The organism is Shewanella sp. SM87, assembly GCF_025653705.1.
Taxonomy (GTDB): Bacteria; Pseudomonadota; Gammaproteobacteria; order Enterobacterales; family Shewanellaceae; genus Shewanella; species Shewanella oncorhynchi.
Window position 1 is genome coordinate 115343 of the sequence record NZ_JAKKSC010000001.1, and the last position, 57671, is coordinate 173013.

52 protein-coding genes and 2 pseudogenes (2 of these 54 running past the window's edge) are annotated in these 57671 nt (G+C 41.4%); 12 read left to right on the plus strand and 42 right to left on the minus strand.

The features are described 5' to 3' along the window. Nucleotides 1-983, plus strand: the 3' portion of a protein-coding gene (locus L5M11_RS00530) for a proline--tRNA ligase (protein ID WP_113940975.1). 733 nt of this gene lie to the left of the window's left edge; the window shows 983 of its 1716 coding nt (coding positions 734-1716); the start codon falls outside the window, past its left edge; its stop codon occupies nucleotides 981-983. 140 nt (nucleotides 984-1123) lie between these two features. Here the strand turns inward: L5M11_RS00530 and L5M11_RS00535 are convergent, their stop codons facing one another. After that, nucleotides 1124-2005, minus strand: a complete 882-nt coding sequence (locus tag L5M11_RS00535; RefSeq protein ID WP_317629858.1) for a helix-turn-helix transcriptional regulator — start codon at nucleotides 2003-2005, stop codon at nucleotides 1124-1126. A gap of 168 nt (nucleotides 2006-2173) precedes the next feature. On the opposite strand from L5M11_RS00535, the gene panB reads away from it, so the two are divergent. From panB to L5M11_RS00565, 6 genes are all read left to right on the plus strand, one after another. After that, nucleotides 2174-3016, plus strand: a complete 843-nt coding sequence (gene panB, locus L5M11_RS00540) for a 3-methyl-2-oxobutanoate hydroxymethyltransferase (protein ID WP_263190989.1) — start codon at nucleotides 2174-2176, stop codon at nucleotides 3014-3016. A gap of 136 nt (nucleotides 3017-3152) precedes the next feature. Continuing rightward, nucleotides 3153-4277 carry a patatin-like phospholipase family protein gene (locus tag L5M11_RS00545; protein WP_263190991.1) on the plus strand — a complete coding sequence of 375 codons (1125 nt, stop codon included), beginning with the start codon at nucleotides 3153-3155 and terminating at the stop codon, nucleotides 4275-4277. Nucleotides 4278-4471: 194 nt separating this feature from the next. Next, nucleotides 4472-4711, plus strand: coding sequence for a hypothetical protein (locus L5M11_RS00550; protein ID WP_105252028.1), 240 nt, complete (start codon nucleotides 4472-4474; stop codon nucleotides 4709-4711). 148 nt (nucleotides 4712-4859) lie between these two features. Then, entirely contained in the window at nucleotides 4860-5570 is a 711-nt protein-coding gene (locus L5M11_RS00555) for a YjbF family lipoprotein (protein ID WP_263190993.1), read from the plus strand. A 10-nt stretch (nucleotides 5571-5580) separates the two neighbouring features. Further along, a complete protein-coding gene (locus tag L5M11_RS00560) occupies nucleotides 5581-6366 on the plus strand; it encodes a capsule biosynthesis GfcC family protein (RefSeq protein WP_263166600.1) in 786 nt (261 codons plus the stop codon). Continuing rightward, complete coding sequence (locus L5M11_RS00565; RefSeq protein WP_263190996.1) at nucleotides 6366-8711, plus strand: YjbH domain-containing protein; 2346 nt, start codon at nucleotides 6366-6368, stop codon at nucleotides 8709-8711. The genes L5M11_RS00560 and L5M11_RS00565 overlap by 1 nt, the downstream gene beginning before the upstream one ends. 108 nt (nucleotides 8712-8819) lie before the next feature. Here the strand turns inward: L5M11_RS00565 and L5M11_RS00570 are convergent, their stop codons facing one another. The 5 genes from L5M11_RS00570 to L5M11_RS00590 form a co-directional block, all read right to left on the minus strand. Next, nucleotides 8820-9914, minus strand: coding sequence for an NADH:flavin oxidoreductase/NADH oxidase (locus tag L5M11_RS00570; protein WP_263190998.1), 1095 nt, complete (start codon nucleotides 9912-9914; stop codon nucleotides 8820-8822). Nucleotides 9915-9947: 33 nt separating this feature from the next. Continuing rightward, nucleotides 9948-10487: a dTDP-4-dehydrorhamnose 3,5-epimerase gene (rfbC, locus tag L5M11_RS00575; RefSeq protein WP_263191001.1), complete on the minus strand. Its 540-nt coding sequence runs from the start codon at nucleotides 10485-10487 to the stop codon at nucleotides 9948-9950. After that, entirely contained in the window at nucleotides 10477-11364 is an 888-nt protein-coding gene (gene rfbA, locus L5M11_RS00580; RefSeq protein WP_263191003.1) for a glucose-1-phosphate thymidylyltransferase RfbA, read from the minus strand. Before rfbA (L5M11_RS00580) ends, rfbC (L5M11_RS00575) begins: the two co-directional genes overlap by 11 nt. Before the next feature lie 216 nt (nucleotides 11365-11580). After that, nucleotides 11581-12951 (minus strand): GAF domain-containing sensor histidine kinase, encoded by a 1371-nt coding sequence (locus tag L5M11_RS00585; protein ID WP_263191006.1) that lies wholly within the window; start codon nucleotides 12949-12951, stop codon nucleotides 11581-11583. After that, the gene (locus tag L5M11_RS00590; protein ID WP_263191008.1) at nucleotides 12948-14489 is read right to left on the minus strand and encodes a DUF3369 domain-containing protein; all 1542 of its coding nucleotides are present in this window, start codon (nucleotides 14487-14489) and stop codon (nucleotides 12948-12950) included. Before L5M11_RS00590 ends, L5M11_RS00585 begins: the two co-directional genes overlap by 4 nt. Before the next feature lie 259 nt (nucleotides 14490-14748). Here L5M11_RS00590 and L5M11_RS00595 point away from each other — a divergent pair, with 259 nt between their 5' ends. Beyond that, nucleotides 14749-15201 (plus strand): copper resistance protein NlpE, encoded by a 453-nt coding sequence (locus L5M11_RS00595; RefSeq protein ID WP_131523116.1) that lies wholly within the window; start codon nucleotides 14749-14751, stop codon nucleotides 15199-15201. A 209-nt stretch (nucleotides 15202-15410) separates the two neighbouring features. Then, the gene (locus L5M11_RS00600; protein WP_263191141.1) at nucleotides 15411-16106 is read left to right on the plus strand and encodes a HutD family protein; all 696 of its coding nucleotides are present in this window, start codon (nucleotides 15411-15413) and stop codon (nucleotides 16104-16106) included. A 26-nt stretch (nucleotides 16107-16132) separates the two neighbouring features. Here L5M11_RS00600 and L5M11_RS00605 read toward each other — a convergent pair. The 23 genes and pseudogenes from L5M11_RS00605 to rfaH form a co-directional block, all read right to left on the minus strand. After that, a pseudogene (locus L5M11_RS00605) lies at nucleotides 16133-16279 on the minus strand (GDP-mannose 4,6-dehydratase); the annotation flags it as partial. A 179-nt stretch (nucleotides 16280-16458) separates the two neighbouring features. Further along, nucleotides 16459-17469, minus strand: a complete 1011-nt coding sequence (locus L5M11_RS00610) for an NAD-dependent epimerase (protein ID WP_263191010.1) — start codon at nucleotides 17467-17469, stop codon at nucleotides 16459-16461. 35 nt (nucleotides 17470-17504) lie between these two features. Next, the gene (locus L5M11_RS00615) at nucleotides 17505-18671 is read right to left on the minus strand and encodes a nucleotide sugar dehydrogenase (protein WP_263191012.1); all 1167 of its coding nucleotides are present in this window, start codon (nucleotides 18669-18671) and stop codon (nucleotides 17505-17507) included. A 317-nt stretch (nucleotides 18672-18988) separates the two neighbouring features. Further along, nucleotides 18989-20340, minus strand: a pseudogene (gene glmM / locus L5M11_RS00620) (phosphoglucosamine mutase). Nucleotides 20341-20421: 81 nt separating this feature from the next. Then, nucleotides 20422-22362 carry a nucleoside-diphosphate sugar epimerase/dehydratase gene (locus L5M11_RS00625; RefSeq protein ID WP_263191015.1) on the minus strand — a complete coding sequence of 647 codons (1941 nt, stop codon included), beginning with the start codon at nucleotides 22360-22362 and terminating at the stop codon, nucleotides 20422-20424. A 319-nt stretch (nucleotides 22363-22681) separates the two neighbouring features. Next, on the minus strand, nucleotides 22682-23230 hold the full coding sequence (locus L5M11_RS00630; RefSeq protein WP_263191017.1) for a sugar transferase: 549 nt from the start codon (nucleotides 23228-23230) through the stop codon (nucleotides 22682-22684). After that, nucleotides 23227-24165, minus strand: coding sequence for an NAD-dependent epimerase/dehydratase family protein (locus L5M11_RS00635; protein ID WP_263191018.1), 939 nt, complete (start codon nucleotides 24163-24165; stop codon nucleotides 23227-23229). The genes L5M11_RS00630 and L5M11_RS00635 overlap by 4 nt, the downstream gene beginning before the upstream one ends. A 14-nt stretch (nucleotides 24166-24179) precedes the next feature. Further along, the gene (locus tag L5M11_RS00640; protein WP_263191019.1) at nucleotides 24180-25070 is read right to left on the minus strand and encodes a glycosyltransferase; all 891 of its coding nucleotides are present in this window, start codon (nucleotides 25068-25070) and stop codon (nucleotides 24180-24182) included. Nucleotides 25071-25108: 38 nt separating this feature from the next. After that, nucleotides 25109-26053 (minus strand): glycosyltransferase family 2 protein, encoded by a 945-nt coding sequence (locus L5M11_RS00645; protein ID WP_263191021.1) that lies wholly within the window; start codon nucleotides 26051-26053, stop codon nucleotides 25109-25111. 50 nt (nucleotides 26054-26103) lie between these two features. After that, nucleotides 26104-27381: a hypothetical protein gene (locus tag L5M11_RS00650; protein WP_263191023.1), complete on the minus strand. Its 1278-nt coding sequence runs from the start codon at nucleotides 27379-27381 to the stop codon at nucleotides 26104-26106. Between the two features lie 42 nt (nucleotides 27382-27423). Continuing rightward, nucleotides 27424-28305, minus strand: coding sequence for a glycosyltransferase (locus L5M11_RS00655; protein ID WP_263191025.1), 882 nt, complete (start codon nucleotides 28303-28305; stop codon nucleotides 27424-27426). Then, a complete protein-coding gene (locus L5M11_RS00660; protein ID WP_263191027.1) occupies nucleotides 28305-29555 on the minus strand; it encodes an O-antigen translocase in 1251 nt (416 codons plus the stop codon). The genes L5M11_RS00655 and L5M11_RS00660 overlap by 1 nt, the downstream gene beginning before the upstream one ends. Continuing rightward, nucleotides 29552-30655, minus strand: coding sequence for a DegT/DnrJ/EryC1/StrS family aminotransferase (locus L5M11_RS00665; protein WP_263191029.1), 1104 nt, complete (start codon nucleotides 30653-30655; stop codon nucleotides 29552-29554). Before L5M11_RS00665 ends, L5M11_RS00660 begins: the two co-directional genes overlap by 4 nt. A gap of 41 nt (nucleotides 30656-30696) precedes the next feature. Next, entirely contained in the window at nucleotides 30697-31449 is a 753-nt protein-coding gene (locus L5M11_RS00670) for an acyltransferase (RefSeq protein ID WP_263191031.1), read from the minus strand. Between the two features lie 19 nt (nucleotides 31450-31468). Further along, nucleotides 31469-32311: a 3-hydroxyacyl-CoA dehydrogenase family protein gene (locus L5M11_RS00675; protein WP_263191033.1), complete on the minus strand. Its 843-nt coding sequence runs from the start codon at nucleotides 32309-32311 to the stop codon at nucleotides 31469-31471. Further along, on the minus strand, nucleotides 32304-32705 hold the full coding sequence (locus tag L5M11_RS00680) for a sugar 3,4-ketoisomerase (RefSeq protein ID WP_263191036.1): 402 nt from the start codon (nucleotides 32703-32705) through the stop codon (nucleotides 32304-32306). The genes L5M11_RS00675 and L5M11_RS00680 overlap by 8 nt, the downstream gene beginning before the upstream one ends. Continuing rightward, the gene (rfbC, locus tag L5M11_RS00685) at nucleotides 32695-33252 is read right to left on the minus strand and encodes a dTDP-4-dehydrorhamnose 3,5-epimerase (protein WP_263191039.1); all 558 of its coding nucleotides are present in this window, start codon (nucleotides 33250-33252) and stop codon (nucleotides 32695-32697) included. Before rfbC (L5M11_RS00685) ends, L5M11_RS00680 begins: the two co-directional genes overlap by 11 nt. Continuing rightward, nucleotides 33253-34128, minus strand: coding sequence for a dTDP-4-dehydrorhamnose reductase (gene rfbD, locus L5M11_RS00690; protein ID WP_263191040.1), 876 nt, complete (start codon nucleotides 34126-34128; stop codon nucleotides 33253-33255). A gap of 2 nt (nucleotides 34129-34130) precedes the next feature. Continuing rightward, nucleotides 34131-35000, minus strand: coding sequence for a glucose-1-phosphate thymidylyltransferase RfbA (rfbA, locus tag L5M11_RS00695; RefSeq protein WP_263191042.1), 870 nt, complete (start codon nucleotides 34998-35000; stop codon nucleotides 34131-34133). Between the two features lie 80 nt (nucleotides 35001-35080). Next, nucleotides 35081-36151 (minus strand): dTDP-glucose 4,6-dehydratase, encoded by a 1071-nt coding sequence (rfbB, locus tag L5M11_RS00700; protein ID WP_263191044.1) that lies wholly within the window; start codon nucleotides 36149-36151, stop codon nucleotides 35081-35083. A gap of 216 nt (nucleotides 36152-36367) precedes the next feature. Further along, nucleotides 36368-37348 carry a Wzz/FepE/Etk N-terminal domain-containing protein gene (locus tag L5M11_RS00705; RefSeq protein ID WP_263191046.1) on the minus strand — a complete coding sequence of 327 codons (981 nt, stop codon included), beginning with the start codon at nucleotides 37346-37348 and terminating at the stop codon, nucleotides 36368-36370. A gap of 103 nt (nucleotides 37349-37451) precedes the next feature. Continuing rightward, nucleotides 37452-39938, minus strand: a complete 2487-nt coding sequence (locus L5M11_RS00710; protein WP_263191047.1) for an SLBB domain-containing protein — start codon at nucleotides 39936-39938, stop codon at nucleotides 37452-37454. Between the two features lie 906 nt (nucleotides 39939-40844). Next, entirely contained in the window at nucleotides 40845-41351 is a 507-nt protein-coding gene (rfaH, locus tag L5M11_RS00715; RefSeq protein WP_263191048.1) for a transcription/translation regulatory transformer protein RfaH, read from the minus strand. Between the two features lie 472 nt (nucleotides 41352-41823). Between rfaH and L5M11_RS00720 the strand changes: the two genes are divergently transcribed. Then, nucleotides 41824-43329, plus strand: coding sequence for a peptide MFS transporter (locus tag L5M11_RS00720; protein ID WP_028761163.1), 1506 nt, complete (start codon nucleotides 41824-41826; stop codon nucleotides 43327-43329). A gap of 118 nt (nucleotides 43330-43447) precedes the next feature. Here L5M11_RS00720 and L5M11_RS00725 read toward each other — a convergent pair whose 3' ends face one another. Together L5M11_RS00725 and L5M11_RS00730 are read right to left on the minus strand one after the other, a co-directional pair. Beyond that, nucleotides 43448-44551: a response regulator gene (locus L5M11_RS00725; RefSeq protein ID WP_263191051.1), complete on the minus strand. Its 1104-nt coding sequence runs from the start codon at nucleotides 44549-44551 to the stop codon at nucleotides 43448-43450. Between the two features lie 121 nt (nucleotides 44552-44672). Further along, nucleotides 44673-45458, minus strand: coding sequence for a VacJ family lipoprotein (locus L5M11_RS00730; protein ID WP_219233968.1), 786 nt, complete (start codon nucleotides 45456-45458; stop codon nucleotides 44673-44675). A gap of 219 nt (nucleotides 45459-45677) precedes the next feature. Here L5M11_RS00730 and L5M11_RS00735 point away from each other — a divergent pair, with 219 nt between their 5' ends. Together L5M11_RS00735 and L5M11_RS00740 are read left to right on the plus strand one after the other, a co-directional pair. Further along, nucleotides 45678-47585, plus strand: a complete 1908-nt coding sequence (locus L5M11_RS00735; protein WP_263191054.1) for a hypothetical protein — start codon at nucleotides 45678-45680, stop codon at nucleotides 47583-47585. Between the two features lie 61 nt (nucleotides 47586-47646). Beyond that, nucleotides 47647-47955 carry an EscU/YscU/HrcU family type III secretion system export apparatus switch protein gene (locus L5M11_RS00740; protein ID WP_263191055.1) on the plus strand — a complete coding sequence of 103 codons (309 nt, stop codon included), beginning with the start codon at nucleotides 47647-47649 and terminating at the stop codon, nucleotides 47953-47955. A 53-nt stretch (nucleotides 47956-48008) separates the two neighbouring features. Here the strand turns inward: L5M11_RS00740 and L5M11_RS00745 are convergent, their stop codons facing one another. From L5M11_RS00745 to L5M11_RS00795, 11 genes are all read right to left on the minus strand, one after another. Then, entirely contained in the window at nucleotides 48009-48407 is a 399-nt protein-coding gene (locus tag L5M11_RS00745; RefSeq protein ID WP_028761168.1) for a DUF2802 domain-containing protein, read from the minus strand. A 230-nt stretch (nucleotides 48408-48637) separates the two neighbouring features. Continuing rightward, nucleotides 48638-49132, minus strand: coding sequence for a chemotaxis protein CheW (locus L5M11_RS00750; protein WP_006082380.1), 495 nt, complete (start codon nucleotides 49130-49132; stop codon nucleotides 48638-48640). 7 nt (nucleotides 49133-49139) lie between these two features. Then, nucleotides 49140-50135: a chemotaxis protein CheW gene (locus tag L5M11_RS00755; protein ID WP_263191057.1), complete on the minus strand. Its 996-nt coding sequence runs from the start codon at nucleotides 50133-50135 to the stop codon at nucleotides 49140-49142. Next, nucleotides 50119-50910 carry a ParA family protein gene (locus L5M11_RS00760; RefSeq protein WP_028761170.1) on the minus strand — a complete coding sequence of 264 codons (792 nt, stop codon included), beginning with the start codon at nucleotides 50908-50910 and terminating at the stop codon, nucleotides 50119-50121. The genes L5M11_RS00755 and L5M11_RS00760 overlap by 17 nt, the downstream gene beginning before the upstream one ends. A gap of 71 nt (nucleotides 50911-50981) precedes the next feature. Then, nucleotides 50982-51503, minus strand: coding sequence for a membrane anchored protein in chemotaxis locus (locus L5M11_RS00765; protein WP_263191143.1), 522 nt, complete (start codon nucleotides 51501-51503; stop codon nucleotides 50982-50984). Between the two features lie 13 nt (nucleotides 51504-51516). Next, nucleotides 51517-52644: a chemotaxis response regulator protein-glutamate methylesterase gene (locus L5M11_RS00770; RefSeq protein ID WP_219253397.1), complete on the minus strand. Its 1128-nt coding sequence runs from the start codon at nucleotides 52642-52644 to the stop codon at nucleotides 51517-51519. 20 nt (nucleotides 52645-52664) lie between these two features. Beyond that, nucleotides 52665-54914 carry a chemotaxis protein CheA gene (locus L5M11_RS00775; protein ID WP_263191060.1) on the minus strand — a complete coding sequence of 750 codons (2250 nt, stop codon included), beginning with the start codon at nucleotides 54912-54914 and terminating at the stop codon, nucleotides 52665-52667. A gap of 15 nt (nucleotides 54915-54929) precedes the next feature. Then, the gene (locus L5M11_RS00780; RefSeq protein ID WP_028761174.1) at nucleotides 54930-55667 is read right to left on the minus strand and encodes a protein phosphatase CheZ; all 738 of its coding nucleotides are present in this window, start codon (nucleotides 55665-55667) and stop codon (nucleotides 54930-54932) included. Nucleotides 55668-55680: 13 nt separating this feature from the next. Continuing rightward, nucleotides 55681-56064 carry a chemotaxis response regulator CheY gene (cheY, locus tag L5M11_RS00785; protein WP_007649667.1) on the minus strand — a complete coding sequence of 128 codons (384 nt, stop codon included), beginning with the start codon at nucleotides 56062-56064 and terminating at the stop codon, nucleotides 55681-55683. A 47-nt stretch (nucleotides 56065-56111) separates the two neighbouring features. After that, nucleotides 56112-56825, minus strand: coding sequence for an RNA polymerase sigma factor FliA (locus L5M11_RS00790; protein WP_263191061.1), 714 nt, complete (start codon nucleotides 56823-56825; stop codon nucleotides 56112-56114). Then, a protein-coding gene (locus L5M11_RS00795; protein ID WP_263191063.1) for a MinD/ParA family protein crosses the window boundary here: on the minus strand, nucleotides 56818-57671 show its 3' portion. It continues 28 nt past the right edge of the window; 854 of the gene's 882 nt are visible here — the last part of the coding sequence; its start codon lies off the right edge, out of view — the gene reads right to left on this strand; its stop codon occupies nucleotides 56818-56820. Before L5M11_RS00795 ends, L5M11_RS00790 begins: the two co-directional genes overlap by 8 nt.

Consider the following 57671-nt stretch of genomic DNA (forward strand, 5'->3'; position numbering starts at 1 on the left):
GCGGCGCAGCCACTGAAGCATTGCGTTTAGTCGATACCCCAAATGCGAAGACCATTGCAGAATTAGTTGAGCAGTTTGGTTTGGATATCACTAAAACAGTCAAAACCTTAATCGTAATGGGTGCGACAGAAGCAACGCCTTTAGTGGCACTGATTGTTCGTGGCGACCATGAACTCAACGAAGTCAAGGCTGACAAGTTAGACTTAGTCGCATCACCATTGGAAATGGCGCCAGAAGCGCTGATCCGTGACGCCATTGGCGCAGGTCCTGGTTCACTTGGCCCTATCGGTCTTAAAATCCCTATCGTTATCGATCACAGCGTTAGCGTCATGAGCGATTTTGCCGCCGGTGCTAACGTTGATGACCAACACTATTTTGGTATCAACTGGGAACGCGATCTGCCGACAGCGCAAGTTGCCGACATCCGTAACGTAGTCGAAGGCGAGCCAACACCTGATGGTTCAGGCACTTATGCTATGGCACGCGGTATCGAAGTGGGCCATATTTTCCAACTGGGCACTAACTATTCTAAATCGATGAACGCGACTGTACTTGACGAAAATGGCAAGTCACAGGTGCTACTGATGGGTTGTTACGGTGTCGGCGTGAGCCGTATTGTGGCAGCAGCCATCGAACAAAACTTCGATGACCGTGGCATCATTTGGCCAGAAGCGATTGCACCATTTAGCGTGGGCATTCTGCCAATGAACATGCACAAATCGCACCGCGTCACCGATATCGCCGAGCAGTTATACAAAGACTTAAACGAAGCGGGTATCGAAGTGTTATTGGATGATCGTAAAGAGCGTCCAGGCGTGATGTTCGCCGATATGGAACTGATTGGTATCCCACATACAGTGGTGATTGGCGATCGCAATATCGATGCTGGCGTATTTGAATATAAAAACCGCCGCACAGGTGAAAAACAAGATATTCCATTCGATCAACTGCTCGACTTCCTGAAAAACGCAGTCAAAGGCTAAGCCTCAACGCGAAATGTAGACAAGCTGAAGATCAAAAACGAAACGCACTTGAGCCCAGCTTAAGTGCGTTTTTTATTGGACTTTTTATTGACCTTCATCGTTCACATTGGCTCGCAACATGACTTTTTATATGCGGCTGTTTACCGCTGTATTTTGGGCAAGGTATTTTGCGCTAACAGGTACTGACTCGGAGCGACGCCCATCAACTGCCTAAACATATAACCAAAGGCTGAACCCGAGGCATAACCTAAGGATAACGCTGTAGTGAGCACAGATTCACCTCGGCTGAGCATTTGAATTGCCACCTGCAATCTAAGCCTTTGCAACCATTGGCTATAACTCAGCCCTGTTTGCTGTTTAAATAATCTCGCTAACGTGCGGGCCGAGGCACCGACCTCCCGCTGCCAATCCACCAAAGTACGTTGCTCACTTGGATCGGCAAGCAAAGCCTCGGTAATGCGCAGTAATTTTTTATCCCTAGGATAAGGTAAATCCAAGGCGACCTTAGGGGCGAGTACCATAAAGTCACGGATCACCAGCAAGAGCCGCATGACGCTATCCTTAAAATCGGGATCAATTAGCCCGGCCTCACTCTTCACTAAGGCATTAGCCTCTTGCAGTAATAACTGCAAAACAGGCTTCACACTCAAACAAGTACTGTCGGGTGGAAACCCGCCTATCCGGGTTTCATCCAAATACAGACTACTCAATTGCACCTGACCTAGCGCGATAACCTCATGATCGACAAAGGGAGGCACCCACACCGCTTGCTCCGGCGGCACAATGTAACGCCCAGCAGGCGTGATCACACTCAACACACCTTGACTGGCATAAATGACCTGTCCCCAAGAATGACTATGGCGCTGCACATGTTCAAACGGCTTGAGTGTTCGCTTAAGCAACATGATGGAGGCACTTAGCCCTGCGGCGGCTAAACGTGAAGGTGCAACCTGCGTGTACTGAGTAATATGCTGCTGGGATAAATGAGTGTCAGTGACTTGATTCAAGGTGTTATCGCCCAAGGTGATTTTTATATCGAAGCTTCTTTTCATATTATCGAGCCTCTTTGTTTAGAAGTACCTTTATGCAAAGAAGTGTCTTTATATCTAGACATTAAGTCAATCTATCGAGCTAAAGCCAAAGCTGCAAACGCTAACATGTCATATCAGACTGAATAAATTGGAGATGACATGAGTATCCACATGGATAAAAATCGCGTAACGCCCGTTACATTAAAAAAAATGAAAGGTAAAACCCCCATAGTTGCTCTAACCGCCTATGAAAAGCCGATGGCAGAAATTATCGATCCCCATGTGGATATGATTATCGTCGGCGACTCCGTCGGCATGGTGGTTTATGGGCAAGACTCTACACTCGGGGTCACCTTAGAAATGATGATTAATCATGGTCTTGCTGTCACTCGCGGCGCAGCACATGCCTGCGTTATTATCGATATGCCCTTTGGGAGTTATCAAGAATCGCCTCAGCAAGCCTTCAAACATGCCAGCCAAGTATTAATACGCACAGGCGCGCAGGCGGTAAAACTCGAGGGTGGCGCAGAGATGCTCGACACCACTCGTTTTTTAACCCAGCGAGGGATCCCTGTAATGCCACACATAGGATTAATGCCGCAACACGTGAATCAATTGGGTGGATTTAAAACCCAAGCAAGGGATGCTGCCGCCATCGAAGCCCTCGTTAGTTTAGCGAAAGACTTTGAGCAAGCAGGCGCTTTTAGCATACTGATTGAAGGCACATCCGAGCTCGCGGCGCGCACAGTGACGGCAGGAGTCTCAATCCCAGTCATAGGCATTGGTGCCTCACCCGCCTGCGATGGTCAAGTGCTCGTGACTGAGGATATCTTAGGCTTATTTTCTGACTACACGCCTAAATTTGCTAAACGCTATATCGACTTAGGACCATTGATCACTAAGGCCTGCGCCCAATATGCCCAAGAAGTGAGAATGGGTGAGTTTCCAACATCGGAGCATTGCTTTGGCCTCAGCAAAACGACCAAGGTTACTGCGGAGTAATTGTCTAAAGCGAAATGTTCCAACAATCGAATAAACGATAAATCGAAATTTACAACTAATTGAGTCTACCGACTTGCTTTTTATAGGGGGGCGTTGCTTTAATAAAACTATTAAAACAATAAATTGAGTCTGAAGATTGCCAACATCAACTGCATTAGTCTTAGGCGGTGGCGGCGCTAGGGCCGCCTACCAAGTCGGCGTGCTAAAAGCACTGGTCCAGCTTTATCCACGCAATCATGGTATTCCCTTTAAAATTATTTGCGGAACCTCTGCGGGTGCCATCAATGGCACCGCTATCGCTACCCATGCCTCTTGCTTTCACCTTGGTGTCAGAAAACTCGAATGGGTTTGGCGTCACTTTGAAACTAGAAAAGTCTACCAAGCTTCGATCACAGGCGTTCTCAGCCATCTAACGAAAATGGCCCTCAAAGGCATGCAAGATGATAAGGTCAATACCGATGCAGGCAGTCTGCTCGATAATGATCCGCTAAGAGGCTTACTCAATGAGCTCATCGACTTTAAACGTATCGACCGCAATATCCGTAATGGCTCACTGACGGCGCTGAGTGTGGATGCCTCTTGTTATAATAACTCTCGCTCAGTGACCTTTTTTCAAGCCGCGAAAGAAATCGAAAACTGGACCCGTGCCCGTCGCAGTGGCGAACGTATCATGCTCAATACCGAGCACCTACTCGCCAGTTCGGCAATCCCTATGGTATTTCCATCCATTAAACTCAACCAAGCCTATTATGGTGATGGTTCAGTCCATCAGCTAGCACCGCTCTCAAGCCCTATTCATTTAGGCGCCGAAAAACTCTTAGTCATTAACTTAGAGAGCCCGCACAAGCACTTTCCTATGGAACTAGAATATCACCCAAAAACAGCGACCATAGCAGGTCATCTGCTCGATACCATCTTTTCAGATACCTTAAATAGCGACCTTGAGAGACTAGAAAGGATCAATAACACTTTAAGCCTGATCCCTGAGTCAAGCCGTAACAAACTCGCCTTGCATCCAATTAAAGCCCTAGTCATCAAACCTAGCGAAGATCTCAGCAAAATTGCTGCCCGCTTCTATGACGACATGCCATGGGCCGTTAAAACCTTACTCGGCTTCATTGGTATAGACAGGCAATCAGACTCAAGTATTGTGTCCTACCTACTCTTCGAAAAAACATATACCAGCGCTTTAATCGACTTAGGCTATAAAGATGCCATGGAAAATATCGATGAACTTAAAGATTTCTTTTGTTTAAAATAAGCTAACGACTTAATCAGTTTCTTCACTAAAAATCATGCAAAATGGATAGATATAGCTTGAATATTAGTGCCGAAATTCAAACTTTCGCATGAGCAAGAAGATGGATTTAACATTGATAATTTTGTTTGCATCGCTTACTATGCTGTACTAGATTATCAAAAAATCATGCACATTTTTTCAAAAAGGGAATCACGATGAAAAAAACTTCACTAGCACTTATCGTTGCAATGACAGCATTCAGCTCTATGGCTGCAAATGCAGTTGAAGGCAAAGCAGCAGGCGCTAACGCTGCAGCTAACAGCACTGGTTTAATCGTTGCTGGTTCTGTTGCTGCTGGTGCTGCAATTGCCGGTGCTGTTGCAATCTCTAACAGCTCTGATGGCAACCCAATCACGAGTACAGGTACTAACACTACCACTGGTACTGGCAACTAATCAGTCTGATATAGCTATCAAACAACCGCCTACTGGCGGTTGTTTTTTTTGTTTCTCTAGAGAAACGTGAGAATTACTCCATTTCTTGAAATAAATCTCACCTCTCTCTACATTTGATATTTATGACTATTGAGAATAAGCAACTCGGATGCGTATAAATAAAAAACTACTATCACTACTCACAGCCTCCATTGCATTAATGGGAATTTCTGGCTGTAGTCAACGAATTAGCGCCCTCAACGATACGATGAAATTGGCTTTCGTTGGAGATAGCGATGTTAAGCTCACAACCGAGCAAGTGAAAGCTAATCCCTATGCCAGCATTTATGTCAAGATTGATGACACCCCCCAAGCATTTGTTGTTTTAGCCTTTGCGGAACCGAAACAAACTCTCACCCCAGTCAGACCCGTACCGAAAGTAATTGAGCTAAAATGGCTCTCCGCGGATAACGCTATGTTAGTGACGGTGAACGGACGTTTAGTAAAAACTCAAAGTCTACTTACTGGCAATTTAGCCGCAATAGAAAGCTCTGAACCCGATCCTATTCTCTTGGGCTTGCATTTAAGCAGTACTCCTAAAACTTGGACTCGAACTATTGATTGGCAGCCAAGATACCACTATGGATATAAGATTAAGTCGCAGTTTGCTTTTATTGCCGAGGAAGAGATACTCATCAACGATACGCCAACTCAAGCACTGCATTACAGTGAGCTAGTATCAGTGGAAGGCCTGAATATCCAGTATCAAAATGAATTTTGGTTAAAGCCAGATAATGGACACGTCATTAAAAGTCGCCAGAAGATAGCACCAAATCTACCTTTTATTGATATCACTTTACTTAAGCCATTTGCATCCTAGTGGAACCATTATGAGATATTACATAGCGCCATTGGCACTTGTACTTAGTTCGGTATTAACGACAACTGTTCAGGCTGAAACTCAGCTATTCATCAGCACATCAATAAATCAAGATGCTCAGGTTCAACTGAACTATCCTGCAGCAGTGCGTATTGAGCAAATAGTGCAAGATGGATTAGTCCAACTTCCAAAATATAATAAGACCAATCAAAATGAAGTCGTGCCTATTTATTGGTTAGGTGCAGCATTACTCGATATTGAGAATACCGCCGTATTAGAGACTAAACGCCAGCAAGTCTTAACCCTGCTATCCAAAATGGGCGAAGCTAAAGACGACAGTGCTTACATCGCCAAGCTAGCTAAACTTGCACAATTCATTCGCAACTTAAAACTTGGACAACGTGTAATACAACCACTGGATGTTGATGTTATTCGAATTAATGATTCGTATAATGCGCTGATTAATGGTCGTTTTCTATTAGTTTTACCGCCTCGTCCAACAACCGTCACGGTACTTGGTGCAGTGGCTCAAACGGGGAGTTTTACATGGCAGAATCAACTAAGTAGCAAAGATTACCTCAAGCAAGCAGGCATACTCGATAATGCTGAAACTAGTTTTATATGGATAATTCAACCCGATGGACAGGCAATAAAACAACCTATCGCCTATTGGAACCATCAGACTCAGGATATTGCACCTGGGGCAACACTTTACGTTGAGTTTTCAAGCGGCTTTGGTGACGACACGAGTTTGAATGAAAACATGATTGAATTACTCAGGAATCGGGCTCTGTAATGAAAAACTCTCTCCATTCTTTAGGTCGTCTATCCGCACTATCTTTGGCACTTTTGCCACTATTACATGCGACTGCCGATGAATTTAGCTATCCCACACTCTTAGCCTCGCAATCAGATTTTGGCGGTGTTGGTTTAATGCAGATGCCAACGGGGCGTATGGCACCTGAAGGCGAGTTTAATTTTGCCACTAGCTATAACGACGAATACCAACACTTTACGGCCTCTGTACAACTTTTCCCTTGGTTTGAAACCACAGTTCGTTATACCCAAGTACAAGACTTACTCTATAGTAGCGACCCCAGTTTTAGTGGAAACACAAAATACACGGATAAGGGCATAGACTTTAAAGTCCGTCTACTTGAAGAAAGCAACTGGCTACCAGAAACCTCGATTGGTGTCCGCGACTTTGGTGGCACCGGATTATTCGATGCTGAGTTTATTGCGGCGACTAAACGAGTTGGGCCGTTAGATTTCACCTTAGGTATTGGCTGGGGATATATCGGTAATAGCGGCAACCTGACATCGGATAAAAAAGATCTCAACTATAACTGCGATCGAGATACGTCCTATGGTGGTAAAGGTGGCACAGTTGATTATCAACGTTGGTTTAAAGGTTGTGCGGCCCTCTTCGGCGGTGTCGAATATCAAACGCCTTGGGACCCACTACGCGTCAAAGTCGAATACGATGGTAACGACTACCAATCCGACTTTCCAGTTGTTCGCGGCGGTATTGCTATGCCACAGGACAGCAAATTTAACTATGGCCTATTATATCGGTTCGGAGACTGGGGAGATCTGCACTTAAGCTATGAGCGCGGAAACACTTGGACGCTTGGTTTTAGCCTACAAACGAATTTTAATGAGTTAACACAGATTAAACGCGATCCTGCTGCAGCGAAATATAAGCCAATTCCTGCGGCACCGTTAACACATGTGCAAACAACCAATACGCCATTAGATAGTGTTAATTCTTCTGAACAAACGCCTGCAATAGCCAGCGCCACCTTAGATACCACAAAAGAAATCGCTGACGTTCATTTAATACAGCCACAAGAGGGCATGTTAGAAACAGCAATTAACTGGTCGAAAGTAGCACAGGATCTACAATCCATTGCGGGCTATAACAATCCTAAAATTTACCTTGACTCTGACAGCATCACTGTCGTTGGTGAGCAAACTAAGTTTCGAGATAGAAATGAAGCCCATCAAAGGGCGGCAACCATACTCGCCAACAGTAGCGATCTAACTCGAATCAAAGAGTATCGCTTGATTGAAACTCACTATAGCCAGCCAATTACCGAAACTCGTATTAATGCGGAAAAATTTGCGCAAGTAGCAAGTTTTGGCTATCTGAATGCGAAGATAGCAGACGCAAGTCAAGTCAGTGTCCCTTCATTACCTCAAGGCCAACTAGTCACAAACTCAGACAAAAATTGGTTAGACAAGCTTGGCTTTGATATTTCACCGACTATGGTGCAATCCTTCGGTGGTTCAGAAAGCTTCTACATGTTTAATATCGGTGTTACAGGTAGTGCCAACTATCGATTTACCGATAACTTCGAATTTGGCGGTTCTCTCTACCTTAATTTATACGATAACTACGATAAGTTTTTATATGACGTGCCACCAGACGGCACCGACTTAAAACGCGTAAGAACCTTAATCCGTCAATATGTTCACGATAACCCAGTGAGAGTTAATAACCTGCAACTCACTTGGATGGACAATCTTAGCGATAATATTTCCTATCAAGCCTATGGTGGCTATTTAGAGATGATGTATGGCGGTGTTGGTACTGAGTTTCTATATCGCCCACTTAATAGTCAGTGGGCCTTTGGGTTCGATATTAACTATGCTAAACAGCGAGATCCCGATAGCATGTTTGGGTTCTTTAAGGATGAAAATCAATTTGACCCGCTGACCAATCGTGCCTATCGAGTTCAGACTGGCGTAGTGACTGGACATGCAACGGCTTATTACCAACCTGAGTGGTTTCCTAATACCTTACTCAGAGTCAGTGCTGGACAATATCTCACCGAAGATAAAGGCGTGACGGTTGATTTCTCTAAACAGTTTGATAGTGGTGTTATCGTCGGCGCATTTGCGACTAAAACTAATCTATCGGCAGATGAATACGGTGAGGGAAGCTTTACCAAGGGATTCTATATTTCAATCCCATTCGATCTAATGACGGTTAAGTCTACCCATAGTCGTGCTTTCCTATCATGGATGCCGTTGACCCGCGACGGCGGTCAAATGCTTGGCCGTAAGTACAACTTGTTCGATGTAACTGATGCACGTGCGCCTTGGTATACCAGACCCAGTGTTGACCCCATTAAATAATTAGTACGCAGTAAAACCTCAAAACGGGCAAGATAATTCTTGCCCGTTTTGTTTTCTGCCATTAGGACTAACTTACAATAGTAAAATCTGCACTGCCAAATTAGCTCACTACTTTATTGGCGATTTAATCCCATGTGGCGATGAACGTAAGTACTGTGGCGGCGCTTTCACAGTTGCACCTAATATTGCTGCCGCATGCCAAGGCCAATGTGGGTCATAGAGCATAGTGCGAGCAAGTGCAATAGCATCAGCCTGCCCGTGTGCCAGAATAGTTTCTGCTTTATTGGCATCCGTAATTAATCCCACGGCAATCACAGGTGTGTTTACCTCAGCTTTAATGGCTTCGGCAAAAGGCACTTGAAAGTGTTCTGCAACAGGGATTTGTTGTAGCGGACTTAATCCACCGGTACTCACATGGATAAAATCACAGCCTCGGGCCTCTAATGCTTTTGCCAATACTAGGCTTTGGGTTAAATCCCAACCGCCATCAACCCAATCGGTTGCCGAAATCCGCACACCGAGTGCCATCTTAGGCGATATCACTGCTTTAATTGCATCGAACACGGCCAACAATAAACTCAAACGATTTTCTAAACAGCCACCATATTGGTCAATGCGTTGATTCGATAGTGGGGATAAAAATTGATGGAGTAAATAACCGTGGGCAGCATGGAGTTCAATCGCATCAAGCCCTAATCGTTCGGCACGTTGCGCCGAACTGACAAATGCCAATATAAGCTCATCAATTTCATCCAATGTCATTGCACTCGGTAATGCTGTACCTTCGTTAAAAGCCTGCGCGGAAGGTGCTATCGTCTGCCAACCATTATGTTCATCGGGTGCAATAGTGCCGCAACCTTCCCAAGGTTTTCGAGTTGATGCTTTACGCCCCGCATGGGCGAGTTGTATCGCCATTGGCATACTTGAATACTTGCGAATAGATTTGAGGGTTTTATCTAAAGCAGCCTCCGTTTTGTCATCCCATAGGCCTAAATCTGCATAGGAAATTCGGCCATTGGGCAGAACAGCGGTAGCCTCTAAAATGAGCATTCCCGCACCCGATAACGCCATGCTCCCTAAATGAATCGTATGCCAATCGGTTGCTTGGCCGTTTTCTGCCGAATACTGACACATTGGCGCGATGATAATGCGGTTGGCTAACTCGAGTTGACCTAAGGTTAAAGGCGAAAATAATAAACTCATTGTCATTCCTTTTAATACAAACAGTGATTGGCTTTATGAGGGTGTGCTGGCGATGCTATCTCTGGTGGATAAAATCGGTGCGGCGATTAATGGCCAATCAATGGCAAACTCGGCACAGTTCCAAGCTAAAACGCTTTCATCTTCAGGATCATAATATTGGGTACATTGATAAATAACATCTGCATAATCACTAAGAACATAAAAACCGTGCGCAAAGCCCGGTGGGATCCACATTTGCAGATGATTCACTGCCGATAGCACTCGCCCAACCCATTTTCCATAGGTGGCCGAGTCGGCCCGTATATCGACGGCTACATCAAAGATGCTCCCAGCACAAACTCGCACCAATTTACCTTGTGGCTTAAGCTGTTGAAAATGCAAGCCTCGCAGGACATTACGTTGTGAGCGACTATGATTCTCCTGCACGAACACACATGACTCTAATCCCCGCTGTGCAAAGCAGGCATCAAAATAGGATTGCCTAAACGTCTCCATAAAGAAACCGCGTTCATCTCCAAAGACTTGCGGTTCAAACACCAACACTTCGGCTAACTCAGTTGCACTACATTTCATCAAATACCTGCTTATCGAGTAAGCCGAGCAAATACTCACCATAACCACTTTTGAGTAAAGGCTGAGCTAATTCAACTAATTGCTGCGCATTGATCCAACCGCTGCGAAATGCAATCTCTTCAGGGCAATTGATTTTTAGCCCTTGTCGTTTCTCAATGGCAGCAACAAATTGTGTCGCCTCGGCCATGGCATCAGGCGTACCAGTATCTAACCAAGCCGTCCCACGTCCTAGAATATCGACCCGTAACTCTCCCAAAGCTAAATAACGAGTGATAACATCGACAATCTCTAACTCCCCCCTTGCCGAAGGTAAAACCATTTTTGCAAATATTGCAGCTCTGCCGTCAAAAAAATACAAGCCAGGCATAGCGTAACGTGAACGAGGCTGCAGAGGTTTCTCTTCGATAGAAAGCACTTTACCTGTGTCATCGAACTCAACGACACCATAAGCGTTAGGGTTCGCCACATGGTAACCAAAAACGGTCGCCCCAGATTGGCCTTGCCAAGCATGTTGCAAATTTACCGTTAAGTGCTGACCATAGAATAGGTTATCCCCAAGAATAAGCGCACAGGCATCACCCGCTAAAAATGGCTCGGCGATAATGAGTGCTTCAGCCAATCCCTTCGGAGAGGCTTGTTCGGCATATTGCAGCTTAAGTCCCCAATGACTACCATCACCGAGTAATGCATAAAACAGTGGTAAATCGTGGGGAGTACAAATGATCAAAATATGCCGTATATCAGCCTGCATCAGGGTGACAAGTGGGTAATAAATCATTGGTTTATCATAAATGGGCAGTAATTGCTTACAGACAACCTGCGTCATAGGATAAAGACGCGAGCCAGTACCGCCCGCCAGTAAAATGCCTTTTCTCATTGAAATATTTAGGATTGATAAGCCATGTTGAAGTGCCAAGATTGTAGCATACAAAATGTCGCGAGCAGGAAGAACAGATAACAGGGCTGTTGGCTGTTAATGCAGGAAAAACAACACAACAGAATATTAAACCGCAAAAGCTAAATACCATTTTGGCTCAGTAAGATTTCAATTCGTCTTTTACTTAATAAACATATAAGAAGACGCTAACCTATCTCAACCCTTACTACTTTCAGGGATCAGCATCTCAATACGTAACCCCTGATTAGGCGCTGAGAAGAGTGACACATTACCATTCAGTTTTTGTGTGATCAGATTATAAATAATCGACATCCCCAAACCTGTTCCACCACTCTGCCTTGCGGTGGTAAAAAAGGGCTCGAATGCTTTGGCTTTCACTTCATCTGACATGCCTACACCATTATCTTCATAAATCATCTTGATCTGCGAAGCCATTTTTTCAACTACTATCACAATTTGCTTATCACCGACAAAATCATCGGGAAAAGCATGGCGAAAACTGTTCGCGACTAAGTTAGTGAAAATTTGTGCGATCGCACCGGGGTAAGAATCAATAAAAATATTATCGTCAAGTTCAACTTTTAAAGTAATATTTTTCTTACGCATCAAGGGTTTTAATGAACTAAATATTTGAAAAATGTAATTCTTCAGATTAAAGCGCTCGCGTTCAAGTATCGATTGGTCTGCCGCAGTACGCTTGAAGTTATGCACCAGTTCTGCAGCGCGGGAAAGATTACGCTCAATTAAGCATAAACCATCCTGCATTGTATTGATAAAGCTGACAAATTTATCCTCATCAAGCTCGTTTTTCTCAAAGAGTCCTTTCAATAGGGATAACTCATCCAAACAATGAGTCACTGATGTGACAGCTATGCCAAGGGGGGTGTTCACTTCATGGGCAACACCGGCGACTAAGCTGCCTAAGGCCGCCATTTTTTCATTTTCAATTAAGTGCTTTTGGGTTGATTTTAAAGTCGATAATGCCGTTTCAAGCTCTGCGGTGCGCAGCTCAACTTTATGCTCAAGATCGGTATTAATGAGCTTGAGCTGTTGCTGATATTCAATGATCTCTTTAGCACTCATGGCTCGGCCAAAAAGGTCGGCTAGTGCCGAGGCAAAGGCCTTCTCATCCCGAGTCCATTCCCTCGCCTCGCCCTGATGTTCAGAACAAATAATCCCCACCATTTTTCCGTGGTGACGAATAGGACTATCCAACAAAGAGCAGATCTGATTCGGTTTCAGATAGGTTTCGACAAATTCTTTAGTGGCGGGATCCGTTTGCGCCTTATTGGCGACAATTGTACGCTCATTGTCGAGCAGGCTAAAGTAATGGGGAAACTGCGCGCGAGTGAGCACTAACGCTTCTTGTGGCTGCTGATTGTCGAGTGAATAATAACAAGTGATGCTCTGATTATCCGGACTCAACAACCAAATGCCCGCCCGAGATATCAGTAATCCCTTACAAATTGAGCTCACGATAAGTTGTGATGCTTGAATGAGATCACCCTCATCAATAACCTGAGACTTACTGACATCAAATAAAATTCGATCAAGCATTCGGGTCATAGCGGCTCGTCCGGAATATGAATATGTAGGGAGGCAAACACATCTAACAAATCAAGGCTTGCTTCACATAACACGGGATCAAACTGTTTACCCGATTGCGCTAAGATGTACTCGCGCACCGCCTCAACAGACCAAGCCTCTTTGTAACTTCGCTTGGAAAGCAAAGCATCAATTACATCAACAATCGCCATCAGGCGGCCTTCAATAGGAATGTCTTCCTGCGATAGCCCACGGGGATAACCTTGCCCATCCCAACGTTCATGGTGAGTATAAGCAATTCTAGCGCCCATTTTGGCAATGATACGATTTGAGCCAACCAACAGGTTATAACCCTTCTCTGCGTGGGTTTGCATAATCGCCCATTCCTCGGCATCGAGTTTACCGGGCTTATGTAAAATACTCTCAGGGATACCGATTTTGCCTACATCATGAAGAGGCGCCGCATAACGAATGGTTTCGATAAAGTCTGCCTTCATACCAATAGCAATCGCGAGCATTTCTGTCATGCGCGCTACTCGGCGCACATGGGCTCCAGTCTCCTTACTGCGCTGCTCAATGGCATCTCCAATGATTAAAATTAGCTCCCTTTGTGTCTGCTGCACATTTTCGCGGCCCGACAAGTTCTCAAAGGTTAAGCTCACATTTGCCGCAAATAGCTCAAGAATGCTGACTTGAAAATCCGTTAACTTAGTGTTGTGTTGTAAATAGAGAATACTGGTGACATGACCACTAAGCTCATAAAATCCAACATAAATATTGTCACGGATCAGCGAGGTTTTTAGCGCTATAGCTTCAATAATATGTTCACGCACATCCCCTGGCAGAGTCTCAACGCTGCCACCTTCAAAGTAACTGATCATATCTCCCGTGGCGGCCAGCAGATTCATTTGAGTATCGAGGTAAAGGTCTTGATGATAACTCGTGAGATAAAGTGCCGAGCTTTCAAGATTGAGCAGCTGCAAGGTCTGTTCGAGCACTGCACTACCAAAGTTATGCAATGTATGGCTCTTAAGTACAGAGGTGGAAGCAGCAATCACTTTCTCCATCCCCTTTTGGCTTTGCTCGATAATTTTTATATCGCGATAGGAGCGCAATGAGGTGTACACACAAGACTTAAGCCGAGCCGCGGTGAGCTCTGTTTTAGCTTTATAATCATTAATGTCAAAATCCCGAATAACTTGCTCTTCAGGTGCTTGCCCTGGCTGGCCCGTACGTAAAATGATGCGGGTACTGTGGTTATTTAATTCAGTGCGAATTTTTTGGACTAACTCTAAGCCTGCATGATCGGTTTCCATGACGACATCAATAAAGGCCAAAGCGATATCTGATTCAGTTTGAAATAATGTTAAACCTTCAGTAGCGCTGTAACAGGAGTAGAACTGCAAGACTCGATTATCTAAGGTCAGATTTTTTAGCGCAAATCGAGTTACATCATGGATCCCAGGTTCATCATCAATAATGGCCACCTTCCAAATGCCTTGTTTAGGCTTATGGGATGTATCTTCGATAACATCAGCACTTTTCTTAAATAACGCCACAAAACCACCGTTTACGATGAATAGTTACGTTTTAGTATAGATTCAATCTTGAAAGTGACTAGTTTCAAAGGATAAATTATCATCCCATTAATTACCGCTTAGGACTAACAACTAACATAGTGGCCACTTAAAACCCACACAAAAACAACTTAAGCTATTGTTATAAAAATAGAAATAGCAAAAGTTAGCCTATCCTAGCCTTGGCGGGTATGATGAGTGCACTTGATGCATAATTCCCAAAATTTCTATTGGAGCTACTATGAAAAAATCACTATGTTACATCGCACTGCTGGCTTTATTCACCACGGCTTGCTCAGAAGCCCCAAAAGAAGAAACGGCAGTCAATACAGCCCAAGCTCAAACAGAAGCGGCAAAATCCATCCCAGTAGGTGATACCAGCCAAAACTCGCTCGATTGGGCTGGTAGTTATGAAGGCGTATTGCCTTGCGCCAGTTGTGAAGGAATGCAAACCCTAATCACTTTGCAAGCTGATAATAGCTTTGTTCAAGAAACAGTTTATTTAGGTAAAGATGAAAAGATTTTAAAACTGATGGGTAAAGTGACATGGGACGAACTGGGCCAGAAAATCACTCTAGAAGATGGTACACAATATTTGGTCGGTGAAAATCAGTTGATCATGTTAGACACTGAAGGCAAACGGATCACCGGCGAACTTGCTGCAAATTATGTGTTGAAAAAGAAAGGTCTATAAAAGCAGAGCTGGCAGCTAGCACTCAGCTGCGGTATTAGATTATGGATAACGGAACGCTGCACTTACCGTAAGAGCAAAGCCTCCGTACCGTTATCCATAAGTCACGCAGAAATGTTCTGCAACCGCAAAGCGATGCTTTAGAAGTTGTGAAGCTAAGAAAGGCGAAACAAACCTTCTTAAATAATAAAGAGGTTATTTTGAATAACACCATGCAACTGATCCGCTATCAAGATTGCCCATCAACGCCATGGAAAAATGGTGGTGGAAGCACAAAACAGCTACTCATTTCCCCCATCAATGCCGAACTTACTGAATTTGATTATCGGATCAGCATTGCAAGTATTAGCAGCAACGGACCTTTTTCATCATTTATTGGCATAGACAGGCAACTGGTCATTCTGAAAGGTGATGGTGTTGAACTCAGCATCAATAGTCATGAAAGGACAAAACAGATAAATGGCCTTGGAGCTGGAGAAAAGATATCAGGAAATACAGATACAACTGAGTATAAACGACTCACACCCACAGATAGCCCATTCTGCTTTACTGGTGAAACCTCAATAACAAGTCAATTATTAGGCAGTGATGTTATTGATTTCAATGTCATGACCAAACGCGGCGCATTTAAAGCGCATACGCAAAAACTTAGCTTTGATGACACATTTATCGAAGAACAGATTGCAACCTCAAACAACTATCCAAATGAACTGCAAAAAACTGAAGCTTACGTCCCTATCATCCAAATACTTTGCTGCTTAGATACCATGACATGGGAGCACAATGGCAAGCTTATCAAGATCATGCCCTATGATATTCTCGTTTTCCAACAAGGCGATGGTATAACGTTAAAAACAACAAGACCAAGTAGACTACTTAAAGTGTCTATTACTGCCAGTCCTCTATAACAGTATTTGCAGGTTAAGTTCCAATATTACTCAATTGGCGCGTTAAAATACCGAGCCACTATCCACTCGACGGTTTTTCTGAGCCCAGAATCGAAGGACTCTAATGGTTGCCAACCAAGTTCTCGCTGGATCTTGCTCGCATCAATGGCATAACGCACATCATGCCCAGGTCTGTAACGTCGTTTGACCAATCAGCATAAAGACCAAGGCAGAACCGATAAAGCAGGCTCCACTGGTAATGCGTATTCGCATATCGCTAACCCAAAAAGTAAAAGGTTAGCAAAACAAAAAGCCGAATCTAAAAAATTCGGCCATCATAAAAGCGTGTACATCTATATTAGCTCTAACAAAGTTAACTCACTTTGTAGTAAGTACGATACCAATGAACGACACTCTGAACGCCTTCTCGAACGCTAACTTTAGCTTTATAGCCAGTTGCAATGAACAGGTCCGCCGTATCGGCATAGGTTTTATAAACATCACCGGCCTGCATTTCCCTGTAATTTTTAATGGCTTCTCTACCTAACGCCCTTTCAATCTCTTGGATAAAATCCATCAAATTAATCGGGCTTCCATGGCCGATATTATACACTTTATAAGGGGCAGAGCTGCCAGCGGGCGTGCCAGTTTCAACCTTCCAATGTTCATTACGCCTAGGTATCACATCTGCAATACGCACAACCCCTTCAACAATATCGTCAACATGGGTAAAATCACGCCACATATCACCGTTATTATTAATATCAATTGGTTGACCTTCTAGTATTTTCTTAGTGAAAATAAAGGGCGCCATATCAGGTCGCCCCCAAGGGCCATACACAGTAAAAAATCGCAAGCCAGTGGTAGGCATATTGTATAAGTGCGAATAACTATGTGCCATCAACTCATTAGACTTTTTGGTCGCCGCATATAAGGATACAGGATGATCAACAGAATCAGAGGTTGAAAATGGTGTTTTTTCATTTAGGCCGTAAACAGAGCTAGATGAAGCATAAATCAAATGCTGTACTTTTGTATGTCGACACCCTTCTAAAATATTAAGATGGCCCACTAAGTTACTATCAGCATAGGCCATTGGATTTTCAATTGAATAACGAACACCAGCCTGCGCCGCTAAATGTATAACCCGATCAAAACGTTCATTAATAAATAAACGCGAAACAAGGTCACGGTCCGCTATATCCAACTTAATAAATGTAAATGAAGTATCACTGACGATAAATGCTAACCGAGCTAATTTCAAAGACACATCATAATAGTCATTTAAATTATCAATACCAGTAACAGTATGACCACAAGCCAACAACCTTTCACAAACCTTCGCTCCAATAAAACCTGCTGCACCTGTCACTAAATATTTCATTTTCACATCCTAAATTCAGCACTTACCCAATAAAATCAATCGCTACCGAATAAATCACGGGTATAAACCTTGTCAATAACATCGGAGAGTTCTGCTGCCATGCGATTAGATATAATAACATCGGCTTCAATTTTAAATTCAGCAAGATCTCTCACTACACGAGAATGAAAAAACTCATTCTCGTGTAGTACAGGCTCATAGACTATTACCTCTAATCCCTTCGCTTTAAGGCGTTTCATAATCCCTTGAATGCTTGAGGCTCGGAAGTTATCGGAGCCTGATTTCATGATCAGGCGATAGATACCTACCGTTCGAGGATTACGGCTTAGAATTGAATCAGCAATAAAGTCCTTACGGGTAGTATTAGAATCAACAATCGCCCCGATAATACTATTAGGTACATCCGCATAATTTGCTCTAAGCTGTTTAGTATCTTTTGGTAGACAATAGCCACCATAACCAAACGAAGGATTATTGTAGTGATTGCCTATTCGAGGATCTAAACACACTCCCTCAATAATTTGTCGGGTATCTAATCCACGAGTCTCGGCATAAGTATCAAGCTCATTAAAGAAAGCCACTCGCATAGCAAGGTAAGTATTTGAAAACAACTTAACTGCTTCAGCCTCAGTTGAGTCGGTAAATAATACTTGAATGTCTTTCTTTACAGCACCTTGCACGAGTAAATCAGCAAAAACGCTTGCGCGCTCACTGAGTTCACCCACGATAATTCGTGATGGATACAAGTTATCATAAAGCGCCCGACCCTCACGCAAAAACTCGGGCGAAAAAATAATATTATCACAATGGAATTTTTGCTTAACCTTAGCAGTAAATCCCACCGGTACAGTTGATTTAATCACCATTACCGCATTAGGGTTGATCGTTAACACATCATGGATCACTACCTCAACGGAGGATGTATTAAAATAATTAGTTTTGGGATCATAATCCGTAGGCGTAGCAATAATGACAAACTCAGCATCTTGATAGGCTAACTTTTTATCCAAGGTAGCAGAAAAACTCAGCGATTTATCAACTAAAAATTCAGAAATTTCTGCATCAACAATTGGCGATATTTTATTATTGAGTAAGTCAATTTTCTCTTGAACAATATCAACTGCAATTACATTATTATGCTGTGCAAGAAGCATGGCATTTGATAAACCAACATACCCAGTTCCAGCAATTGCGATTTTCATTTAAGCCTTTCCTTTATTTACTCACAGTAACTATGAGCTCGATTGACAAGAGTATTAAACATGACGTACTAACTACCTAACAAGTAAAATTTACCGCTCAGCACCTTTTACTACCTGTACTGTAGTCGTTGGGCTATCAAGCTTGATCAGAGGGCTAATCTAAGCATAACTTAATCAATTGCATACACCTTGCCACATAACCAAAAACTCCTACAAAATATCTATCAAACAGCCTAAAACAAAAATGCCAATTCAAATGAATTGGCATTTAAAAAAGAATGAACACTTAAAACAGTTAAGCATCACAAATTTCAGGTTTAGGCTGCTCGTACCGCATCTGCGATATATTCAGCTTGAGTCTGAGTCATCAGATTATCCGTTGACTCCACCATCACTCGGATTAAAGGCTCTGTGCCGGACTTACGTAATAGTACGCGTCCTTGGTCGCCCAAAATCCCTTCTGCTTTTACCACGGCTTGCTTAACACTGTCTAAAGCCAAAATGCTGTCGGCACTGCCTGATGATAAACGCACATTAATAAGTACCTGCGGCAACTTAGTCATGCCCGCTTTAATGTCGGCTAAACGTTTGCCTGACTCTAAAATGGCTTTAAGTACCTGCAGGGACGCCACAATACCATCACCCGTTGAAGCATGCTTTAAACTCAAAATATGCCCAGAACCTTCGCCGCCCAGTTGCCAACCTGTGTGCTTAAGTTGCTCAACAACGTAGCGGTCACCTACTTTAGCCCGAACAAAAGGTATATCCATCTGCTTAAGCGCAAGCTCTAAGCCAAGATTTGACATTAAGGTACCAACCACGCCACCTGTCATTTCACCTTTGCTGTGGGCTGCCTGGGCAAGAATAAATAAAATCTCATCACCATCAACTATATGGCCATTGTGATCGACAAACATGACACGGTCTGCATCACCATCAAGCGCAATACCTGAATCAGCTTCATGCACCATAACCGCAGTTTGCAAACTGTCTAAATGCGTAGCCCCACAGTGATCATTAATATTCACACCATTAGGTTTATCATTGATGCTAATCACTTCAGCACCGAGTTCACGGTAAACATTGGGGGCGATGTGATATGCGGCGCCATGGGCGCTATCAACCACGATCTTCAATCCCGCTAAAGACAAATGATTTGGGAATGTGCCTTTACAGAACTCAATATAGCGACCAGCAGCATCATCGATACGGCGTACTTTACCTAGCTTCTCAGAAGCAACACACTGCATTGCATTCTGGTTAAGCGCCTTTTCTAACAAGGCTTCGATTTCAAGTTCTTGGGCATCATTTAACTTAGTGCCGGAATTAGAAAAGAACTTAATGCCATTATCATAAAATAGATTGTGCGATGCGCTGATCACAACCCCTGCGTCAGCACGGAATGTAGAGGCTAAATACGCCACCGCGGGTGTGGGCATAGGGCCAATAAGCGCAACATTAACGCCTGCAGCAGAAAAACCAGCTTCCATTGCCGACTCAAGCATATAACCACTGCTACGGGTATCTTTACCGATAAGGACTTCCTTCGTTCCACTAGACGCCAGCACAGTACCCGCAGCCCAACCTAACTTCATCGCAAAATCAGGCGTAATTGGAAACTCACCGACCTTGCCACGCACACCGTCAGTACCAAATACTTCCTAGACATAAAATAACCCTAAAAATTTACCTATAACCATAAACAGAAAAGCCAAATCGTCTTGATTTGGCTTTTAAAGTAAAAATACGACTAAGAAACTAAAGTTACGACTTTCTTTTTAACTTCAACTGCGGTTATTGATTTCTTTTGCAACCAAACAAGATCACAAATACCATCTGTCGGATTAAATCCTGTTGGCGTTGTTAGCAAAATGTCGCGGATAACCTCATGATTAAATTCATGACAGGCTTTATCTAGTCTATTAAGAATAGTTTCGAGCTCATTCCAAGGCAAACATATTTCATTTGCAGTCATAATGCGCTCATGCTCAGTACCAGTAACATCATCACCGATCAGCAACTCTTCATATAGTTTTTCACCAGGACGTAAGCCACTGAACTCTATAGTTATATCACCATCCGGATTTAGATCGTCCTTTACTTCAAAACCACTTAAGCGAATCATTTTAGCAGCCAAATCGACAATTTTAACTGATTTGCCCATATCCAGCACAAATACATCACCGCCTTTACCCATAGCACCAGCTTGGATCACTAATTGAGAAGCCTCTGGTATTGTCATAAAAAAACGAGTGATTTCAGGGTGAGTGACTGTTACCGGACCACCGTTGGCAATTTGGCTTCTGAACAAAGGCACTACTGAACCCGATGAGCCTAAAACATTACCAAAACGAACCATACAAAAACGAGTATTATTATTTAAATTTGATAATGCTTGCAGAACCAACTCAGCCATACGCTTAGTGGTTCCCATGATATTGGTCGGCCTCACAGCTTTATCCGTAGAAATCAATACAAAAGTTTCAACCTTCGCAGCAATGGCGGCTTGAGCTGTATACAAGGTACCAAACACATTATTACGAACACCTTCAACCACATTGTGCTCAACTAACGGAACATGTTTGTAGGCAGCAGCATGATAGACAGTCTGTACACTAAAAGCCTTCATCACTGCTTCTATACGATTAGCACGTTGAACTGAACCCATCATGGGGAAAATTTCGACATCCAAACCCAACTCATGCGCCGTTAAGCGTAATTCACGTTCAATGGCATATAAGGCATATTCAGAAAGTTCAAAGAGTACTAACTTTTTAGGATTTTGCTTGAGTATTTGGCGACAAAGCTCTGAGCCGATAGACCCACCTGCCCCTGTTACCATAACTACTTTATTACGAATATTCGCACTAAGAAGATCGCCTCTTGGATTTACAGCATCTCGCCCTAATAAATCATCAATTTCGACTTCTTTAATATCACTATAAAGTTTGGTGCCATTTACTAAATCAGCCATTGCAGGCAAGGTAAGCACTTGCACAGCCAAAGGCTCAAGCTGCAATAAAATTTCTTGTCGACGCGAGCGCGGCGCACTAGGCATAGCCAAAAGAACTTTAGTTGCAGAATTTTGATTGATTAATTTTTTAATAATTGAAGGGGAATGAACATAAACACCTTGGATAACTATGCCATGTAGCGACTCATCATCATCAACAAAGGCGAATGGATAATATTCATGACTCTGAACTAATGCAGTGACTAATTGGCGACCACTCACCCCAGCGCCATAAATTATTACCGGCTCACCAACCCGCTTCATTCCTGAACCGACAAGCGAACGCACCATAGCACGCGTCCCTCCAACAAAAACTAAGGCAAAAGCAGCGTAAATGATAGGCACTGTACGAGGTAATTGCGCCTCAGAGTAATAAGCCACGATAACAAGAATTATTGTTGAGGCAATAACACCAAACAGTATTGCAGTGAGTGCTTGTAGTCCCATGTAACGTAATACGGCTCGATACAAGCCTAATTTTACAAAACCTGCAACACTCAAGGGAACAACGACCATGAGTAATACCCAATAAGCCCCATTAATGAGTACGTTGACATCGTCAACTCGAACCAATAATGCAGCCCAGAAAGCAAAACAAAGGAAAACCGAATCAATAACAACGCTCACCAAACGTTTGTGAGCACGTTTTAAGCGGAACAAGCCTTGCAAAAACTCCATTTTTCGCTCCAAATAAATAAAATTCACATTATAGTCAATAAGTTAGAAGTTAACAACTAAAACTCGCAATCTATAGAGACGTGATTATAGCACTATGAATAGCTTAAAATGCACAACTATAGAAAAGTTAAGTACTAAGCCATCGCTAAGGGTGAACCTCAAGCTGACTCACCCTTAGCTTAATTGGCTCCGGATATAAAAAAACAACGCTATCAGGTTGACAACAAAAAGAATGGAGACGAATCTTCAACGTAAAAACAGTGAAAATATCAATTTGACATCACTTAAGACAAAATCATCAAATTTCGCATATATAAGACTACTTTACTGCATCACCAGAACCACTACCTGTTACAGTCATTAAGATATACTTGAAATAATTTTTGATATTCAAAGTATCTATCATCTGCTTATCAGTCTCAGCTAACAGCTTTGGCGTTGACATATCAATATTTTGAACTTGAGCTAATCCTGTCACTCCAGGCTGAACATTATAAACTCCTAACGCATCACGCTCAACAATCAACTCATGCTGGTTAAATAAGTTGGGCCGCGGGCCAACCAAACTCATCTCACCTTTTAATACATTAATTAGCTGTGGCAGTTCATCAATTTTTGTCTTACGTAAAAAACCACCAAACTTAGTGATCGAAGCATTGCTTGCAAGATGACTCGCAACAGACGCGGTGTCTTTACCCATAGTTCTAAACTTAATCAACTTGAAGGGTTTCTTATCCTTACCAACACGAGTTTGTATAAAAATAGGCGAACCGGTATCAAATAAACCGATAATGGTAACAAAAATTAATAAAGGCCAAAGCAGTAAAAGGCCAAAAAAAGCAATCAAAAAATCTAAAATTCTAATCATTTATTAGCTTCCTTTAAAGTCTGCATTGCTTGCTCCATGGTATAAGGTGGCTGCCAGCCTAATATTCTCTGAGCATCGCTAGAATCAACTTCGAGATTACCTAATAGCTGATCAGCCATGGTTGATTTACCAAGTAATTTTGCAACTAAATGCATAAAACTAACAGGAATAGGTAACTGAATAACTTTTTTGCCCAAACCTTTAGCAATAGCGTTAGTGAAATCTTTGGTCGAAATTGATTTTCCATCAGAAGCTAAAAAGGTTTTACCAGCAGCTTTAGGATGAGTCGCACAAGTAATAAGTAAATCAGCAAGATTTTGTACAGCAATAAAATCACGTTTATTAGCAGTTAATCCAAAAGGTAAAAAAGGCAATTTTTTGACTAATTTATCTAACGAACCAAAATTACCTGGTGCATTAGCACCATAAACAAGTGTGGGTCTAACAATAACAACCTCAAGCCCTGTTTCAGCTGCAATTTTTTTAAGTCCTACTTCAGCATCATATTTAGATTGAGCATAAACACTATGTGGATGTGCTGGTGAGTCGACAGAAAATGGGGTTGCTTTTGTCGATGAACCATTAACCCCTATTGAACTGATAAATACAAAACGCTTAGCGCCAGCTTGCCGAGCTTGTTTAGCAAGCTCAATGGTACCTAATGTATTGATCTGCTGATAAGATAATTCATCACCTTTAGCCACATGTGCAAGTGCAGCGCAATGAATTATCACATCAATATCACCAAAAGCCATTGAGTAATCAGCAGCACCGTCAATTTTACCAATCACATGGCTTACATTAATCGCAGAATTAGCGGATAAGCTAACTGTTGCACGCCGACCAAAGGTGCGAATTGCCAAGTCAGGTAGTTGTATTAACTGCGTTAAAATTGCATCACCGACAAAGCCAGTAGCACCAGTTAACATAATCATGTGTCGCCTCAAACTTAAAATAAATTAAAAATTAATACAAAAGACAATGCAGCTCTGTCGCGCAATCTACGCCTTAGCTTGTTAAGATGACACAACAAATATAAGTTACCTAAATAACCTTGATTTAAACCATATTTCACAACTGGCAAATGCTGCAACTCTAAATACAGGGCAATTTGGGTGACCTGATTACGATACCACTTACTTTTTATCATTTGCAGACGTTTTCCAGCCGCTACCAAACTATTATTAGTGCCAACCTGATTATTCGCATGCTGCCGATAACGCATCGTGGGTTCAGGGTCGATAAACCAGTGATATCCATGAGTTCGTGCAAAAGCATAAATCAGCCAGTCATGTAAAGCTATATCATCACAAATTAGTTCGTAGCGTCCCAGCAACCATGTTTTAAATTTTATGGCCACTTCTCGCCTAAACACATAGGTACAACCTGGGCCTGCAGCTTCAAATAAAAAATCCCACTTGCGTTGAGGTTGAGCTTTGTCAATCAATACCTCACGACCATCCTCCCAAAAGGCAGCAACATTGGCGGAGTAACAATCATATTGCTGTAATTTTTCTATTGCCTTAGATAGCTTAGTCTCAGCCCAAATATCATCTTGGTCGCTAAACGCTATGTAGTCATAATGAGTAAGGTCGGTGTCTTTAAGCAAACGATAAAAGTTTTTACCAGCTCCTCCAAATCGTTCACCATAAGGTAATAAACTAACATTTGGATATTTATCAGCATAACTGGTACAAATTGCTAAAGTAAAATCACTACTTAGATCAACACTAATAACGACATCAAGATTAACGATGTCTTGCCGCAAAATTGTATCCATTTGTTTTATAATAGAAAAATCACCATTATATGCAGCCAGCAGAACACATACCTTCTTCATAAATTCAACCTACTACCTACTACCTACTAATAATTAACTTACCCAACAATAATAAAAAACCTTGTTATAAGATCACGTAACAAACCTGATTTATAAACTGAGAGTTCCGTTGCAGATTGACTACGTTGAAAAAAACTGGCTTTATAATAATCGTTAAAAAAAGATAAACGTTTGACTGCAGAATCATCCATTAAAGCTATTTCTTCAGGTGATAATTGAGAATAAAAATGTTGAAGCTGAACAATAGCCCTATGAAAATTGACCCATGATTTTTTTGCCTTTATAAAAAAACCACCCCATCCATTGGATACACTAGCCCCAACAGCATTATTACTATGCTGTCGATATTTAACCAATGGCTCATTAATGACAAATACATTAGAATACATTGAAGAAAAAATTAATGCCCACCAATCATGCATCATGACTTTATCGCTATTTATCGGAACAATTCTGTCGATACATTTACGATTCAAGAGCATAGCACATCCTGGAGCTACGTTTTGAAAATAAAGATTTGAAACATTCCGCCCCCAATCAAAAGGTATTTTTTCATTTTCGAAAAAAGTACAACCTAATGAATTAAGGTTTTCATCAACGAGAATTAAGTCAGAATAGACAACACCTGGAGCATTAGAATCTAATAATTTAGCCTTTTCATAAAATTTTAATATTTTATCTTCAAACCAAACATCATCTTGGTCTGCAAACATTACAAATGGCGCAGTTGAAATACTCAAACCATAAGCGAAATTTCCAACGGGACCTTTCATTAACTTATTATCGAAAACTTGGATCTTATTGTCTTTAAATTTACTAACAATTTCTTTTGTTTTATCACTAGAAAAATCATCAGTTATAATAACTCGACCAATTAGATGACTGTAGCCATTACAATTAACAATTGATGCAAGTTGCTCTTCTATGAATTCAGCCCCATTATAACTAGCCAAAACAATATCTATGCACTTAGTAGCTAACAAATCAACACCCCTTTACTGAAACTATTCAAACTTCAACGCTAAAACTGATTTCATTTTTTAGAACAAGCCCTTAAAAAAAGCATTAATAAGTATATTATGATAAAAGTTATAACCGAAGAATATATTTTTGACATTAACAACAAAATATCAGTATAAATATAAGTTAGATCAAAGAACACGCCTACAAACAAAACCAGACCGAATACCCTAAGTTTTTGTATTAAATAGTATAGATTATTCCTAATAAAAAAAAATAAAAAACCAAACATAACAGATAGGAAATATTTAAAGTACGACGACACTAAAGAAATCACTATTGGTAACTGTCCGTTAGGCCCAAAACTGACCAAATCCTCACCAGTAACTGCAGAAACCAACTGCGAACCAAGTGGAAACTCTTGTTCAATAAACCTGAACATTCCAAGAAGAGGTGAAAGTAAATAAAAGATCAAATTGATTGATTCCATTTCTTTCACTAAGTCATATTGATACCAAAAAAAGAATGAATCACCAAAAGCAATCATCCTTATCATGAGTAAATTTAGAAGTGCTAGAATGCTATTATCGCCCGATACAAAAAATAAAACCAAAAAAACAAAAAAAATAGCTAGTATCATAATTAAATAAGATACTTTCCGGATAAATCTAGCGTTTAAATTATTAAAATCCGTAACCCCTACGAGCCCACAAACTAAAACAACAGCCAACAATGAAGATTTAGAGCCCATAGATAACATAATTAAAATTGAAAAAAATAAAATTGTAACCAAAATAATTTTTCGAACTATGCTATTTTTTAAATATGTAATACAGAACAAAGAGAAAAAAACACAAAACAAAGGAATAACAAAGTGTATATACCTAACAATACCGAACCCTTCTTCGTACAAAACAGATTTAGCTCGATCCGGATTTTCAGAGAACAATGGCACACCACGAATTAACCAAAGAGAAATAGTTGAAAATGCTAAAACAAAAAAAAATACATAAAAAACTTGAAAGTCAAATGACTTAGTTCTCATCAAGATTGTACTATGCAATTGATGAAGATCTATTTTTTTAAAAAATAATGCAGGAATCAAAAAACAAAGATTGATAACACTTATGTCAAAAAGATAAAAGTAATTATCATTAACATAACTAACCATGAGCACTGTAGACCAAGAAAAACCATTAAAAAAAACGAACATTACCAATGGATCAAAAATACTATAAAGATGTTTTTTTACTATTAAAAACTGTAAAATGAAAAAGAAAAAAGAAAAATTCAAGTATAACCACAGATGATTATCTATAATGCTTCTGGCAAAATCAACTAACAATCCCATTTTTTAGCCTATAAGGTATTAAGAATAATTGAATGCGCTCTGTCACTTCAACAGTTTACTTAAAAATCTATTACAAAATAAAAAAATTAACTGTTCTGGATATTTGATAATATTAACAATTTTCTTCTTATCATTTCTTTCTAAAATACGAGAGAAATATACAGAACGTTTTTCAAAAAAACTTATGCAATCTAAAGTTAAAACAAGATTAGCACACTTAACAAAATCATTCGCAATAGATACAGGCAACTTACCAACTGAACTAACGCCATTTGTTCCATACTTTATAACTTTTTTATTAAAAAAATGAATGTTATATCCATTATTTAATATTTTTAGATAAAATGGGTAATCCTCAACAAGATGGAAGTTTTCATCAAAAAAACCAACCTCATCAAATATGCTGCGGCGATAATAAGTAGATGCACCTGATATAATATTACCACCAATTGCGATTCTCCTTAAAAGGGTCATTTTATCTTTAAAAAACTTTAGATCTGTTTTACATGGAAGGGGAGGTTGCTCAATGCCATTGAACATCGGAACGCGTAATCCCGTTATAACCAAATCGTTAGTCTTTTCAAATTCAGCAACTATATCATTAACTGTTGCATTATAAAAAAACTCATCATCTGCAGACAATGGAACAATAATATCTCCGCTTGATTTTTTTATGGCGTTGTTAAATGACGCTACAGTTCCAATGTTGTGCTTATTAACGATTATTTGATAATCTAATCCTGTATCATTCAAAAGAGAACTAACATAATCAACATCAAAATCATCAGTTCCATCATCAACAATCAAATATTCAATTTGATATTTTTGATCAACAATTTGATTGGTTACAGATGCAATCGCCTTATCTAATAGCCGCCAATTTTTGTATGTGAGAGTGATAATTGAAATTTTATCAACATGCATTATTTCGCAAACCTTTTGACAGCAAAAAGTACAAAAAATAAATATATAGTATAATTTATCGCATAGGCCATGTTTGCCCCCATCACACCATGAATTTGAACTAACCCATATGTCAAGGCTACAAAGCTAATGGTAAATACTATTTCAGTACCCATAAACCACTTTGTTGCGCCACGAGATAACATAGGGTAAGCATAAAGCCAGGCCGTAATTTTAATCACATCGCCAGTTAACTGAACCGCAAAAAGATCACGAGCACTGCGAAATGCTTCAGTAAAAAGTAATGAAATTACCACATCACGTAATATATATACACAGAGCGCCATGGTAGCTACTATGGGGATAATTATACGTGCAGTTTTATGAATCTCACCAATGATGGCCTCAACTCCAACCAAGGATGAAAGCCGTGGTAAATAATAGGTACCTAAAGCTATAGTAATCATACTAAGATAAACTTCAGAGATCTTCCATACGGCTTGCCACTGACCAGCAGCATCCCAACCGACATGACCGATTAAAATATTACGCACAAAAATGAGCGATATGGGCACTGTTAAAGCACTGGTAATCGCCATAAGCATATATCCACCGATAGCCTTTCGAGCCTTGCTGTCGGTAGCTCCCCACCAATAGCAGAGCTTAAACCATGGTTGACGCAGGTTAAACATTAGCATCACTACACCAATTAAGGCCGATTGTACTGCCGCAGCTAATAAGGCACCTTGAATATTATGCAGTACAATCATGGCTAACATCACACAGCCAGAAATTAACGCTGACATCATACCGAGGCCGATATAACGGCGATATAACTGCTGACCGTTAATCACTGAATTGCACAGGGTGCCAATTACTGAGAGTGGTAGCACACACACAGTTACCATTACTAACCAGCTTAATTCCACATTTTGAAATAACAAAGTGGCAATATGTGGGGCAAAGAATAAACCGCAAGGGATAGATATCGCTGAAATAAAAAGCACCCACTGCAGCGAAGCACGCCACCAAGGCGCACAAGCATCAAAACCTTGATCTTTATTTTCGGCGGTAAAACGCACAATCCCGCTACCGACTGGTGCATTAACAATACCGTTCAGGCTAGCCACCATGCTTTGCACCTGACCCAGCATAGCAAGACCTGTTGGACCTGTATAAATTGCCACAACCTTAGCTATTACAAATCCAATTGCTATTTTGAGTAAAGTTAACAACCCTGTCATGGCGGTGACTTTGAGTAAACGCTTCATCCAGCAAACTCGTTTACAGCATCAATTAATTGTTTAATCGCTGCGTCACTCATGGTGGGGTCGAGCGGAATAGAGAGCACCTTTTGGTGAATCTGCTCGGTCAGCGGCAATTGTATTTCGGCATATTGGCGATAAGCCTGCTGCTTATGCGGTGGTATCGGGTAGTGAATTAAGGTTTGAATGCCGTTAGCCGCCAAATGCTGTTGTAAGGCTTCACGATTTTCACAACACACCACAAACAAATGCCAAACATGCGCGAGTTCTTCATTCACTTGTGGCAGTGTAATCAGCGGGTTGTTAATATGATCACGATAAGTTTGCGCAATCTGTTGGCGACGGGCGGTTTCAGCTTCTAAATGGCGTAATTTAACGCGCAGCATAGCAGCTTGTATTTCATCTAAACGGCTATTCAAACCTTGGTATAAGTTCTCATATTTTTTATGCGAACCATAATTACGTAAGGCTTTTAATGTTTGGGCCAATTCATCATCATTGGTGGTAATAGCACCAGCATCCCCTAACGCCCCTAGGTTTTTACCAGGATAAAAGCTAAAACCAGCCGCATGACCCCAATTACCGGCACGTTTACCGTTAATTTCAGCACCGTGTGATTGGGCGCAGTCTTCTAGAACTAATAAGTCAAACTCTGCTGCAAGCGCCATAATTTCAGGCATAGGAGAAATTTGGCCATATAAATGCACAGGTAAAATGGCTTTAGTATTGGATGTAATTGCTGCACGCACAATCGAAGGATCTAAATTAAATGTTGCAGGATTGGGTTCAACCAACACAGGCACCAGATCGTTTTCTGTAATAGCGAGTACTGATGCAATATAAGTATTAGCTTGGACTATGACTTCATCACCAGCTTTGAGTTTGCCTAATTCCTTCCAGGCACGCAGAGTAAGAATTAACGCATCTAAGCCATTGGCAACACCAATGGCGTGTTGAGTACCACAATAAGTTGCGAATTCAGATTCAAATTGCGTAAGTTCGTTGCCCATAATGTACCAACCTGAATCTATAACTCTTGCACAAACTTCCTTCAAATCTGATTGATATTGTTTATTAATCGCTTTTAGATCTAAAAAATTTATCACAATAATTCTCTTCTAGTGCAAAATAATCAGTTTGTTTAATTTTATAAGCTCAGTTCAGTCAACCACTTTTCGACTTCATGCTGAGGATAACCACGATGGAAATGAGTTCGCCATGGATAAGCTTTACGACCACTACCATCTTTCAAGTTAATTTTATTGATCGGACAGATAGGCTTAGCCGGATTTCCAGCAACAACCCAACCTTCATCAACGTTCTTACCAACAATACTACCTGCACCGATTAGAGTATCAGATGCTATTTTTACACCAGGTAGGATAACGGACATAGTAGCAATTACGGCAAAATCATTTATTTCACAACCAATAAGTACTTCACTTGGAGGGTGTGGGTCATTAGTTAGTACAACATAAGGGAATATCCAAACATAATTACCAATTTTAGATTTATTACCAATATGTACATTACTATGACATTTTACATAGTCACCAATTTCACAATGCCCCTGTATATCTCCCAACGTTCCAATTTGGAAATGCAACCCAGCTTTAGTTTTTTCTCTAACCGTTACTCTATGACCTGTAACTAGATTATTACCAAAAGTAGAGGATTTATAAAAAATACTGTGACTTCTGATATAAGAATTTTCGCCTAAAACTAAAGGAGCATCATCGCAAAATTTATTTTTCACACCAAGCTCACAAAATGCCTCTATTGTAGAGTTATCCCCGATAACTACATCATCATGAATAATAGAATAAGGCCCAATAGTAACATTCTCCCCTATAACAGCCTTGTTACTTACTATTGCCGCAGGATGTATTTTAGAAATCATAATATATCTCCAAGATGGATTAATAAGTATAAAAACCTTGGCCAGATTTGCGTCCTAATTTATTTGCACTTACCATTTTTTGTAAGAGATAAGAAGGTCGATACTTTGAATCACATGTTGAAGAATATAATGCATTCATAATTGATAGGCAGACATCATTACCAATTAAATCAGCAAGTGCTAAAGGTCCGAGAGGATGATGCGCACCGAGCTTCATAGCAGAATCAATCTCTTCGACTGTGGCAACTCTACTTTCTAAAATGCCAACAGCCTCATTGATCATAGGAATTAGAAGTCTATTGACAATAAATCCTGGACTATCCTCAACTCGAACAGGTGATTTACCGACTTGAATACAAAAATCCCAACACCGACTTACAGTATCTTCTGATGTGAGCATGGAAGGTATGACTTCTACCAATTCCATATTAGCTACTGGATTGAAAAAATGTAGCCCTATAAATTTTTCTGGATGGGAATAAGAAGCGGCCATATCAGTAATAGATAGACTAGATGTATTAGTTGCCCAAATAGTCTCAGCAGTTATATAGTCATCATACTTTTTTATTATAGATTTTTTCGCATCAATACTTTCAACTATAGCTTCAAAAACCAAGTCAAATTTTGAATTTAAACTTAATTCAGTAACAACATTGAATCTAGATGTTACATCATCAAAATCAATATTAACTTTCGTGCGGCGAGCAAGTTTAGTTAATGCTTTCATTACATTATCTTGAGTTACTTTAGCTGTCTCTAGATTGCGGACAACTTGGGTTACATTCAGTTTGTTAGATAACAGCAAAGTTGCGACACCCTGCCCCATGACACCTGAACCAATAATCAAAATACTATTAAACATTATTTTTCTCTTTTAAAAATACTTGATAATCTCGAATATAATCTGATTCATCATATAATTGGTCTGCTAATACCATTAGTACACAATCATCTGAAAAATCGTACATTTCTCGCCACATAAATGACTCGACCAATAAACCTTTAGCAGGATTATCGAGTAGCACCTCTACCTTCTCTTTACCGTCATCCAATACAAAACGACAAGAACCACGCACGACAATTGCAACTTGCTTAAGTGTCTTGTGTGCGTGATAACCACGGCGAACCCCCTCTTTAGTATTAAACAGGTAATACACGCGCTTAACTGGAAAGGGGATATTGATACCTTCTTCTAAGGCTATTAGCGAACCACGATCATCACCATGCGCTTGGAGAGGGATGAGTTTAATTTCCATGTACAAGTTCCTGCTTAAACATTGAGAAAGTTTGTGCTGACACATCTTTTTCTGATAATAAAACGTCCTGAATAGGCCATTGAATATTTAAATCTGCATCATTCCAGCAAAGAGCACCTTCACTTTTTTTATGATAGTAATTAGTCGTTTTATACAAAAACTCCGCCGTCTCGCTTAAGGTGACAAAACCATGGGCAAAGCCTTCGGGTATCCACAATTGGCGTTTATTCTCAGCAGAAAGATGCACCCCCACCCATTGACCAAAGGTTGGCGAACTTTTACGAATATCCACTGCCACATCGAATACTTCGCCAACAACACAGCGCACTAATTTACCTTGTGCATACGGTGCTAATTGATAATGTAGACCACGTAATACCCCTTTACTTGATTTTGAGTGGTTATCTTGTAAAAAGTTAACTTTATAACCAACTGCACATTCGAATTGCTGCTGGTTAAAACTTTCAAAAAAGAAACCACGTTCATCCCCAAAGACAGCTGGCTCGATGATTTTAACGTCCGCAATGCTTGTATCAATAACTTTCATTTATGAATACTCTTTAATTCGTACTAATGCTGCTTGCCAATCGCTTTGCTTAATACCAAATGCATTATTAATTTTGTCACAATTTAAACGTGAGTTTGCAGGGCGTTTAGCTGGTGTTGGATAGTCTAGTGTTGTTATTGGATTAACTTGAATAGGTTGGACAAGTACATTTTGCTCCAATGCTATTTCAAATATTTTTTCTGCAAAAGTATGCCAATTGACATGAGGGAAGCCAGAAAAATGATAGATGCCATAAGCATGGCTATCTCGTGCTATTTGCTTTGAGATAGTGAGTATGGCATTTGCTATATCACCCGCATAAGTAGGGCCGCCAAACTGATCGGCAACAACACCTAAAGTATCTCTCGTTTTAGCAAGGCGTAGCATGGTTTTGACAAAATTATTCCCGTGCTCACCAAAGACCCATGCAGTTCTCAATATCAAATGTTTAGGACAAACCTGAGCAACCGCTTGTTCACCTGCTAACTTACTACGACCGTACTCACCTTGAGGAGCGGTCGCATCAGACTCTGTATAGCTCTCAGCACTAACGCCATCGAAAACATAATCGGTCGAAATATGAATGATAACGGCATTGATTTTATTTGCCGCATGCGCAAGATTATGTGGACCGTCTCTATTAATAGCATTGGCTAACTCACATTCTTGTTCAGCTTTATCTACAGCGGTATAAGCTGCTGTATTGATGATTATATTAGGCTGAAACTCGCTGACAATTTTATCAACTTGAATTGGGTCGGTGATATCAAGCTCTTCACGACCTAATGCTAAAAACGTTAGCTCAGTCTGTGCTTCGAGAAGATCGACTAAACATCTACCAACCTGGCCATTCTTACCCGCGATTAATATTTTCATACTTAAACCCCGTTAGCTAAACGATCTAAGTATTGACCATAGTTATTTTTCATCATTGGCTTGGCTAATTCTGTGAGTTGTTCTGAACTTAACCAACCGTTACGCCACGCGATCTCTTCAAGGCAAGCCACTTTGAGGCCTTGTACATGTTCTATTGTTTGAACAAAAGAAGACGCTTCATGCAAACTTTCATGTGTACCTGTATCTAACCATGCAAAACCGCGACCGAGTAACTCCACATTCAAGTTACCCTTGGTTAAATACATTTCATTTAAGGTCGTTATCTCTAACTCGCCGCGATGTGACGGCTTAACTCGCTTTGCCATTTCGACAACACTGTTGTCGTAGAAATATAAACCTGTGACAGCATAATTTGATTTTGGCTTACTTGGTTTTTCTTCTATCGATATGGCTTTCATGTCGTTATCGAACTCAACCACACCAAAACGTTCTGGGTCTTTGACTTGATAACCAAACACAGTAGCTCCTGATTCGCGCGAAACAGCATTTTTGAGTGTTTTTGAAAAAGACTGACCATAAAAGATATTATCGCCGAGCACTAAACAAACGCTTGAATCGCCAATAAATTCTTCACCAATTATAAAGGCTTGAGCTAGACCATCAGGTGAAGGTTGTACTGCATAGCTTAAGTTAATACCAAAATCAGAGCCATTACCCAGTAAGCGACGAAACGCCTCATTATCTTCTGATGTTGTAATAATTAATATATCTCTAATGCCGGCTAACATAAGCGTTGATAAGGGATAATAAATCATCGGCTTATCATAAATCGGCAATAACTGTTTTGATACCCCGCGAGTTAATGGGTATAAACGAGTACCAGAGCCCCCAGCTAAAATAATTCCTTTCATAGTAAAATCAGTTCCTAGAAAAATAGGCCCTAGGTATCAAACACTAGAGCATTAAATAAAATAAAATAAAATAAAATAGATTAAATGCCTAACCGCTCGCGTTGATAAGTGCCATCTTGTACGTGTTGGCACCACTCTTGATTGGTTAAATACCATTCAATGGTTTTACGAAGGCCTGTTTCAAAAGTTTCTTCTGGCTGCCAATTTAGCTCACGACTCATTTTGGAAGCATCAATAGCGTAACGGCGATCATGGCCGGGTCTATCAGTTACATAGGTAATTTGATCTGCATAAGGCGTGGTTTTAGGCACCAATGAGTCTAATATGCTACAAATAGTTTGTACCACTTCTAGGTTTTGTTTCTCGTTATGCCCACCAATATTGTAGGTTTCACCAATTTTACCTTCAGTAACGACTTTGTATAGTGCACGTGCATGGTCTTCTACATATAACCAATCGCGGATCTGGTCGCCTTTACCATAAATAGGTAATGGCTTGCCTTCTAAGGCATTAAGGATCACTAGTGGGATCAATTTTTCAGGAAAGTGATAAGGACCGTAATTGTTTGAACAATTAGTCACTATGGTAGGTAAGCCATAGGTTCGTAGCCAAGCTCGCACTAAGTGGTCACTCGAAGCTTTAGAGGCAGAATATGGGCTGCTTGGTGCATAAGGCGTTGTTTCAGTGAATAGCGCTAATTCCGTGCCTGACAAAACCTCATCTGGATGAGGTAAATCGCCATAAACTTCATCAGTAGAAATATGATGAAAACGAAAGGCTTTCTTTGCTTGGGCAGATAACTCGTTCCAATAAGCACGTGTAGCTTCTAGTAGTGTATAAGTACCAACGATGTTGGTTTGAATAAAATCTGATGGGCCTGTGATTGAACGGTCTACATGTGACTCAGCGGCCAGATGCATAACTGCATCTGGTTGGTGCTGCGCAAATACTCTATCAAGTTCTGCTCTGTCACAAATATCAACTTGCTCGAAAACGTATCTTTCATTTTTGTCTACGCTTACAAGTGACTCAAGATTGCCTGCATAAGTTAATTTATCAACATTAATAACCTTATCTTGAGTATTACTGATGATATGACGAACGACCGCAGAACCAATAAAGCCTGCACCACCGGTGACAATTATTTTCATTATTTACTACCAAAATTGTTGAATTTAGCCATAGTAAATGGCCGATATAGAATAACAAACACAGGAGTTTTTCACTTTTGTATCTCAGCCTTTCAAAACAGTCTGAGACATTTTTATCTATTTTGAGACAGTCGACTTGTCAACATTCCTTGTAAAAACTATTTTTACTGTTTTTCTTGGAACAGCCCTAATAGACTCTCAATGTCAAAAAATGTTTCAATCTTCTTTTCTAACAAAATATCTAATCAACACAAACATAACTCCTAACAGACCACCAAGCATAATGCCTAATACGCAAATTAATGCACGTTTCGGCTTGGCCTTTTCTTCAGGTGATAATGCAGGGTCAATAGTTTTAAAAACATATTCTTCGCGCACTTCAGCGAACATAATGGTTTTGGCTTGTTCTTCTACTAGCTTATACAAAATGGTTCTGATGTCTGCCACATTAGTTAAAGCAATTTGTTTATTTAAAAATTCACTACTGCGATTTGCTTCTGCAACATCACGCTCCTTCATCACTTTATTAATATCTTGAATTAACCAAGCAACCCATTGTTGAGCAACTTCTGGTGATAAATGCTCAACTGAAATAGTAACCATGCCAGTTTCTTTTGCTTTATTAACAGCAATCATTTTGCTGAAGACTTTATAGGCCTCCTGCATAGAAGGCTCGGGCTTAAATGGTGCTTTAACTTCACGTACCCAGATATTAGTTTGCTCATTATAAAGCTTAGGATCGTAAATTAACTGATCAGTATCCCTATCCCATTTTTCGGCGGCCATTAAATCGGCGAGAATATTGTGCCTTTGAATAAAATCACTCGTAAATTGACGTGACTTTAATACCTCAATGGCTAATTCAGTTTTATCTGCACCGCCCTTAGCGCCTAAATTTACCCCAGCTAAGCTGGCTAAGCCGCCAAACTGCGATGCTAATCCACTTAAACCACCGCCTTGCTCTTCAGATGCGGGGGCTAATAAAGCTTCGGATTTATAGATATTGGGTTGTTTTATAGCAAAAATAACCGCACCAATCGCGAATACAGCTGTAATAGCAATAATTAACCATTTGCCTTGCCAGATGACAGAGAATAATTCACGAAGATCGATTTCGTCATCGCTTGTGATTTGAGGGAATTGCGCATCTGTTTTATATGCATTTGGATTTTGATTTTGAGTAATGTGTGTGTTCATTGGTTCTTCAGATTCAAGATTCTAGTACGCAGCGAGAGCGCTGCGCTTCTATAAGGGCAAAAGCTAAAAGCAGAGCGGGCTACGCTCTGCTAGATTCTAGCGCCTAGAGCCCTGAGATTACAGACACTGCAATAGCAGTATTGTAGATAATGCCAGTGACTTGACTCCAAAGCGTTAAGTTGTCTTTATATTCAGTATCTAATGGTACAACTATGGTATCGCCAGGTTCCATGGCACTACCACCACTAAACCACATCGAAGATTCGGGCATTTGAACTGAGCCATCGGCCCTTAAAATATATGAGCGTGATTCATCGGCACGTTTACGTGCGCCACCAGATAATGCTAAATATTGGTCGAATGTTAAACCTTGCTTATATCTATGTGTGCTTGGGTGCTGTACTTGACCCATAACTGAAACCGTTTGATTGGTTGATGGGATGTACAAGGCATCTGCATCTTCAAGCGTGAGGTTAGCACTATCTATCCCCAATTCAATGGCATTAATATCAACGACTAGTCGCCCCACAGTTTTGACATTCTCAAGCTGATTTAACATCAGCTGCGCATCGTTATAGCCAATGGTTGGTGTATCTTTTGTCAACGCTTTAGCAGCAATTTCACGGCGTAATTCATCAGCAAGTTTTGATAACTCAAGCTGCTCTTTATCTTTTACTGACTTACGTAAAAATACAGCACTGCGAGGAGCTGCATCGCTAGTCAAACCACCTGCGCGAGCAAGGACTTCCTTGAGGCTTTCACCACGTTGAATACTGTAAGTACCGGGGAATTTAACTTCCCCTTTGATAGTTATCCAACGATTCTCCTGCCAATCAGGAAGTGTACGTACAGTTAGAATGTCGCGACTCTGCAGTATGATATTTGCAGCAGGATCATTTTGCATTACGTGGTCTAAACTCAGCTGAACATGCTCAATAGACACTCCATTCTGCTCAGAAATATTTTGACGTGTTAATTCTGCCGCAAGTGTGTAAGCTCCTTCCTCTAAACCACCCGCAGCGATCAGTAACTCTTTAACATCAGCATTGATTGTAATTGGATATTGCCCAGGGAAACGCACGTTACCATTGATGTTAACTAACTTAGCTGCATCGCCAAAACGGCTTTGCTCTCTAAGCTTTTGAATTATTGGCTTTAATAGTTCTTCGCGGTCTGAATAGTCAAATACAATTATTGAATCGCGTGGTTTTAGATTTGGATTATAGTGTGATTTGGGCTCACCGATTGCTCGTCCGAGCGCTATACGCTCAACTTGAATATCGCCACGTTGGTTAATTTCACGAACAAGTAACGCATAATCTAAATCAGCAGAGATGGTGAGGTCACCCCAAATTGAAGGGAGTAAATCAGCAACCGTTAAACCTTTATTCCATTGATATTTACCTGGACGAACGACTGCACCAGCGACAGTAATCGCATTATCGATACGATTTGAAGCCGATCTTACGTTTAAGAGGTCACCATTTCTAACTAAGGTGTTTAAACCACTATTTTCTGTTAAATCGACACTGATTACTGTTTTAACTGATTCGTTACTATAACGTTCAACAGTGCTGGCTTTAGGATAAGCGCCTGGATTTAAACCACTTGCCATGCGAATGACATCGGCAATTGTTTCATTATTTCTGAGCTCATAGATTGCAGGACGACGTACTTCACCCATCACACTCACAGAACCACCTGAAGATGGAATGAACACTACATCACCCGATTGTAAACGAATATCCCCAGAGGCATCGCCACGCAGTAGTAAATCATACAGATCTAGGCGACCTACGGTTTTACCTGCTCGTTTAATTTGTATGTCACGCAAGCTACCAATTTGATTCACACCACCGGAAATAAATAATGCTTGAGTGATCGTTGATAAACTAGAAACAGTGTAGGAGCCTGGTTGAAAAGCATCACCAGCAACAAAGATACGAATTGACCGTAATTCGCCCATTGTGATATTTGACTCTATGCCAATCATACTTTGGCTAATTTTTTGCTGTAACAATTCGCGTACTTCTGAAAAACTCAAACCAACAAGCGATATTGGCCCTAAACCCGGAAATTGAATTGCTCCATCACGACCAACCGTTAGCGTGTACTGGCTATTCTCTTTACCAAACAACTGAACATTTAAGCTATCACCTGGCCCAATCATGTACTCAGCAGGCACTGGCACATCGCTAACTGGTGCAAAAGTGCTTGGTGAACCCGCAAAGAGATCGTAACCAAAACGCTTTAGTTGATTTTCTTTCTTGTCTTCAATAGCTTCAACCTTTGCCTCTGACTTCGTCGCCTGGTTTAGCTGGTCACTTTCAGATTGGTCAACTACATCATTATTGGCAGCACGTGGAGTCACCACAGTTGGATTTTCAACTACTGTTTGAGCAGCTGAACCACCAGTGATCATCGAAGGGTCAACGCCATATTGACGTGCTAGCCTTTCTTGTTCTGACTTAGGTAAAGCTTTGAACTGCTCGATCATCTGTGGAGATGGCGTAATGGCATTAGCCTGCGCGCCCATCAAAATCGCGGTACTTATGCCTAGTATGATGAATTTTTTGACTTGTCGTAGCACCAGATATCTCCGTTTATAAAAATGAGTCAAAGCTTATTATTGGATTTTTAGAGGTAAAACCTGAGTTTTACATTCAAACACTCGGCAATCAAACGCCATTTAGAGTGTACAAAAAACTAACGATTCTTTGGGGTCAATGTTGGATTGTTTACATCATCAAGCAGCTACGGTTAATCGTACCATGGCTGAATAAAGGTAAAATTGGACATATTAATGGCTATTGAGGCTCCCTGCATTACCCATTTAATGAAGTTAATGAAGAAACTGTTTTTCGCTAAATATATCCCTATATACCTGCCAGTTCGGTATCCGTATCTCTCGTTCGAGAGATTAACCTGCGGTTTCTCACCTTTCAGACACGCTACCGATCCGCGTGGCGGCCCGAGGCCTTCGGCGTCCGCTTAACGAATGAAACTTTTCATTCGATGCCTTTCAGACACGCTACCGCCCATAGATTGCGGCTTCCATATTGCCCTTCGCGATGCGAAAATTCATATTTTTCATTAAAATAAAACAGATTTACAACAATAGTTAAGCTCTATTCTCATCCAATTTTATGGTGTAACTAAATCTAGTTACGTTAGTAAAACACCTTAACCATAGGATGCTCAAGATAAGAGCTTATATTCTAACTTTATGATTACGGAATCTTACTTCAAAGATTCACTACCGATAGAACACTTAATGTTCAAACAGCCTGTTTTAAGGTCATACCTTAACAGATCGCATTTTAAAAAATGTACAAACAAAGCTTAAACAAAACCAACTAGCTGATTTTTATGTAAATACTAAACGCCTTGTCACTTTGGTAAATATTTTACTAACTTCAAGAATGGCTAATATCTTACAGAATACTCAGCATTACTCCTACAAATGACTCCTACAAACAGGTTTGTACTTATGCACTTAAATACAAATTCGTTCCACACTTTGCTGTGGTACAGTAACCGTCTTTATCTGCCCCATAATGTTAAAAAGAACATGGCAACGTTTGTTTGGGCATTTTTCTTGAAAAATGCCTTCGAGATCAACAAAGGGGCCATCTGTAAAACGAATTTTTTCCCCCATTTTCAGCTCTAATTCTTCGGCTAATACTGTTTGGGAAGGCGTTAGTTCTTTCATGCGAATGGCATGGATAATTCTGTCGTCAATGGGCGTCATTTTCTCTTGACAATTGACGATTCGATTAACGCCACGAGTAGAATGGACCTGCCTGACACTTGTCTGACTTGGGTCAAAATTGATGAATAAATAATTAGGAAAGAGTGGTACACGACAGACTTGTTTGCGCCCGCGCTGAGATTTCTCTTCAGAGACCATAGGCAAATACGTCTCTAAATTTTGAAGTGCTAAGTTTTGTTGTGCTCTCGCTTCACTACGAGGTTTACAATACAAAAGGTACCATGCCTTCATAAGCTAATCTCACTACCCTATAAATAAGTGATGTCCATTCACGGGTCGCAATCATAGCAAAGATGCTCAAGTCGGTGGAAGTAATTTTTCGACTATTCCAGTCTCTCGCTCGGTATGCATACAATGACGCTCACATTAACTAATTCATAATTAAAATCACAACACTATACTGCTGATAATGTCACCACTTAGCTTACCAAAATTGACTTTGGTTGCTTTTAAGGGGTATATAAGGTGGGATTTTAGCGAAAATACTCATTTTACTGCTAAATACATTACTTTTATTATAAGAACGTAACAATAACCCATACGTAACTAGCGGTTATTCAACAATTAATGAATGCTATAGCGCGAATTAATGGTTGATTAAACCTGCAGGCGATATTGGGACGAGCAACAACCATTTTTCTGTGGTGACATCATCCTGTTTCAGGGGCCCACAGGCAATCACGAGCTTAAGGTGGAAGACTTCATGAGCGTAGCAAAACCACAAGGAACGATGCTTGGGCATCCCAAGGGATTGTTCCTGCTGTTTACAACAGAACTTTGGGAACGATTTAGTTATTATGCAATGCGTGCCATTTTGGTGCTGTATTTAGTTGATCAGGTGGGTAAACAAGGCGGTGGCGGCTTAGGATTTAGCCAAGCTGACGCTTTATCCTTATATGGTACTTTTACTGCGTTAGTGTATTTAACGCCGCTGATTGGTGGTTGGTTAGCTGATAATTTTCTGGGACAGCGCAAAGCCATTTATTTTGGTGGTGCGTTAATGGCGGCTGGCCAATTTATGCTAGCTGCGCCTCATGCTTGGTTTCCAGGTATTGAAACGACAATTTTTTATATCGGTTTAGGTACCCTCATTCTGGGTAATGGTTTGTTTAAGCCGAACATTTCCACTATGGTGGGCGATCTCTACGAGGAAGGTGATCACCGTCGCGATGGTGCATTTACTATTTTCTATATGGGAATCAATTTAGGTGCGGCATTATCCGGCTTTATTGTTGCTTGGGCTTATACTAGCTTTGGCCACACTGAAATGGTTAATGGCCAAGAGGTTTTTGTTAATAACTGGCAGGCAGGTTTCTTCTGTGCTGGTATTGGTATGCTGCTATCGCTGGTGATTCAATTTTTATTTGCTCAAAAACTGTTAGGTAACATTGGTACCGTGCCAGCGGCCAAGCTGGAACGTGAACGCCAGGCTAAGCTAGGCAATACCCGTAAAGAACCACTTACTAAAATTGAGCGTGATCGTCTCAAGGTGATTATGGTGCTGGGTTTGTTCACGATTATTTTCTGGGCGGGCTTTGAACAAGCGGGCGGGTTAATGAACTTATTTACCAATGAGTTTACTGACCGTTACATAGGTACTTGGGAAGTGCCCACGACTTATTTCCAATCGCTAAACGCTATTTTTATTGTGTTATTTGCCCCTGTAATTGCTTCTATCTGGATCCGTTTAGGTAAAAATGAACCTAACTCGCCAGTGAAATTTGCCTTAGGTTTGTTCTTATTGGCGATTGGCTTCTTGTTCATGATTGGCGCTGTGGTTGAGATGGGTAGCGATCCTACAGCTAAATCAAGCATGTGGTGGTTAGTGGGTGCTTATTTCTTCCATACTATGGGTGAATTATGTTTGTCACCTATTGGCTTGTCTATGGTGACTAAGCTTGCTCCACTGCGTATTGCCTCTTTGATGATGGGCGCTTGGTTCCTGTTTATTGCGATGGCGAACAAGGTTGCAGGGGTCGTAGGCTCTTTGATTGGTCACGGTGGTGGCAAAGAGGAACAACTTGCTAATGCTATGTCAATTTTTGCTGGTATCGCGATTACAGCGGCTCTGTCTGGCGTGATCCTGTATTTTATGGCTGACAAATTAGTCGATTGGATGCATGGCGCAGAAACCAAGCATCACACTGAAGCCGAAGCCTTAGAAAGTGAAATTGCAGTGACGGCTGAACATGAAGCGATAAAACGTTAATAATCCTGTTCGACTGTTTTTGATTGTTAAAACAAAACGCCTTACTCGCAAGAGTAAGGCGTTTTTGTTAAGTCATCTATTCAGTTACATACTCAATTTCGCCAAAGCGTCAAAAAAACTAAAGGCTTAACTGTAGAAAACCACCAGCAGGTAGCGTTGCATCATAGACTAAGCCCTTAAACTTGTTATCAAGTAAAGCTTGTTTATGCTCAGGCTCACTTGTCGCAATACACAACTGTTCTTGCGGTAAAATACTGCGGAACTGAATGCTCGGTTTACCCCAGTCTAACACGCCAAGCTGAAGACTCTCAGGCAGTGCTAACGGGCTTAATCCCTCATCATTACGCAGATAACAACGCAGCCCCTTACCCGCCTGTGCAATAGCTGCACGGTACTTAGTTAGCTCAATGGCAACATAAATCATATCGGCTTTAATATCGAGACCAGATTTCACTAAACGCTCGTTCAAATAGCTCATCATATTGAATGGTTCAATAATGCTTTGACTCTGGCCATTCCTAAAATCTTTAAGCTTCTGATTAACAAAACTTCTAAGCAAAACGCAGGCAAACGCGGCTCGATTATCCTCTGGATACAAATGGGCCATGTACATAATCAGGTGATCACTACCAACCATAGTTGAATCAATGAAATAACTGCTTATATCGCTATTTTTATAAAGGCTATAGTCAACCTTGGCTGCCGGATAACTAATATTTGAAGCGGGAAAGAGTTGTTGCTGAACTTGTTTTGCCGCAGCAACACTTTGCTCAAGCAATGCTAGATTATCACTTAATTCTTGGTGGGATAGCGCGTCAAAATCTGCGGCTTGAGTATCATCAATGTAGAAACTATGAAGGCTTTGTTTAATGGCTTGTTCAATAATAAATAAATCAGATACTGGCTTAACGAGATAATCACTTGCGCCAATGCGTAAGGCTTCTACAACGTCAGCCATGACATTATTACCCGAGATCACGATAGAAGGCACTAAAGGCGCTAACCTTGTCATTTCCTTAAGCATATCGAGCCCACCGAGCTTAGGCATACTCAAGTCTGCAAGAACAATATCGAAGCGCTGCGATTTAAAAACTGACAATCCTTGTTCACCATCACAGGCTTGTGTGACTTGCGCACCTCTACTATCGAGAAAGCTTGCAACAATCTGCCTAAACACGGGGTCATCTTCAACTAAAAGAACCGCAACACCATTTAACGCCATAAAGGTTCCCGAATAAAGTTCATCGCATAGCCATTACTCAAGTGAATATGCCAATAACAAAATTTAACAAGGCTAGCATTTGATGACTAAAGACAAATGCTGTCAAGTACGGCCAATAGGGTTACTCAAGCTCCTGCATATACTGATCGAGCAACTCATCATCATCTTGCTTTTGAGGGACATTACCATCATAGACTTTATAGTCCATGTGCTGTAAATATGCATCTTTGACAAAGGCATAGGGATCGAGTGCATTATCAACAAGTCGCTCTTGATCGATTGCTGATGCTCTAGAATGAAGGTTTTTAAGTCCCCATTTAACAATGGATTGCCACATTGTTAACTCAGACAATGGAAAGTATAGACCATCAACCCAATCAGACGCGAGTTCTCGCACAACATAAGGACCCGCAAATGGCGCCATGAAGTAAGGTCCATTAGGCACCCCATAATAACCCAGCACTTCATTAAACTCATCTTGCTTGCGGCTCATACCCATCATGTCAGCGACATCAATGACACCTAATAAGCCGACAGTAGAATTGATTGTAAAGCGTCCACCAGCATTAGCTGCCCAGCCCCACTTACCCTGCAGCACATTGTTTACTAAGCTGCTAGGTTCCTCTAAATTCTGCACAAAGTTATTGATACCTGTTTTAGCAGGCGTAGGAATATAATCGTTATAACCATGGGCTACAGGACGATATAAATATCTATCTAGGTAGAGATAGTTGAAGTCCCACATAGCTCGGTTAAAGCCTTCGAACGGATCGCGGGGATCATCATAGGTAATTTGTACCTTAGCAGGTGTTTCCTGCTGAATGGTATCTGGTAGGGATACTTCAGCCGATTGCACTTTAGGCAACAGCATTAACCCCAAAGATAATCCCATCCATTTTAACTTCATATCGCTCTCTTAATATAAATGTACTGTTTAGACATCAAATTTTCGCTAAAGTGACAATACAAAAATGACGATATAAAGATAATTCGTCTTAGTGGCATACTATCCAGTATGACAGTTCCTTTGTCACAAGGCGCATAAGCATACTTGGCAAAAAAAATTGGTCAATTGTTAATTTTACTAAACGAATGTATCGCAGGATAAACTATATAAGGTCATTAAATGGAGTCGATTCCACTTGTCAGCAGTCAAAATTCGCAGTTACACACTGCGATGGCTAACACTGATGCCCTCAATGCTACTCCACGCCCCATTCCGGCTCAGGTGCAAACATCACCTGAGGGAGATAGTATTATTCTAAACGGTACAGAATATAATTTAAAGCTAGTTAATGCTCAACAGCGGCAAATATTGTTGACTGCTAATAGCTTTTTAGTCACGCCCAATGCGCAGAACAGCTCAACTCCAACTACGATAGTGCAAAACTCAACTAGCCAACTGCTTGCATTAACTACACCTCTCGTACTGAAAATTCCTGAGGCAGTGATCAATCTTGCGCAACAAAATGGCATCTCTCAGACGCAGCTTTCAACGCTCGCGGCTCGCACACAGGGCTATCCATTACCCAACGTCACTATAGTTAACAAGGAGTTTCAATTTGCTAATGGTACCGTTGTAGCACAAGATCCTGGACCCCAGCTGAATCAAGGTGAATTCATCGCGAAAATAGCCTTTCAACAAGGGCGCCCTATTTTATTACTCACCCCAATACAGAGCAAACTCGAAATCATAATTGGGACGCCAGTAAATGAAACTCAGGTTCCCACAAATAAACCATCTTCTGATCTTGTGATCGCGAAAATTGAACCAGCCCAGATCATTGCGTCCTTTCTAAAAAAACTCGAAAATATCAACTTTCTACCTGAGCCCACAAAACAAATTGTGACGGCCAAAGTCGATATAATGCAGCTTCAAAGTAAAGTAGATATTCCATCAGCGCCTACTGCGACTGGCTCACAGAATATCTCTAACGCGCAAGTCATAACGCCAACAACTAAAGACCTAGGTCAGATCAGCACCCAAAACTCAGCCCTTGAAAATCGGCTTGTGGGTCAATCACAGGCATCACAAATGGGTGAAAACGTAAATAGCAAAAACGGGTTACCTCAAGGCTCAAAAACGTCACAAGAAATCCTAAGTGTGAGTCCTACAGACATAAACAAACTTAATAATATTTTAGGGTCCAGTAGCCAAAAGAGTGAACAACAAGGCAATGATGCTAAGACTGATACTTCGATAAAAGTAGCTGATGTCTTACAAAAAGCGTTCAATAAAGCGGGGGCACTTCCTATTGAGCTATCTCGTTCTAATAGCAACTCGAATTTAGCATCTGAGTTATTGAAACTCCTACCGCATTTAGGGCTACCACCACTGAGCCAATTAAATGATATCGATGAGCTCAAAGCCAATATTCTCGGTCTAGCGAGTCTAAATCTTGCTACGCCTCAATCAAATCAAGCCTCAATGCTCATGAATGGGAGTGCAATTACCTCACTTTTTCAGCTGCTACTTGGCTTTAAAGCCAATAACAATTCGAATTCCGTGAGCAAAAAGCTTGCCGACTACCTTGAACAGTTACAAGCTAAAGTGGGCTTCTCCACTAAACTTCTTGGGCAACTGAGCAAAGCAGGAGGCCTTGATAGCATGGGACTATTAGCCTCTAACCTGCATTTATACCAACAGGCAAGTAATGAGAGCGCTGGCAATTTGGTGTGGTTCTTTGCCCTTCCCTATGGCATTAACCAACGACAGGAGCAACTGGAAGGGAAATTTGAGCAAGAAGCCGATCCTGATGACCCAGATAAAAAAATGGGATGGCGTTTACAACTGAAGTTTAATCTAGCACAAGGACCTCTGCTGATTTCAGCCCAAAACCACAATCAACAATTAGATATCCAGTTCAAAGGCAATAGTCAGATACTACTTAATAAGGTTAATAACTTTTTAACGCCCTTAAGCCAAAAACTATCACAACTGGGTTTTACGCCTGGTGAATTATCAACTCAAATAGCGCAAGTACCAGCAACCTTATTACCTGGTGATCATTTCCTCGTAAAGACAAAAGCTTAATGAGTGACAATGTTCCAACACTAATATTGAGTTCATTATACAAAACATTGGGAATAACGATATGAGCGAAGAGAGTGAACCTAAACAAGCTGTCGCACTGAGCTACGATGGCCGTAACGCTCCTAAAATAGTCGCGACTGGTCAAGGGCTTATCGCAGAAGAAATTATTGCCTTAGCTAAGGCTAACGGCGTTTATATCCATCAAGATCCTCATCTGAGCCATTTTTTGCAATTGCTAGAGTTAGGAGAAGAAATTCCCAAAGAGCTTTACCTGCTTATCGCCGAACTGATTGCATTTGTGTATATGCTCGACGGTAAATTTCCTGAGCAATGGAATAATATGCATAAAAAAATTGTCGAGAAGGCATAAAATAAAAAAGCTAATTCAGAAAAATTAGCTTTTAGTGTTCAATTGGCTACCGATTACTTACGATGCAGACGGATCAACAGCTCGGCTTCAGCTTTAGGTAATTCGCATTCCTTAATCAACTCGTCAACGCCAGCACCAAGCGCGACCATCTTCATGGCTCGAGTATAAAGTTTTGCCTGTGGATCCTGTTGAGTCGTCTCTTCAATCCGTTCAGACTGTTGCAGTATGCGTTTTTCTAATTCAATAACACGACGGCCTACACCGATTGTGCCACTGCGTAATTCTTGCAATTCGCGTTTAAAAGACTCTCGCTGCCGATCGCCCTCTTTAACTAACACAGTTAATGCCTCAACTTTGCTTCTTAATTTACTCAATTGCTTTTGTAAAAAGAGTACTAACCCTAAGCATGCGATGACATAGACTAACGCTGCGATCAAAAATTCATCGCCCATCAAAAATCCTTATACTCACTCAAAGCCATATATTAAGAGCTGGCTTACAATTGAGTTATCTATTCCAAAGTGCTGACTTAACGTCACCAATATAATTGGCCATTGTTCAAGCTATGATAAAAAGACTTCGTCTACCCATAAATCGTAAATACTCAACATCATCGATTTATTCGCAAATAAACAAAATGGCTGAATGAATTCTAATCATTCAGCCTTATCACACTCATTGATTAGATCTGAGTCAACTCGGCCCATTCTTCATCGGACAATAATTTGTCGAGATCAACTAAGATAAGTAATTCATTGTCGCGATTGCTCACGCCTTGAATAAACTTAGCACTCTCTTCCGTTCCAACATTTGGCGCATTGTCAATTTCAGAGCGGCGCAAATAAACCACTTCTGCAACACTATCAACTAAGATACCAATGACCTGCTTTTCAGCTTCGATGATAACGATTCGGGTTGAATCATCAACTTCAGCAGACTGCAATCCAAAACGTGAGCGGGTATCAATTACAGTGACAACATTACCACGCAAGTTAATGATGCCTAGAACATAATAGGGGGCACCAGGTACGGGGGCAATTTCAGTATAACGCAGCACTTCCTGCACTTGCATTACGTTTATACCGTAAGTTTCATGGTCCAACTTAAAGGTAACCCATTGTAATACTGCATCATCTTTACTTGCAGCGACTGCTGCTACATTTCTTGTATCTTTCATGTTTACCTCAACCAATTGAGTCCTGACAACCTAAACCCGCATTAAGCATTTCAACTAAGGCTTGTACGTGCAAAATGCCACACATCTGTTCTTTCACTACACCCGCTAACCAAGGGCGTTTACCCGCTTGACTACGCCAGTTGACTTGCGATTTATTAATTTTTACCGCATTGACCAAGGACTCACAAGTCAATCCCCAGTTACTGCCTTCTAATAATACAAGATATTGATAATTTACCGATTGCGCCAGTTTATCTGTGTATTTTTCTGGCATAACCCACGCACAAGTGTCGACAATGTTCAATTGTTCCTCCCTATGCGTCTGTACACCAAGAAACCATGCGGGTCGACCAAAGATGTGGTTTATCCGCTCAACTTTTACTATTCCACCTAAACTCACCAAAGGCACAGCCAATGTCAGCCCTGCTACTTTAAAGAATAGTACCTGAAACTCATCATCGAGCACTTCTTGCAAATCTTTTGTCACACTAGGAGGCGTAATGCCGACTTGTGTTTCTGGCACAACCACTGGCTCAACGATTTCATCAACAACGGTTTCATTAACAACAGGCTGAGCTTGTGGTACTTCCACCACAACAGGTTGAACATCAATAGGTGGCGCTATCTCTACTGAAGGTGGTATCGGTTCTAACCTTGCAGTCTTTAGTACTGGCGCGAGTAATTTCTCTAACGCTTGCTTATTCACTTGAGCTACAACCTGGCTTACCGGAGCAACAAACTCATGTTGTCTTGGCGCCGCTTTTGGCTGCAACTGCGCAATAGGCGTTATGGCCTTCTCTACATTCTGCGGTGCGGCAGTGCGACCATTTTCAGCCAAAATTGCCGCATCGAGCAATGCTGCCTCCGTTTGATTAACGGCAACATTTTGATTTGAGTCTGCTTTTACAATGCTTTGAGGGGAAACAATCTGGTTTGGACTGTCGTCTTCCTGCAGCAATAATGCGAAAAAATCAAAAACAGTTTCATCAACCGATTTTGACATGGCCAAACTCCCCAACTAATAAGAAATCTAATAATCTTTCATAGGCTTTAACGCCGCGGCAACCACTCGCATAATGCGATGCTGGTAAATGTGCCAAACTGGCATCTCTAAACTTAGTGTCTACTGGAATAACGTCTTTCCACAAAGTATCACTGTATTCGGCACCAAGAACTTGCAAAGCCGCAGGTGATGCTTTGGTGCGTTTATCGTACATGGTTGGCACAACAGTGTAACTGTAGCGCGTCTTCTTAGATCGCCCCATTAACTCCATCGTTTTAATCATCCGCTCTAGCCCTTTAATGGCAAGAAACTCCGTCTGCACAGGAATAATGATATGCTGACTTGCCGCAAGCGCATTGACCATTAATACCCCGAGTACGGGTGGGCAATCAACGATAGCAACATCATAATCATCAGCAACCAGTGCTAATAAATTACGTAGTACTAATCCCATTCCTTCTTGATGACCTAAGGCTCTGTCTAAGGTAGCCAATGCCATAGTTGCAGGCAATAAATCCAAACCATCGACTAAGGTTGGCACTACATGGGATAAAACGAGTTCCTTAGAAAGGTTTTTATGGGCAAGAAAAACATCAAACAACGAGCCTGGAACCTCTTCAGAATCAATACCTAAGTAATAACCTAACGAAGCATGTGGATCGGTATCTATCATAAGAACACGCTTACCACGCTTAGCTAAAGTTCCCGCTAAACTCGCTACCGTCGTGGTTTTACCTACGCCACCTTTTTGATTCGCTATGGTCCAGACTTTCAAGAAGTGACCCCTATCTATACTGGTTAATACGCTAATGAACTAGAAAATTGTGAGTTCACAAATTCTAAAAATTACTGCTCTTTTCTGGTCGTGACTCGAATGCCGCCATTGGGCAAACTAATCACTTTGACACCATCGGCATTCTCAGATATCACCACGGGCAGCATCTCTGCATTTTGGGTTGCAATTGTCTGAGAAACAGCTTTAACCTCTTTTTCTGGCGCTTGAAGCTGTTTAGGAATAGAGGATTCCAGATTAGTTTTTTCCTTCGCCGTATCTATTTCAGTATCTGGTTTGCCTAGCAAAGGCGGAATGCTATTTTGTACTGGCTCAGGACCAATCGCTACAGCCTTCTGCTCACCCGGAGCCGCTAATTGCAACATTGCTTTAGTCTGATCTGGATGAGACGCTAACCAAGTTGCAATAGCCTCTGCCTGTTCGTCAGGTACCATTAACAGCACCTGAGTCGATTCCAAACGTTTTACATCCGACTGCAGCAAACTATTCTTACGCTTGTAATCAAGGCTTAAGGCACCAAGAACCAAAATGGCTATGCCCATCAACAAGATGATGAGCACACTATTTGTGCTCATCGGATATTGATTTTTAGACACGAACAGACTCTTTTAAAATACATTCGGCCATGTTGTCTAAGGCTATCGACTGGGTGGCAATCCCAGCACTCGCAACGGCTTGTGGCATACCATAAACCACACAACTGGCTTCATCTTGCGCCCAAATGGTTGCGCCTACAGCTTTCAACATCCGCGCGCCTTCTCTGCCATCCGCCCCCATGCCAGTTAATACAACAGCAAGCACATCACCACTAAAGGCTTTAGAAGCAGAAGCAAAGGTGATATCCACACAGGGCTTATAATTCATATCAGCACTGCCTGCGATAACTTTTAATCGGCCACTTGCTCCAGTACGTTCAACCATCATTTGCATACCACCTGGCGCTAAATATGCGCAACCCGGTTTAAGAAGATCGCCATTAGCGGCCTCTTTCACTTCAATCTTACATAAGCCATTTAAACGACTCGCAAATGCAGGGGTAAAAGCAGCAGGCATATGCTGGATTAATAGAATAGGATGCGGATAGTTTGCCGGAAACTGCGTGAGTATTTTTTGCAGCGCAACCGGACCACCAGTAGATGTACCGATCAGCAATAATTTATACTGCTTACCACTTGCACGAATCGTCGTTGCCGTTGAGGTTCTAACAGGAGCTGCGACAGGCGTATGAGCCGATATACTCGTTGTACCTAAAACGCTACCTGTTGGACGCGCGCTAGGTGTTGGCGCGACCACAGGACGTGCAATCGGACGAAACATTCTGCGTCGTCCCAATGCCTTAACTCTTTGTTGCAACAATAAAATGGCATCATCTTTGTTGGTCGCAATATCTTCAAAACGTTTAGGTAGAAAATCTAATGCACCAGCATCTAAAGCGTCTAACGTTGCTTTAGCGCCATCATGGGTTAAAGAAGAAAACATCAAGATCGGAGTCGGACACTTAGCCATGATTTCACGAACAGCAGTAATACCATCCATGACAGGCATCTCAATATCCATAGTGATAACTTGGGGATTAAGCTCAGCAGCCAACTTCACCGCTTCGGCCCCATTTGAGGCCGTCGCGATCACTTCCAGTTCAGGATCTTGATTGACTATTTCACTAACACGTCGTCTGAAAAAACTTGAGTCATCAACGACTAATACTTTAATGGCCATTCCATTCCTTAGCTTGGAAACTAATTCTTACTTTTCGCATAATGCTTTAGCAATCCAGGAACATCTAAGATCAGTGCAATACCACCATCCGATGTAATTGTCGCACCAGCCATCCCAGGTGTGCCATGTAACATAGCGCCAAGAGGTTTAATAACGACCTCTTCTTGTCCTATTAAGGCATCCACTACAAAACCAATTTGCATCATGCCTAATTGCACGATAACCACATGACCATGCTTTTTATCGCCATGTTTAAAAGTCGTTTTGTTTCTATGTAGCCAGTGTTCCAAATAGAACAAAGGTACGGCCTTATTACGTACTATGACAGTCAGTTGCCCATCAACTATATTGGTTTTTGTAAGATCGAGATGGAAAATCTCATTCACGCTAGATAGAGGTAATGCAAACACTTGTTTAGCGACATCGACCATTAAGGTAGGCATAATCGCCAGTGTTAACGGTACTTTAATCTCAAGTATCGTTCCCTTACCTTTCATGGAATCAATATGTACAGTGCCATTCAGCTGGGTGATACGAGTTTTTACCACGTCCATCCCAACACCACGACCTGAAATATCTGAAATCTCAACTTTAGTTGAAAAACCTGGTGCAAAAATCAAATTATAGGCTTCGCTGTCTGTCATCCGCGAAGCAGAATCTTCATCGAGCACACCACGATTTATGGCGATTTTTTTGAGTTTTTCAGGATCCATGCCTGCGCCATCGTCTTCGATTTTCAGCAGTATATGGTCGCCTTCCTGACTTGCTGATAAGGTAATCGTTCCCGTTCTTGGCTTACCACTAGCTTCACGCTCATTTGGCATCTCGATACCATGGTCAACAGAGTTACGCACTAAGTGGACGAGTGGATCGGCAAGCGCTTCAACGAGGTTTTTATCTAAGTCAGTTTCTTCACCGACCATGATCAAATCAATTTCTTTGTTTAGTGTGCGAGCAAGATCACGTACCACCCGAGGGAAACGACCAAACACTTTCTTGATCGGTTGCATACGGGTTTTCATCACAGCGCCTTGCAAATCGGCAGTAACGAGATCTAAGTTCGCGAGAGCTTTCGACATCTCCTCATCATCACGGCTGATGCCTAAGCTCACCAATCGATTACGCACTAACACTAACTCACCCACCATATTCATTATCTGGTCGAGTCGTGCGGTATCTACACGTACTGTTGTTTCACCCTGAGGCACATTCGCAGAGCTAGCCTTAGCAGGTGCTTTATCGACAACCGCAATTTCCACCTTAGGTTTTGCAGCAACGACTGGAGCAGGAGCTGTTACTGCGGCTTTAACTGGCGCAGGAGCATGTGGTGCAGCAGTAGGTGCTACAGTCGAAACAGGGGGCGTAGGCGCTTTAACTTCGGCTTTCGCAGGTGCTCCGCCTTTCCCATGGAGTTCATCGAGTAATCGTTCAAACTCATCATCGGTAATTTCATCAGCATCTACAATCGGTTGAGGCGCAGGTGTTGCCACAACCTTAGGCTTAACGAGCACTTCAGCCTCAGCTTTAAATTTACCTGAGCCATGAAGTTCATCCAGTAACGCCTCGAACTCATCATCAGTGATGTCATCACCTGATGTTGAAGGTGTTTTAATTGGTGCAGCAGGCTTGACAGCAACAGGCTCAGATACAAATGTGGTAGCAGCGACCGCAGGTCCCTTTCCTGAACCATGAAGCGCATCCAATAAAGCTTCAAATTCAGCATCATTGATATCATCGATACTTGAAGACGTATTTTCAATGGAAGATGAGTTATCACTTATGTCAGCAGGAATTTCTTGAAGGGTAGGAGTATCAATAATGACTTCAACAACAGGTTCTGGCTCTACAACCTTGGCAGAAGCGACTTCAGATGGCAAAGGCGCACCTGAACTGAGCATTTTAAGTCTCGCTAACAAACCTGAATCGGCGGGATCTTGTTGTTCGCCCTGCTGGGTTTGCGCAAACATGGTATTAATTGCATCAACAGCCTGCAAAATAATATCCATCAACTCTGCGTTAACGCTACGCTTGCCTGTCCGCAATAAATCGAAGGTATTCTCAGCCTCATGACAAACATCAACCATGGGAGTTAAGCTAAGAAAGCCAGCACCACCTTTAACGGTATGAAAACCTCGGAAAATGGCGTTCAGCAAGTTAGTATCATCAGGATTATTTTCAAGCGCAACGAGTTGCTCTTGCAGAAGCTCTAAAATTTCACCGGCTTCGATTAAAAAGTCCTGGAGTATCTCTTCATCTACATCAAAGGCCATCAAATTGACTCCCAGTTAGAAACCCAGACTCGATAGAAGATCATCCACTTCGTCTTGACCCGTTACCACATCTTGACGAAGCTCGGCATTCATTATCGGGCCTTCTGCTTCAATATTATTTTTCTGAGCAATCTGACTTTCAATCATAGGTTGCTCACCAAATACCGTCAGCATAGAAACCAGATTACTTTCTACTTCCATTACTAGATCAATAACACGACGTATTATTTGTCCTGTTAAGTCTTGAAAATCTTGCGCCATCAAAATTTGATTAAGCAATTCACGTAATCGAGTCGAGTCATTTGCACTACGAGACATAAGGTCTTGTACATCGTGACAAAGGCCCTTAAATTCAGTCAGCGCTATCTCACGTCGCATTAATCTGTCCCAAGATGGCATGACATTTTGAATATTTACAGTCACGGCATTGGCCAAAGGTAAACATTCTTCAACCGCATCCATGGTTTTATTTGCAGCTTGTTCGGTCATGTCAATAACGTAATTTAAACGTTGCTTGGCATCGGGGATCTCTGTATTGGCTAATTCAGCAAGACGATTATCAACTTGAAAATCCATCAGCGCACTATGAAGTTGCCGAGTTAATTTACCTACTTCTTCGAATAATTCTCGTTGCAGTGGAGCAGCAAGCTCCCGAAATAAATCATCTGCCTGACTTTGCTCACCTGCACTTAATAATTCAACTAAATGCTGAGCTTGCTCGAGCGTGATGAGCCCTGATGTTTGTGACTTCATAGCTCATCCTTGCTCAAGCGAGTCGTTCGAATATTTTATCTAACTTCTCTTTCAGCGTTGCAGCGGTAAAAGGCTTAACCACATAACCATTCACTCCCGCTTGAGCGGCAGCAATAATCTGTTCACGTTTTGCTTCAGCAGTCACCATTAATACGGGTAAATGCTTTAGCGAATCATCAGCGCGAATTGCTTTTAACAGATCGATTCCTTGCATACCAGGCATATTCCAATCTGTAACAACAAAATCAAAATCCCCCTTTTGCAACATCGGCAGGGCTGTTGAGCCATCGTCTGCTTCTTGGGTGTTATTAAACCCCAAGTCTCGCAACAAGTTCTTGATGATACGCCTCATTGTCGAAAAATCGTCAACAATGAGAATCTTCATATTCTTGTCCAAGGTTTCCTCCGGTGAGCTGACATTCTATGCTCGATTAATAATTATACTTATGTCCAGTGCTTGAGTTTAGCTTTCAATCGCAACATTGCCTGACTTAATATCTGGCTAACCCGCGATTCACTGACTTCAAGAATGGCGCCAATCTCTTTTAAATTCAATGCTTCATCGTAGTACAGGGATAACACTAATGCATCTCTTTCAGGCAATAATTTAATTGCATCAACCAGAGCAGAATGAAATTGGTTCTCAGCTAATGCTTCAAATGAATCATCATCGGACCGATCACTCACTGTAAGTATATCCTGAGATACGCCTAAATCTTCTATCCCTATGATTTTTCCGACAGAAACATCGTTAAGAATATGATGGTACTCATCGAGCGTCATATCAAGTTTTTCTGCAATTTCTGTGTCGCGTGCATCACGGCCCAGTTCTTGCTCTAACTCATCAATAGCGTGTGCAACCTTACGATTGTTACGATGAACGGAACGAGGGACCCAGTCGCCACGACGAATTTCATCTAACATGGCTCCACGTATGCGTATGCCGGCGAAGGTTTCAAATTTCGCCCCCTTGCCACCATCAAACTTGGATGATGCTTCTAGTAACCCCATCATCCCAGCTTGGAGTAAATCATCTAACTGCACAGATGCAGGTAGTCTGGCGAGTAAATGATGCGCAATTCTTTTAACCAACGGAGCATACTGTTCAACGATCGACGATTTATTGTCTAAACAAGTATACGCAGCGGCTTTATTCACTCGTTTTTTCCTCTTGAAAATCTGGTCGTTGTACTAAACGCTCAACGAAAAACTCCAAATGCCCACCAGGTTGCTGCGGCACAGGCCAGCTCAAAATTTTATTTGCCAATCCTTGATACGCAATCGCCGCTGGTGATTTAGGATAAGCTTCAATCACCAATTTTTGTTTACGAACTGATTTACGTAAGTTTTCGTCAAATGGAATCGTGGCGACTAATTCAAGTGCAACATCTAAAAATCTGTCGGTCACTTTACTGAGTTTAGCAAATAATTCCATACCTTCGCGTAAACTACGCACCATATTGGCAACTATTTTAAAACGGAACACGCCATGCTCACGGCTGAGAATTTTAATCAGGGCGTAGGCATCGGTAATCGAAGTGGGTTCATCACAAACAACGACTAGCACATCCTGCGAAGCACGTGAGAAACTGAGCACCATATCTGAGATCCCAGCCGCTGTATCTACGACTAGAATATCAAACTGAGTCCGCATCTCACTAAATGCACGGATTAATCCAGCATGTTGCGCCGGGCTTAATTCCACCATCCCCTGTGTTCCTGAGGTGGCTGGTACTATGCCTATCCCCTTTGGACCACGAACGATAATATCGTCAAGCTCTGCATCACCAGAGAGAACATGAGAGAGGTTACGCTCGGCACGAATACCCAGCATGACGTCGACGTTTGCTAAGCCAAGGTCAGCGTCAAGTACCAAGACACGCTTGCCTTTTTCGGCTAATGCCACAGCAGTATTAATAGAAACGCTGGTTTTACCCACGCCTCCTTTGCCACCAGTGACCGCGATTACTTTCACTTTTTCGTTATAGGGTTGATTCATCATAC

Excerpts from the sequence above, each read along its gene's own strand:
- L5M11_RS00705 (WP_263191046.1), bottom strand. The coding sequence starts at position 37,348 with ATGAACACACACATTACTCAAAATCAAAATCCAAATGCATATAAAACA.
- L5M11_RS00630 (WP_263191017.1), bottom strand. The coding sequence starts at position 23,230 with ATGATTAGAATTTTAGATTTTTTGATTGCTTTTTTTGGCCTTTTACTG.
- L5M11_RS00640 (WP_263191019.1), bottom strand. The coding sequence starts at position 25,070 with ATGAAGAAGGTATGTGTTCTGCTGGCTGCATATAATGGTGATTTTTCT.
- L5M11_RS00610 (WP_263191010.1), bottom strand. The coding sequence starts at position 17,469 with ATGAAATATTTAGTGACAGGTGCAGCAGGTTTTATTGGAGCGAAGGTT.
- L5M11_RS00680 (WP_263191036.1), bottom strand. The coding sequence starts at position 32,705 with ATGGAAATTAAACTCATCCCTCTCCAAGCGCATGGTGATGATCGTGGT.
- panB (WP_263190989.1), top strand. The coding sequence starts at position 2,174 with ATGAGTATCCACATGGATAAAAATCGCGTAACGCCCGTTACATTAAAA.
- L5M11_RS00625 (WP_263191015.1), bottom strand. The coding sequence starts at position 22,362 with ATGGAGTTTTTGCAAGGCTTGTTCCGCTTAAAACGTGCTCACAAACGT.
- L5M11_RS00585 (WP_263191006.1), bottom strand. The coding sequence starts at position 12,951 with ATGACCCGAATGCTTGATCGAATTTTATTTGATGTCAGTAAGTCTCAG.
- L5M11_RS00550 (WP_105252028.1), top strand. The coding sequence starts at position 4,472 with ATGAAAAAAACTTCACTAGCACTTATCGTTGCAATGACAGCATTCAGC.
- L5M11_RS00600 (WP_263191141.1), top strand. The coding sequence starts at position 15,411 with ATGCAACTGATCCGCTATCAAGATTGCCCATCAACGCCATGGAAAAAT.
- rfbA (WP_263191042.1), bottom strand. The coding sequence starts at position 35,000 with ATGAAAGGAATTATTTTAGCTGGGGGCTCTGGTACTCGTTTATACCCA.
- L5M11_RS00660 (WP_263191027.1), bottom strand. The coding sequence starts at position 29,555 with ATGAAGCGTTTACTCAAAGTCACCGCCATGACAGGGTTGTTAACTTTA.
- L5M11_RS00725 (WP_263191051.1), bottom strand. The coding sequence starts at position 44,551 with ATGGCGTTAAATGGTGTTGCGGTTCTTTTAGTTGAAGATGACCCCGTG.
- L5M11_RS00655 (WP_263191025.1), bottom strand. The coding sequence starts at position 28,305 with ATGCATGTTGATAAAATTTCAATTATCACTCTCACATACAAAAATTGG.
- L5M11_RS00570 (WP_263190998.1), bottom strand. The coding sequence starts at position 9,914 with ATGAGTTTATTATTTTCGCCTTTAACCTTAGGTCAACTCGAGTTAGCC.
- rfbA (WP_263191003.1), bottom strand. The coding sequence starts at position 11,364 with ATGAGAAAAGGCATTTTACTGGCGGGCGGTACTGGCTCGCGTCTTTAT.
- L5M11_RS00560 (WP_263166600.1), top strand. The coding sequence starts at position 5,581 with ATGAGATATTACATAGCGCCATTGGCACTTGTACTTAGTTCGGTATTA.
- L5M11_RS00675 (WP_263191033.1), bottom strand. The coding sequence starts at position 32,311 with ATGTTTAATAGTATTTTGATTATTGGTTCAGGTGTCATGGGGCAGGGT.
- L5M11_RS00765 (WP_263191143.1), bottom strand. The coding sequence starts at position 51,503 with ATGAGCACAAATAGTGTGCTCATCATCTTGTTGATGGGCATAGCCATT.
- rfbD (WP_263191040.1), bottom strand. The coding sequence starts at position 34,128 with ATGAAAATATTAATCGCGGGTAAGAATGGCCAGGTTGGTAGATGTTTA.
- L5M11_RS00555 (WP_263190993.1), top strand. The coding sequence starts at position 4,860 with ATGCGTATAAATAAAAAACTACTATCACTACTCACAGCCTCCATTGCA.
- L5M11_RS00745 (WP_028761168.1), bottom strand. The coding sequence starts at position 48,407 with ATGGGCGATGAATTTTTGATCGCAGCGTTAGTCTATGTCATCGCATGC.
- L5M11_RS00770 (WP_219253397.1), bottom strand. The coding sequence starts at position 52,644 with ATGGCCATTAAAGTATTAGTCGTTGATGACTCAAGTTTTTTCAGACGA.
- L5M11_RS00780 (WP_028761174.1), bottom strand. The coding sequence starts at position 55,667 with ATGAAGTCACAAACATCAGGGCTCATCACGCTCGAGCAAGCTCAGCAT.
- L5M11_RS00775 (WP_263191060.1), bottom strand. The coding sequence starts at position 54,914 with ATGGCCTTTGATGTAGATGAAGAGATACTCCAGGACTTTTTAATCGAA.
- rfbC (WP_263191039.1), bottom strand. The coding sequence starts at position 33,252 with ATGAAAGTTATTGATACAAGCATTGCGGACGTTAAAATCATCGAGCCA.
- L5M11_RS00595 (WP_131523116.1), top strand. The coding sequence starts at position 14,749 with ATGAAAAAATCACTATGTTACATCGCACTGCTGGCTTTATTCACCACG.
- rfaH (WP_263191048.1), bottom strand. The coding sequence starts at position 41,351 with ATGAAGGCATGGTACCTTTTGTATTGTAAACCTCGTAGTGAAGCGAGA.
- L5M11_RS00730 (WP_219233968.1), bottom strand. The coding sequence starts at position 45,458 with ATGAAGTTAAAATGGATGGGATTATCTTTGGGGTTAATGCTGTTGCCT.
- L5M11_RS00615 (WP_263191012.1), bottom strand. The coding sequence starts at position 18,671 with ATGAAAATCGCAATTGCTGGAACTGGGTATGTTGGTTTATCAAATGCC.
- rfbC (WP_263191001.1), bottom strand. The coding sequence starts at position 10,487 with ATGAAATGTAGTGCAACTGAGTTAGCCGAAGTGTTGGTGTTTGAACCG.
- L5M11_RS00635 (WP_263191018.1), bottom strand. The coding sequence starts at position 24,165 with ATGATTATGTTAACTGGTGCTACTGGCTTTGTCGGTGATGCAATTTTA.
- L5M11_RS00720 (WP_028761163.1), top strand. The coding sequence starts at position 41,824 with ATGAGCGTAGCAAAACCACAAGGAACGATGCTTGGGCATCCCAAGGGA.
- L5M11_RS00650 (WP_263191023.1), bottom strand. The coding sequence starts at position 27,381 with ATGGGATTGTTAGTTGATTTTGCCAGAAGCATTATAGATAATCATCTG.
- L5M11_RS00755 (WP_263191057.1), bottom strand. The coding sequence starts at position 50,135 with ATGTCAAAATCGGTTGATGAAACTGTTTTTGATTTTTTCGCATTATTG.
- L5M11_RS00565 (WP_263190996.1), top strand. The coding sequence starts at position 6,366 with ATGAAAAACTCTCTCCATTCTTTAGGTCGTCTATCCGCACTATCTTTG.
- rfbB (WP_263191044.1), bottom strand. The coding sequence starts at position 36,151 with ATGAAAATAATTGTCACCGGTGGTGCAGGCTTTATTGGTTCTGCGGTC.
- L5M11_RS00740 (WP_263191055.1), top strand. The coding sequence starts at position 47,647 with ATGAGCGAAGAGAGTGAACCTAAACAAGCTGTCGCACTGAGCTACGAT.
- L5M11_RS00735 (WP_263191054.1), top strand. The coding sequence starts at position 45,678 with ATGGAGTCGATTCCACTTGTCAGCAGTCAAAATTCGCAGTTACACACT.
- L5M11_RS00750 (WP_006082380.1), bottom strand. The coding sequence starts at position 49,132 with ATGAAAGATACAAGAAATGTAGCAGCAGTCGCTGCAAGTAAAGATGAT.
- L5M11_RS00670 (WP_263191031.1), bottom strand. The coding sequence starts at position 31,449 with ATGATTTCTAAAATACATCCTGCGGCAATAGTAAGTAACAAGGCTGTT.